This is a genomic window from Leptolyngbya boryana PCC 6306 (assembly GCF_000353285.1).
In the GTDB taxonomy this organism is placed as follows: domain Bacteria; phylum Cyanobacteriota; class Cyanobacteriia; order Leptolyngbyales; family Leptolyngbyaceae; genus Leptolyngbya; species Leptolyngbya boryana.
The window spans coordinates 6,076,339-6,134,009 of sequence record NZ_KB731324.1; the positions used below are offsets into that span (position 1 = coordinate 6,076,339).

The 57,671-nt window shown below is 47.6% G+C and carries 48 protein-coding genes and 1 tRNA gene (2 of these 49 only partly in view); 19 read left to right on the top strand and 30 right to left on the bottom strand.

The annotated features are described in order from the left end of the window. A protein-coding gene (locus LEPBO_RS0130230; protein WP_017291347.1) for a class I SAM-dependent methyltransferase crosses the window boundary here: on the bottom strand, positions 1-372 show its 5' portion. 288 nt of this gene lie to the left of the window's left edge; 372 of the gene's 660 nt are visible here — the first part of the coding sequence; the start codon lies at positions 370-372; the stop codon falls past the left edge of the window. On the opposite strand from LEPBO_RS0130230, the gene LEPBO_RS38745 reads away from it, so the two are divergent. Together LEPBO_RS38745 and LEPBO_RS0130240 are read left to right on the top strand one after the other, a co-directional pair. Continuing rightward, on the top strand, positions 371-790 hold the full coding sequence (locus tag LEPBO_RS38745; RefSeq protein WP_017291348.1) for a hypothetical protein: 420 nt from the start codon (positions 371-373) through the stop codon (positions 788-790). The two genes, LEPBO_RS0130230 and LEPBO_RS38745, sit on opposite strands and share 2 nt — an antisense overlap. A 138-nt stretch (positions 791-928) precedes the next feature. Next, positions 929-1,912: an ABC transporter ATP-binding protein gene (locus LEPBO_RS0130240; protein WP_017291349.1), complete on the top strand. Its 984-nt coding sequence runs from the start codon at positions 929-931 to the stop codon at positions 1,910-1,912. A gap of 165 nt (positions 1,913-2,077) precedes the next feature. Here the strand turns inward: LEPBO_RS0130240 and LEPBO_RS0130245 are convergent, their stop codons facing one another. Both LEPBO_RS0130245 and LEPBO_RS0130250 read right to left on the bottom strand, forming a co-directional pair. Then, on the bottom strand, positions 2,078-3,679 hold the full coding sequence (locus tag LEPBO_RS0130245; protein WP_017291350.1) for an ABC transporter substrate-binding protein: 1,602 nt from the start codon (positions 3,677-3,679) through the stop codon (positions 2,078-2,080). Positions 3,680-3,741: 62 nt separating this feature from the next. Next, positions 3,742-4,095 (bottom strand): hypothetical protein, encoded by a 354-nt coding sequence (locus tag LEPBO_RS0130250; protein ID WP_017291351.1) that lies wholly within the window; start codon positions 4,093-4,095, stop codon positions 3,742-3,744. Positions 4,096-4,238: 143 nt separating this feature from the next. On the opposite strand from LEPBO_RS0130250, the gene LEPBO_RS0130255 reads away from it, so the two are divergent. Beyond that, on the top strand, positions 4,239-5,093 hold the full coding sequence (locus tag LEPBO_RS0130255) for a GNAT family N-acetyltransferase (protein WP_017291352.1): 855 nt from the start codon (positions 4,239-4,241) through the stop codon (positions 5,091-5,093). Between the two features lie 63 nt (positions 5,094-5,156). On the opposite strand, the gene LEPBO_RS0130260 is transcribed toward LEPBO_RS0130255, so the two are convergent. The 3 genes from LEPBO_RS0130260 to LEPBO_RS0130270 form a co-directional block, all read right to left on the bottom strand. Next, a complete protein-coding gene (locus LEPBO_RS0130260; protein ID WP_017291353.1) occupies positions 5,157-5,726 on the bottom strand; it encodes a hypothetical protein in 570 nt (189 codons plus the stop codon). Next, on the bottom strand, positions 5,723-6,271 hold the full coding sequence (locus LEPBO_RS0130265; RefSeq protein WP_017291354.1) for a restriction endonuclease: 549 nt from the start codon (positions 6,269-6,271) through the stop codon (positions 5,723-5,725). Before LEPBO_RS0130265 ends, LEPBO_RS0130260 begins: the two co-directional genes overlap by 4 nt. 75 nt (positions 6,272-6,346) lie before the next feature. After that, the gene (locus LEPBO_RS0130270; RefSeq protein WP_017291355.1) at positions 6,347-8,413 is read right to left on the bottom strand and encodes an NAD(P)/FAD-dependent oxidoreductase; all 2,067 of its coding nucleotides are present in this window, start codon (positions 8,411-8,413) and stop codon (positions 6,347-6,349) included. 132 nt (positions 8,414-8,545) lie between these two features. Here LEPBO_RS0130270 and LEPBO_RS0130275 point away from each other — a divergent pair, with 132 nt between their 5' ends. The 3 genes from LEPBO_RS0130275 to hisIE all read left to right on the top strand — a co-directional run bounded on the left by LEPBO_RS0130275 (position 8,546) and on the right by hisIE (position 10,595). Beyond that, positions 8,546-8,785 carry a hypothetical protein gene (locus LEPBO_RS0130275; protein ID WP_017291356.1) on the top strand — a complete coding sequence of 80 codons (240 nt, stop codon included), beginning with the start codon at positions 8,546-8,548 and terminating at the stop codon, positions 8,783-8,785. A gap of 241 nt (positions 8,786-9,026) precedes the next feature. Beyond that, positions 9,027-9,938, top strand: a complete 912-nt coding sequence (locus LEPBO_RS0130280) for an ROK family protein (protein ID WP_017291357.1) — start codon at positions 9,027-9,029, stop codon at positions 9,936-9,938. Between the two features lie 12 nt (positions 9,939-9,950). Then, complete coding sequence (gene hisIE / locus LEPBO_RS0130285; protein ID WP_017291358.1) at positions 9,951-10,595, top strand: bifunctional phosphoribosyl-AMP cyclohydrolase/phosphoribosyl-ATP diphosphatase HisIE; 645 nt, start codon at positions 9,951-9,953, stop codon at positions 10,593-10,595. A 94-nt stretch (positions 10,596-10,689) separates the two neighbouring features. Here hisIE and gloA2 read toward each other — a convergent pair whose 3' ends face one another. Beyond that, on the bottom strand, positions 10,690-11,079 hold the full coding sequence (gloA2, locus tag LEPBO_RS0130295) for an SMU1112c/YaeR family gloxylase I-like metalloprotein (protein WP_017291360.1): 390 nt from the start codon (positions 11,077-11,079) through the stop codon (positions 10,690-10,692). Between the two features lie 162 nt (positions 11,080-11,241). On the opposite strand from gloA2, the gene LEPBO_RS0130300 reads away from it, so the two are divergent. Then, a complete protein-coding gene (locus LEPBO_RS0130300; RefSeq protein WP_017291361.1) occupies positions 11,242-12,507 on the top strand; it encodes a sensor histidine kinase in 1,266 nt (421 codons plus the stop codon). A gap of 133 nt (positions 12,508-12,640) precedes the next feature. Here the strand turns inward: LEPBO_RS0130300 and rpsU are convergent, their stop codons facing one another. Next, complete coding sequence (gene rpsU, locus LEPBO_RS0130305; protein ID WP_017291362.1) at positions 12,641-12,829, bottom strand: 30S ribosomal protein S21; 189 nt, start codon at positions 12,827-12,829, stop codon at positions 12,641-12,643. Between the two features lie 146 nt (positions 12,830-12,975). Further along, positions 12,976-13,275, bottom strand: a complete 300-nt coding sequence (locus LEPBO_RS0130310) for an RNA recognition motif domain-containing protein (RefSeq protein WP_017291363.1) — start codon at positions 13,273-13,275, stop codon at positions 12,976-12,978. 268 nt (positions 13,276-13,543) lie between these two features. Here LEPBO_RS0130310 and LEPBO_RS0130315 point away from each other — a divergent pair, with 268 nt between their 5' ends. After that, the gene (locus LEPBO_RS0130315; protein ID WP_017291364.1) at positions 13,544-13,849 is read left to right on the top strand and encodes an RNA recognition motif domain-containing protein; all 306 of its coding nucleotides are present in this window, start codon (positions 13,544-13,546) and stop codon (positions 13,847-13,849) included. Between the two features lie 123 nt (positions 13,850-13,972). Next, entirely contained in the window at positions 13,973-14,335 is a 363-nt protein-coding gene (locus LEPBO_RS0130320) for a pentapeptide repeat-containing protein (protein WP_017291365.1), read from the top strand. A 168-nt stretch (positions 14,336-14,503) separates the two neighbouring features. Here the strand turns inward: LEPBO_RS0130320 and LEPBO_RS0130325 are convergent, their stop codons facing one another. The 5 genes from LEPBO_RS0130325 to rpsT form a co-directional block, all read right to left on the bottom strand. After that, positions 14,504-18,469, bottom strand: coding sequence for a DNA-directed RNA polymerase subunit beta' (locus LEPBO_RS0130325; RefSeq protein WP_017291366.1), 3,966 nt, complete (start codon positions 18,467-18,469; stop codon positions 14,504-14,506). A gap of 104 nt (positions 18,470-18,573) precedes the next feature. Beyond that, on the bottom strand, positions 18,574-20,439 hold the full coding sequence (locus LEPBO_RS44645; RefSeq protein WP_017291367.1) for a DNA-directed RNA polymerase subunit gamma: 1,866 nt from the start codon (positions 20,437-20,439) through the stop codon (positions 18,574-18,576). 123 nt (positions 20,440-20,562) lie between these two features. After that, positions 20,563-23,883, bottom strand: a complete 3,321-nt coding sequence (gene rpoB / locus LEPBO_RS0130335; RefSeq protein ID WP_017291368.1) for a DNA-directed RNA polymerase subunit beta — start codon at positions 23,881-23,883, stop codon at positions 20,563-20,565. 422 nt (positions 23,884-24,305) lie between these two features. Next, the gene (locus LEPBO_RS0130340; RefSeq protein ID WP_017291369.1) at positions 24,306-25,112 is read right to left on the bottom strand and encodes a TatD family hydrolase; all 807 of its coding nucleotides are present in this window, start codon (positions 25,110-25,112) and stop codon (positions 24,306-24,308) included. An 11-nt stretch (positions 25,113-25,123) separates the two neighbouring features. Then, on the bottom strand, positions 25,124-25,423 hold the full coding sequence (rpsT, locus tag LEPBO_RS0130345) for a 30S ribosomal protein S20 (protein WP_017291370.1): 300 nt from the start codon (positions 25,421-25,423) through the stop codon (positions 25,124-25,126). Positions 25,424-25,640: 217 nt separating this feature from the next. Between rpsT and hisD the strand changes: the two genes are divergently transcribed. Both hisD and LEPBO_RS0130355 read left to right on the top strand, forming a co-directional pair. After that, on the top strand, positions 25,641-26,954 hold the full coding sequence (gene hisD / locus LEPBO_RS0130350; RefSeq protein WP_017291371.1) for a histidinol dehydrogenase: 1,314 nt from the start codon (positions 25,641-25,643) through the stop codon (positions 26,952-26,954). Positions 26,955-27,052: 98 nt separating this feature from the next. Next, complete coding sequence (locus LEPBO_RS0130355) at positions 27,053-27,481, top strand: universal stress protein (RefSeq protein ID WP_017291372.1); 429 nt, start codon at positions 27,053-27,055, stop codon at positions 27,479-27,481. Between the two features lie 153 nt (positions 27,482-27,634). Here the strand turns inward: LEPBO_RS0130355 and fabG are convergent, their stop codons facing one another. Further along, on the bottom strand, positions 27,635-28,375 hold the full coding sequence (gene fabG, locus LEPBO_RS0130365; RefSeq protein WP_017291374.1) for a 3-oxoacyl-[acyl-carrier-protein] reductase: 741 nt from the start codon (positions 28,373-28,375) through the stop codon (positions 27,635-27,637). 224 nt (positions 28,376-28,599) lie between these two features. Here fabG and LEPBO_RS38750 point away from each other — a divergent pair, with 224 nt between their 5' ends. Further along, positions 28,600-30,462, top strand: a complete 1,863-nt coding sequence (locus tag LEPBO_RS38750; RefSeq protein WP_096735582.1) for a chromosome segregation ATPase — start codon at positions 28,600-28,602, stop codon at positions 30,460-30,462. 117 nt (positions 30,463-30,579) lie between these two features. Further along, a complete protein-coding gene (locus LEPBO_RS0130375; RefSeq protein WP_017291376.1) occupies positions 30,580-31,395 on the top strand; it encodes an inositol monophosphatase family protein in 816 nt (271 codons plus the stop codon). Positions 31,396-31,483: 88 nt separating this feature from the next. On the opposite strand, the gene LEPBO_RS0130380 is transcribed toward LEPBO_RS0130375, so the two are convergent. Beyond that, positions 31,484-32,260 carry an SAM hydrolase/SAM-dependent halogenase family protein gene (locus LEPBO_RS0130380; RefSeq protein ID WP_017291377.1) on the bottom strand — a complete coding sequence of 259 codons (777 nt, stop codon included), beginning with the start codon at positions 32,258-32,260 and terminating at the stop codon, positions 31,484-31,486. Positions 32,261-32,383: 123 nt separating this feature from the next. On the opposite strand from LEPBO_RS0130380, the gene pirA reads away from it, so the two are divergent. Further along, entirely contained in the window at positions 32,384-32,536 is a 153-nt protein-coding gene (gene pirA / locus LEPBO_RS43490) for an arginine synthesis PII-interacting regulator PirA (RefSeq protein WP_017291378.1), read from the top strand. Between the two features lie 251 nt (positions 32,537-32,787). Here pirA and LEPBO_RS43080 read toward each other — a convergent pair whose 3' ends face one another. Both LEPBO_RS43080 and moaC read right to left on the bottom strand, forming a co-directional pair. Further along, a complete protein-coding gene (locus LEPBO_RS43080) occupies positions 32,788-32,952 on the bottom strand; it encodes a hypothetical protein (RefSeq protein WP_154660841.1) in 165 nt (54 codons plus the stop codon). Between the two features lie 132 nt (positions 32,953-33,084). Then, positions 33,085-33,591: a cyclic pyranopterin monophosphate synthase MoaC gene (moaC, locus tag LEPBO_RS0130390; RefSeq protein WP_017291379.1), complete on the bottom strand. Its 507-nt coding sequence runs from the start codon at positions 33,589-33,591 to the stop codon at positions 33,085-33,087. Between the two features lie 38 nt (positions 33,592-33,629). On the opposite strand from moaC, the gene LEPBO_RS0130395 reads away from it, so the two are divergent. Beyond that, a tRNA-Arg gene (locus LEPBO_RS0130395) sits at positions 33,630-33,703 on the top strand. A gap of 161 nt (positions 33,704-33,864) precedes the next feature. Here the strand turns inward: LEPBO_RS0130395 and LEPBO_RS0130400 are convergent. Next, entirely contained in the window at positions 33,865-34,509 is a 645-nt protein-coding gene (locus LEPBO_RS0130400; protein ID WP_017291380.1) for a hypothetical protein, read from the bottom strand. A gap of 604 nt (positions 34,510-35,113) precedes the next feature. Here LEPBO_RS0130400 and LEPBO_RS0130405 point away from each other — a divergent pair. Next, positions 35,114-36,187, top strand: coding sequence for a tetratricopeptide repeat protein (locus LEPBO_RS0130405; protein WP_026149033.1), 1,074 nt, complete (start codon positions 35,114-35,116; stop codon positions 36,185-36,187). 140 nt (positions 36,188-36,327) lie between these two features. Here LEPBO_RS0130405 and LEPBO_RS0130410 read toward each other — a convergent pair whose 3' ends face one another. The 5 genes from LEPBO_RS0130410 to LEPBO_RS0130430 form a co-directional block, all read right to left on the bottom strand. After that, complete coding sequence (locus LEPBO_RS0130410) at positions 36,328-37,173, bottom strand: hypothetical protein (protein WP_017291382.1); 846 nt, start codon at positions 37,171-37,173, stop codon at positions 36,328-36,330. Positions 37,174-37,333: 160 nt separating this feature from the next. Further along, positions 37,334-37,861, bottom strand: a complete 528-nt coding sequence (locus LEPBO_RS0130415; protein ID WP_017291383.1) for an outer membrane beta-barrel protein — start codon at positions 37,859-37,861, stop codon at positions 37,334-37,336. 756 nt (positions 37,862-38,617) lie between these two features. Then, entirely contained in the window at positions 38,618-39,568 is a 951-nt protein-coding gene (locus LEPBO_RS0130420; protein ID WP_017291384.1) for a GGDEF domain-containing response regulator, read from the bottom strand. Next, complete coding sequence (locus LEPBO_RS38755; protein ID WP_017291385.1) at positions 39,556-42,780, bottom strand: PAS domain-containing hybrid sensor histidine kinase/response regulator; 3,225 nt, start codon at positions 42,778-42,780, stop codon at positions 39,556-39,558. The genes LEPBO_RS0130420 and LEPBO_RS38755 overlap by 13 nt, the downstream gene beginning before the upstream one ends. Before the next feature lie 105 nt (positions 42,781-42,885). Next, the gene (locus tag LEPBO_RS0130430; RefSeq protein WP_017291386.1) at positions 42,886-43,851 is read right to left on the bottom strand and encodes a YegS/Rv2252/BmrU family lipid kinase; all 966 of its coding nucleotides are present in this window, start codon (positions 43,849-43,851) and stop codon (positions 42,886-42,888) included. A 113-nt stretch (positions 43,852-43,964) separates the two neighbouring features. Between LEPBO_RS0130430 and LEPBO_RS0130435 the strand changes: the two genes are divergently transcribed. Further along, on the top strand, positions 43,965-44,222 hold the full coding sequence (locus tag LEPBO_RS0130435) for a chlororespiratory reduction protein 7 (RefSeq protein ID WP_017291387.1): 258 nt from the start codon (positions 43,965-43,967) through the stop codon (positions 44,220-44,222). A gap of 4 nt (positions 44,223-44,226) precedes the next feature. Here the strand turns inward: LEPBO_RS0130435 and LEPBO_RS0130440 are convergent, their stop codons facing one another. Continuing rightward, positions 44,227-44,964: a response regulator transcription factor gene (locus LEPBO_RS0130440; RefSeq protein WP_017291388.1), complete on the bottom strand. Its 738-nt coding sequence runs from the start codon at positions 44,962-44,964 to the stop codon at positions 44,227-44,229. A gap of 293 nt (positions 44,965-45,257) precedes the next feature. Between LEPBO_RS0130440 and LEPBO_RS0130445 the strand changes: the two genes are divergently transcribed. After that, complete coding sequence (locus LEPBO_RS0130445) at positions 45,258-46,433, top strand: glycosyltransferase family 2 protein (RefSeq protein ID WP_017291389.1); 1,176 nt, start codon at positions 45,258-45,260, stop codon at positions 46,431-46,433. A 139-nt stretch (positions 46,434-46,572) separates the two neighbouring features. On the opposite strand, the gene bcsA is transcribed toward LEPBO_RS0130445, so the two are convergent. Genes bcsA through LEPBO_RS40485 form a run of 5 tightly spaced genes read right to left on the bottom strand, consistent with a single transcriptional unit; the run spans position 46,573 to position 56,863 of the window. After that, positions 46,573-49,128 (bottom strand): UDP-forming cellulose synthase catalytic subunit, encoded by a 2,556-nt coding sequence (gene bcsA / locus LEPBO_RS0130450; RefSeq protein WP_017291390.1) that lies wholly within the window; start codon positions 49,126-49,128, stop codon positions 46,573-46,575. Between the two features lie 6 nt (positions 49,129-49,134). After that, positions 49,135-51,663, bottom strand: a complete 2,529-nt coding sequence (locus LEPBO_RS0130455; protein WP_017291391.1) for a cellulose biosynthesis cyclic di-GMP-binding regulatory protein BcsB — start codon at positions 51,661-51,663, stop codon at positions 49,135-49,137. Continuing rightward, entirely contained in the window at positions 51,660-52,886 is a 1,227-nt protein-coding gene (locus LEPBO_RS0130460) for a glycosyl hydrolase family 8 (protein WP_017291392.1), read from the bottom strand. Before LEPBO_RS0130460 ends, LEPBO_RS0130455 begins: the two co-directional genes overlap by 4 nt. A 20-nt stretch (positions 52,887-52,906) precedes the next feature. Continuing rightward, positions 52,907-55,252: a tetratricopeptide repeat protein gene (locus LEPBO_RS0130465; protein ID WP_197693227.1), complete on the bottom strand. Its 2,346-nt coding sequence runs from the start codon at positions 55,250-55,252 to the stop codon at positions 52,907-52,909. A 12-nt stretch (positions 55,253-55,264) separates the two neighbouring features. Next, positions 55,265-56,863, bottom strand: a complete 1,599-nt coding sequence (locus tag LEPBO_RS40485; RefSeq protein WP_017291394.1) for a carbohydrate porin — start codon at positions 56,861-56,863, stop codon at positions 55,265-55,267. Between the two features lie 403 nt (positions 56,864-57,266). Between LEPBO_RS40485 and LEPBO_RS0130475 the strand changes: the two genes are divergently transcribed. Next, positions 57,267-57,671, top strand: the 5' portion of a protein-coding gene (locus LEPBO_RS0130475; protein WP_017291395.1) for a hypothetical protein. 291 nt of this gene lie beyond the right edge of the window; only the first 405 of its 696 coding nucleotides appear in the window; it begins with the start codon at positions 57,267-57,269; the stop codon falls past the right edge of the window.

Sequence of the window (57,671 nt, forward strand, 5' to 3'; positions counted from 1 at the left end):
CGTCTCGATCGCGGGAGCAATTCGCAGATCGATTTTGTCTGACATACCCGCAAGATTCCAATATTTCTGAGCGATCGCGGTATATTCCTCGCTCACATCACAGGCAATTAATTTTCCATCTTCTGGCATTGCCATTGCTACAGACAGCGAGCTGTATCCAGTAAAGACTCCAACTTCGATCGCTTTTTTTGCCTGCATCAATCGCACCAACAGCGCCATGAATTGACCCTGATCCGGCGAGATCTGCATTCGGGCTTGCGGCATTTCGCTGGTTTCGTGACGAAGTTGGGCGAGAATGTCCGATTCGTGCAGCGAGTTTGAGAGAATATAGGCGTATAGAGACTCGTCTACACCAAATGCCTGCTTAAACATGTTGAGAAAATCACTACAAATTATCTTATCTATTGTCCTAGCAATCGGCTTAGTTGCGTGCGGTGGGCGATATTCGGTTCCAGACAATGTGTTGAAAAATGCGATCGCCATTTCGGTGAATCAAACCGAACAACAGATTAGCCAAGAATTGAAATTGTCAGCCGATCCGAAGGTGAGTATCGATCGGGTCAAAATTACCGAACAATCGCCCCTAAAGATTCAAGGATCGGACGGCTTCCACGTCAAAGGCGTGTATGATTTCACGCTCAAACTCCCGAAACGTCAAGAAAGCCAAAGTGACAATCCGTTCGACCTCTATCTCCAACGGAAACCCGAAGGCAAAACGCAAACCTGGCAACTGGCACAACGTACCGAGGATGATTGGAACTTACAGCCGATTGGGGCACGTAAGGGATGATTTCTTGCCGAGTTTATCGGGCTGAACGATCGACCTTCTTGCGAATTGAGCAATCCTGTTTGTCACAATCCCTAAAGTAGATTCGATTCACGGCAAGCCGTCTTAGAATAAACAGAATTAGTGTTTTTCTCTGTTGTTATGTCTAGCATCACCGTCGATCGCTTAACAAAAGTCTATCCTGTTGCTGTGAAAGAAGCAGGGTTCAAAGGAACGGTGACCCACTTTTTCAAACGCACTTATCGCCAGGTGAAAGCGGTTCAGGATGTTTCATTTCATATCGAACCGGGCGAAGTGGTCGGATTTTTAGGGGCAACCGGAGCAGGAAAAACGACGACGTTGAAAATGCTCACCGGATTGATTCATCCGTCTTCTGGCAAAGTGACCGTTGCAGGACATGTGCCATTTGAGCGTCGATCGAGCTTTTTGCAAAAAATTACGCTAGTCATGGGACAAAAGCAGCAGTTGATTTGGGATTTGCCTGCTGCTGATTCTTTGCGCATCAATGCTGCGGTGTATGGAATTAGCGATCGTACGCTAAAAGCTCGGATCGGCGAACTTTCAGAGATGCTGTCTCTAGAAGGCAAACTGACTCAGCCTGTCCGCAAACTTTCGCTCGGTGAACGCATGAAATGCGAATTGCTAGCCGCTTTACTTCACGAACCCCAAGTTTTGTTTTTAGACGAGCCGACTTTAGGGCTAGATGTGAATGCACAAGTCTCTGTTCGAGAGTTTTTGAAAGAATACAATGCTCAATACAAAGCAACCGTTTTACTAACTAGTCATTACATGGCAGATATTACTGCCTTGTGTGAGCGGGTGTTGATGATTCATCAGGGACAGCTAATTTATGACGGCAGTTTGGATGGCTTAGTCGATCGCTTCTCTCCCTGTCGCGAGGTCAAAGTAGAATTTAATCGCACGTACACTGAGTCGGAACTTTCAGCTTATGGGTATGTGCAAGAGGTTGAGAAACAATCCGTGCGCTTTTTAGTGCAGCAAGAGGACTTGACGCAAGCGATCGCGAGAATCCTAGCCGAGTTGCAAGTGGTTGATTTAGCAGTGAGTGATCCTCCGATCGAAGAAGTCATTGGGCGAGTATTCCAAGCAGGCGCAGTGATTTGAGGCTCAGATTACAGTTTGTCTCAAGTTGAATCTTAGAAACTTGTATTGACTTAGAGATGCTTAGGACATAGAACTCGATCGGGAAGAGGCAAAGACAGAAGCGCTTGCCAAAAGATAGCTCTCCATAGCAGGCGTTTTCTTGCAGAAAGCCACCGCTTGATTGTTCTAAGCTTTCTTCATTCGTCCAAACGGAACCTTCTGCGTTACTTCCAAGCTCGCATTCTGAATGTTGTTCTGCACAAACAGAACGTCCTTATTTTGCCACAATGGAATAAACGGCACATCCTTGACCAATTCAGCCTGCAACTGCTCAAACAATCCTTTGCGCTTGACTGGATCTAGCTCTTGGCGACTTTGATCAATTAATTGATTGACGCGATCGCTAAAGTAAAACGATCCTTGAGACACGGTTGAACCACTCTCACATCGCTGATCTGCTGTTGCCTTAGTACATTCCATAAACGGCTGAATGTAGTTATCAGCATCGAGAAAATCAGGATTCCAGTCAAATAGAAACATCGGATAAGCAGCTTTATCAATGTTTCGATAAGCCGTAGTAGATTCCACACTGTCTAGCTGAATCTGCATCAAATTGCCCAAGCTCTTACGTACAGACTCTTTGAGAGTAATCGCTGCCATGCCATCAGTTGAGACATTCGATCGATACCAGAGTTGTACTTTCAGCGGATTCGATTCGCTGTAGCCTGCTTTGGCAAGTAATGATTTAGCTTTCTCGACATTGCGATCGCCCAATTCTTGAAACACAGGCTTCTGCTCTTTCATGGTTTTCGGAAGCAGACTATACAGCGGTTCAATCTGTCCCTGAAAAACTCGACTTTCTAGCAACGGACGATCCATCATTGCCGCGATCGCTTGACGAACTTCTAAGCGATCTAAGGGCGGAGATTTCAAATTAATCGTTAAATAATCAATGCCACTACCAGACTGTTCCAGCATTTTCCAAGCCGCATTTTTCGCTCCATCTTTGAGCATCCGAATTTGATCGAGGGCTAGACCTTGATAAGCAACATCGATCGCGCCTGTGCGAAAGGCATTAAACAAATTCGCAGAGCTTGAGAAAAATTGAATATTAATCCCTGGATTCGCAGGTTTAGTTCCCCAATAGCGATCGAATGCTTCGAGCTTCAGCGAATCTGTTCCATACTTTACTAGCTTGTAAGCTCCCGTTCCTACAAACACTTCGGAATTGAACTTATTTTGACCAATCTCGTAAGCTTTAGGAGAAACAGCACAAGCACCTGAAAATGCGAGTAGCGAAGGAAATGCTGCAAAGGGTTTTTTCAGCTTAATCACAAGCTCACCTTCACTTTTAGCCGCGATCGAATCAATCACATCTGCTAGTAAAAACGAAGGACTGCCGCCATTTTCGATAAACCGTTTCAGCGAAAATTCCATGGCTTTGGCATTAAACGGTTCGCCATCATGAAACACAACGCCTTGACGAATCGGAATCGTATAGGTCAATCGATCTGCACTGACTTTCGGCAAAGCTGTTGCTAATTGAGGCTGTAATTCACTCGTGCCAGGCTTATATCCGTAAAGTCGATCGCCTAAGTTGTACAACAAGCTGCCTGCAAAATTCGTATAAGCATCAGCCGGATCGATCGTGTTAATGCTAGCAGTTGAGCCAATCGTAATTTGTCCATCTGCATTTGCAGGAGGTTCGTATGTCGATCGAGTACAACCAACCACCAGTGAGAAACAAAGACAGATTAAGAAGAGCGATCGCCCAATTTTTCTCAGCATTGTCGAGTGCCAAAAATGAGTTTTTTGAGTGTAGCAGGAAAGGTGGTCTGACAGTTGAGTGCCTAAGACGATCGAGATTTGAGCAGTTCATGAATACTCTTGAGTTCAACGAGAATGGCTTCGAGAACTTCTTGCGTGTGATTCGGTTGAGGCTCTTGAATCTCGATCGTCACTTGTTTGATTTTCAAAACTTCTTTGGCAAATCGAGCGACTTCATTTGAGTGAAACATCAATGGATCGTTCGGAGATTGCCGCAGTTCAGGATTAAGACGCTTGGGATTGAACGGAGGATTGAGTTGTTCAAGGTCAGTATTGGCATAGCGATAGACCGAAGCTCGCGATCGATTCAGAGTTTTCTGAACAGCTTCGACATCCATTAAACCTGTGGTTCCACCAAATTCGGTATCCGCGTACATGCATTCATTCTCGCAATTAGACGCGAAAATCTTAACATAAGAATCTTTGTGTAAAGTAGGATTTATCGATTGTTCTGATCCGCTTGGAGAACTCTACCTTTACTGTTAATTGGTATAGATGGATCAATTTTGAGGGGTTGGCGATGACTTTGAAGATTCGATCGATGACCCTGGCAGAGGTTCAAATTGCCTTAAACTGGGCAGCCCAAGAAGGCTGGAATCCAGGACTTTATGATGCAGAACCTTTCTACAAAGCTGACCCCGATGGATTTTTACTTGCAGAACTCGATGAACAACCGATTGGCTGTATCTCTGTCGTTCGCTACAGCCAGAAGTTTGGTTTCATTGGGCTGTACATCGTTCAACCCGAATGGAGAGGGAAAGGCTACGGTTTGAAATTATGGCAGACGGCATGGCAGCAATTTGTATCAAGACTCGATGCTGATGCCAGTATTGGGTTAGATGGAGTGCTCGCTCGAGAAGCCACTTATCGCCAGGCTGGATTCGTTCCGGCTTACCGTCATGTTCGACATCTTCATCAACCCGATGGTTCAGCTCAGCATCCTGACTGGGTAATTCCTCTCAATCAACTTCCATTAGCAGAGATTCTTCGATATGACGCTGAACTATTTCCGGCATCCCGTTCGCAATTTCTAGAATCATGGCTTCAGATGCCAGAAAGTGCAGCGTATGGAGTTGTGGAACAGAATCGATTAGTTGGCTATGGTGTAATTCGCCGCTGTGTGCAGGGATTTAAAGTCTGTCCGCTATTTTCAGATTCGCTAGAAATTGCAGAAGCTATTTTGCAAGCCTTGATCGTTAAAGCGGGAACAGAGCCTGTGTTTATCGATATTCCAGATGTTCATCCTGCTTTGACAAGCTTAAAGCAACGATATGCATTAGAACCGATGTTCACTTGTGTGCGAATGTATTGGGGACAAGTTCCAACCTTGCCTGTCGATCGTATTTTTGGTGCGACGACTCTGGAATTGGGATAAGCACTCAGATTGAACGCCCATCTACGATTTGCCTAATTGATGACACGCTCTAATGCATTGGTGTCAACCTGGAACTGCGCTTTCTTCAATCGATTTCTGATGAATGCTAATTTCTAGCAAAAATGTTGTGATTTCATGAATCAAGGGATACTGTTGTAAAAGTTGACGTGTCTCTGGAGAGAGGAGTCTCAAGATTTCTGCTAACAAGGCTGTCTTGTCTTCTGCTAGAGTGTCTAATAGCTCTTGAGGATGCCGCTGAGCAAATTTCCACTCTAGATCAGTCAAGGCTTTGCCAATGAGAGTTTCGATAAGCGATCGATCTTGGAAAAAGATAACTTCTAGTTCTGGAACAGCGATCGCTAATTTGAATGGCACAGAGCCAGCATAAGTCCGAAGCAAGTACCCTAAATCTGCTTTTCTTTGCTGAATTGCTGACTCATCATTTGTTCTCGAATTCAGAACCAAGACTACAGGTAGACGCTTCTCGGCAAGCAGAGACATTGCCCGAGATTCTGCATCATAATCGCTTTTGCTTTCAACAAACTGAACTCCTTCTTGTGCCGATTTTGGCAGCACTTTTCTAAGAATCTCTGCATCAGAAGGACGTTCTGTAATCAAATAAACTCGATTCATCCCCCTTCCTCCGCTTGAATTCGATAGTTTGGAATTCCTTGCTGCACACAAAATCGATACTTTTTCAGCAACGATTGTTGCATTTGTCTTGACTGTAGCGCATATTCAATCTCGTCTCCAGTCCACAGCAAAATTGTTTGAGGAGCAATGTACTGAGCAAGAGAAATTGCAGCATACGTAAATCCATTCCGGCTAAACAAAATCCCGATCGTTGATGCAGGTCGGCGCAATAGCTGGTTTCGCATTTTAGCCAGCGGCTCGATATTGACACGCTCTGCTACGTCTTTGCATTCGATTAAGCAAGCAAGCCCATTGGAATAAATTGCACCATCAATTTGCTCTAATTCTTCTTCCTCAATGACCACACTGTAAGGATAGATAACTTCTGCACCTTCTAAATGAAATGCCCTGAGTACTAGGTATTCCATTGCTTTCCCACGTTCCCAATCAGGAGTATCACCCAACTGAATTTGGTTCCATAGCATTAAGAGTTCGTCCCAGTCGTAGCAGGTGATTCTGCGTTCGTATTCTAATGCTGTTGGCATCTTTTTCTCTTTGTAACCCTGATTGACCAGAACTCGAAGTTGTCAGAAAACTTCGAGTTCTGATCCCGCGCGGACTTATCCGATTTCTGGTTCCTGACTACCTAATCGCGATCGCACTTCCACCTTCGCTCTTGGCTTTGTAAGCTGAAACTTCGGCATCAAATGTGGTTTTCCTAGTCCATACGTCAGCGCATAGCTCTGAGACAATCCCCACAGCCACACTGAGGGCAATCGAGGCTCTAACCAAGGTTGCATCTGATAAAGCAGCTTTGGAAACCAACCGCTAAAGATCCAACTCATCAACGCACTGACGGCAAAGTTCAAGTAATTCCCTAGCCAGCGGGTCAGATCCTTTGCGCCTGCCATTTGCCAGATCCAGAGTAAAAGACGCGGATTTTTCTTAGCAGCAACGAGTGCCATGCGATTAAATCTTGTCCAAGTCACCCGATCTTTGATAAATGCATCTGCGATCGCTGGCGGCTGATCAGCAAGGACATCAAAGAAGGTATTCAGCATCGAATTGACTTGCTGCGGCGGCAAAATCTTACCGGTTGGCACCATCATGCCTTTTGAGAACATCCAAGTCACAGAGACATTACTTTGATAAGCCCGAATTGCATTCAGCGATCGCTGATCGAGTAAATCATGCTTCAGTGCTGTATCTAGTAAATGAGTCAGACGAGATAGATTCCGTACTAATGACCCAAAGCCTGTAAACACTAACGGAGATTGCAACGAAGCAGCATCGCCAATCGCAATTAAGCGATCGAATGCAATGGTGCGATCGCGACTGCTCATACTGAAATGTCCTGGAATGTAGCCAAACGTTGCCTTCTTCCAGACCAGCTTATCCATGTCACAACGCCGATACTCGGGCAGGATCGTAAAGAAATCCTCGTACATCTCAAGTAAAGAACCTGGATTTTCAGGATGCACTTGATGATAGTGGAACAGATAGAAAGTAAGTTCTTTGCCCTCAGCCGGAAAAAGCTCCCAGATTAACTGCCGTCCGCGAGAAATGTCTCCGTGACTGTTCAGCACATCGCCATATTGCACATCCCAGACTTCCGGCTCAAATCCTTCAGAAATCACCGCTCCAACTGTTGGGCAAACACTATCAAAGGCTCGACCTGAATTGAGTTGCCACGCGATCGGTGAAGCCGTTCCCATTGCATCTACGAGCAACCGCCCTGTGACTTGACGATCGCTTCCAGTGGGCAAATGTTTCGCGTAAATCGTCGCTTTATCTGGGTTAATATCGGCTCGTTCAAACTCAGTCTCATCCCAAATTTCGCCGCCCGCTTCGCGGAACTTATCCCCGCAGAGTTTGAGAAATCTTTCTGCATCGATCGCAATATTCAAAACCGTCGGCGTATGCAGAATCTTCGCCTTAGCTTGCGGTGGATTGTTTGCATCAAAGAACTTGTGGAAGCCATCGACATACTCAGCCGCAATCACTCGATCGAATTCGGCGACTGTAAACAATCCCAAATCGATCAAACTCTGAAACTCACTGCGTGAAATATTCCATTCCCGATTCATCCGTCCAAACGGCATCCGCTCCAGCAGTAGCACCCGGTAGCCCAATTTTGCCATCACAGCCGCATGAACAATGCCTAACGCCCCTCCAATGTAGATGAGGTCATAAGATGGCTTCGCTGGCGTGATATTGCCATCATCCGTGCGGAAAACAACTTGCTTCGGAGTTTGAGGAGTCTGGACACTTTCACGCCAGCGTTGTTCCCACCAGTACACGCGATTTAAGTCATACTCGCCATTCGGTATTTTCTTGAAAAACTCAACCGTTTTCGGATAATCTGCCGCTAATGCTTCAAAAATCGACTGCTGCGATAAATCAATGTTTGGAGGAGCAGGATAGACTGGCGGAAATTCTTCTCTCAAATCCGCCACTAATTTTCGGAGAATTTTTGCTTCACCTGCTCCAGCGCGATCTGCCCAGCGAAATACTTTCAGATAGGTCGATCGCTGAACTGACCAGACAAATATCGAAAGTTCACCTAGCCGAATCCCCGCAGGCATGAGGACTTTCTCGCCTTGTTCAGGAGCATAGTCAGCATGCAGCCATGAAATGACCGCAGCCGTATCGGGGGTGGGGACTTCTAGGTAAAGGATTTCTTCCATGAGTAAGATCTAAACTCCGATCAATTCAGCAAGACGGTTGACAAACCAATAAAAAACAAGCTACTCCTGATACCAAATTAAATTCTTTACATCATTTTCATTATTATCGAGGACTCGGATCAGATCAGCACTATGAATTATCCTATTTCACCGCGCGCTTCTGAATCTATCTCAGTACGGTCTCCTGGGGCTGAAGAACTTATTCTCAACGCGATCGCTGTTGTGATCGAAACCGCTCGCTCTCAGGGACAGTCTTTAGAAGAAATCAAAGCTGAAGTCCTAGCCGACGACGCAATTCTAGATGCCCAACAGCGGCAATGGCTCAGCGATATTGTGACGCAAGCTTGGCAGGATTTTCCGCACTCATGCTGAAATGTCTAAGTTGAGAAGCTATCAATTACACTTCTAAGCGATCAATTTATATGAGAAGTCCATCCCGGAATCACCTTCATTTGGGGGTTGCCGAAGTCTGTGTAGGAGTGATTAAAGCGGACATGGTATGTGCGAAATCCGAAACTTTCTTTGATAAAGTCGGATGCGGCTTACCGAGGTTGAGCCAGTTTTGCAGTTTATCCGGTAGGCTCTTGATTGATCCTATTTTTCAGGCAACGTGATGAAGGCTGCAATTCAAGTTCTGGGCATCGATTTAGGTGGGACAGCAATTAAATTGGGACGGTTTACTCCATATGGAACGTGCCTTCAAGCACTCACGGTTCCAACGCCTCAACCCGCTTTGCCTAGAGCGGTGCTGATGACGATCGTTGATGCGATCGCTGACCTTGATCCGAAGCGCGAAGCTTGTGCGATCGGAATTGGTATGCCAGGACCAACCGATGCTAGAGGACGCATCGCCCGAATCGCAATCAATTTGCCGGATTGGATTGAGATTCCCTTAGCCGATTGGATCGAAGAAAAAACAGGACGACCGACGATTTTGTCGAATGATGCCAATTGTGCAGGTTTAGGAGAAGCGTGGCTCGGTGCTGGCAAAGCCTTTCAAAATTTCATTCTTCTGACGCTGGGAACCGGGGTCGGAGGGGCAATTATTTTGAACGGGGAACTGTTTATCGGACATACGGGCGCAGCAGGTGAATTAGGGCTGATTAGCTTAGATGCGAATGGCGCGCCCTGTAAGAGTGGAAATCGCGGCTCTCTGGAGCAGCATACGTCGATTCAAGCAATTCGACGACGGACGGGAAAAGAACCGGATGAATTGTGCAGATTAGCGCGATCGCACGATCCAGCAGCCTTAGAATTTTGGCGATCCTATGGACGCGATTTGGGACTGGGTTTGACGAGTTTGATTTATGTCCTGACTCCAGAAGCGATCTTAATTGGTGGGGGAATCAGTGCGAGTGCAGAATTTTTCTTACCAAGCGCGATCGCAGAAATCGAACAACGAGTCATGCCAACTTCGCGAGAAGGATTACAGATCATTCCTGCTCAGTTAGGGAATTGCGCTGGAATGATTGGGGCTGCAAAATTAGCTCTCAATTCACGTTACATTGAGAACTGCCCTGAATAAACACCGATTGTTATGGCTTCCATCGAACTTGTTTCTGCTGATTCCATCCCCACTGACAAGATTAAATATGACGATCGCGGTTTAGTACCTGCGATCGTGCAGGATTATTTGGATGGCGCGGTTTTGATGATGGCGTGGATGAACCAAGAGTCTCTGCAAAAGACGCTAGCAACTGGTGAAACTTGGTTTTGGAGTCGATCGCGGCAAGAGTTTTGGCATAAAGGGGCAACGTCTGGACATACGCAGAAGGTGAAGGCGATTCGATACGACTGCGATAGTGATGCGCTGTTAATTTCAGTTGAGCAGATTGGTGATATTGCTTGTCATACAGGCGAAAGAAGCTGCTTTCATCAAGTGAATGGCAGCATTACGCCTCCGCTTGCTGATACCTTGTCGCAAGTGTTTGCTGTGGTTTGCGATCGCAGAGATAACCCCATTGAGAAGTCTTACACTCGGACATTATTTGAAGGCGGAGATAACAAGATTCTCAAAAAGATTGGTGAAGAAGCGGCAGAAGTGGTGATGGCTTGTAAGGATGATGACAAAGATGCGATCGCGGGTGAAGTGGCGGATTTGTTCTTTCATTCATTAGTCGCGATCGCGCATCATGGTGTGGATTTGAAAGATGTTTATCGCAAGCTTCAGTCTCGCCGATAGAGATGCACGGCTTGATCGAAGAAATTCACCCAAAAATCATGGATGAGCAGTTTGAATTTTTTGATCAGGCAATTCTGAATCAAATTCAGGTTCACTAGCGTTCATAGAGTTCTAATGGCAAACCATCTGGATCTTTGAAGAAAGTGAATCGTTTACCCGTCCATTCATCGACTCGAACAGGTTCAGTTTCGATTCCTTTTGCAGAGAGGTCAGCGATCGCGAGATCCAAATCAGCAACCGAAAAAGCGAGGTGTCTCAAACCACAAGCTTCGGGATAGCAGGGTCGCTCAGGCGGATTCGGAAAAGAGAACAATTCAATTTGAGTCTGAGAATCAACTTGCAAATCGAGCTTGTACGATTGGCGTGCTTCTCGAAAGACCTCACGAATGATTGAAAAGCCTAGTAAATGGACATAGAAATGCTTTGAGCGATCGTAGTCGGAGCAAATAATTGCAATGTGATGAACGGCTTGAATGTTTTGCATCGTCTGGTCAAATGAATACAAGATCAATCAAATTGATCGTAATCGGAACCTGAAACTAAAGGAGTGCAGCCAGAAGTTTCTGCTAAATTAACGAGTAGAAAGCTCTGCAACTTCTATCAAATGGAAGGGGTTAATTCACACCTCCTCACAGTCATTAAACCTATGTTTCAAGCGACACGACGACGATTAGCACTTTGGTACACCACAGTCACCGCTGTGTTGTTGTTAGTGTTTGCAAGTGGGTTTTATTTCTATGTGCGATCGACATTAATCGAGCGCATTGATGACACCTTAAATCATGTGGCAGAAGTCGTTCAGCGATCGCTGGTGATCCAAGCGATCGGGGATCAGGTGAGCGTCAATGTTGAAGCGAGCTTTCGGGATAATTCCATTTCTTTGGAAGACGATCACATCGATTTGGAGTGGTTTGATGCGAAGGGGCAACAACTGTGGTCAACCTTTGCAGAACCCCTTTCTATTCCCATGCATGTCAATCACGATGGCGAGACTGTTCATGTCTCCGACACACAACTCTTGCGGCAGGTGACTGAGAAAGTTCAGATTGGCAATCGGGTATTAGGATACTTGCGCGTGAGCCATCCTTGGTTTGAAGTCACAAAGCCAACTCGTCAATTAGTATTGGACTTGAGTGTTGGCACGGCGATCATGGTGGGAATTGTTGCTGCGATCGGGTGGTTTCTGTCGGGAATTGCCATGCAACCGATTCGCGAATCCTATCAACGGTTGAAGCAGTTTACCGCTGATGCATCGCATGAGTTGAGAAACCCGATCGCTGTCATTCAAACGAATGTACAAGTGGCACTGTCCGATCCTGACCCTCAGATTCAGCAGCAATATTTGCAAGTGATTGAACGGCTCACTCAGCGACTAGGCAAACTAGTCGATGATTTACTATTTTTAGCGAGACAGGATAGTGGGATTGTTCAACCTCAGAGAACTGCGCTCGCGCTCGATGATTTACTCGATGAGGTTTTAGAAGAACAAGGCATTACGACCGCAGACAAGGAATTGTCATTTAAGGTCGATCGCACGTCAGAATATTGGTTACAGGGTGACCGGGATCAGCTTTCTCGACTGTTTACAAATTTGATTAGTAATGCGATCAAATACACTCCCGAGCAGGGAGAAATCACAGTTGAGCTAGTCGCAACGAAAGCTGGATTACAAACCAAAGTCATTGATACGGGCATTGGAATTCCAGAAGGCGCGATCGCGAAATTGTTCGATCGGTTCTATCGAGTTGATCCAGCTCGAACAAAAGCAACGGGAGGATCAGGATTGGGACTCGCGATCGCGCTCGCCATTGTTGAAAACCATCATGGACACATTCAAGTTGACAGTCAGGTAAACCAGGGAACAACTGTTACTGTAACGCTCCCCCAATCCGATAGCCAATCCCCAACGTAGGTTTAAAACGTTTGCGCCTAAGGCTTTCAGTTCGCTCAGTAGGGTGATTGAAAAATGTTGGGTTTACCCATTCTGAACTTGAGTTGTAAGCGGCACAGGAACGAAACAGCTCGGCTTTTCATCTTTTACCAGGCTAATGCCGGAATTTTCTCTTCCGCTGTTTATGCTTCGCCAATGCTTTACGCTTGCGTTTTTCGATTGGTGTCTCAAAATAGCGATGCTTTCTCATATCTGGAAAAATTTCTGCCTTAGAAACTTCTCGCTTAAATCGACGTAATGTAGATTCGATTCCTTCATTCTCACCTGGAATAACTTGGGGCATTCATTCTCCTCCCGAACATGAAATGTAATGAAAGCTGATGAAGAAGGCTACCCATGACTGAGTAGCCTCTGACCAACTTTGACTGTAAGCATTCAAGCTGCCATTAACGCACAGCGAAATTTGCGCATCTGCTCCAGTCTTTAAGTTTAGTAACGTCTAGAACCGCCTCGATTGTCCCACCCCCCCTGAGACGACCCGCGGTCTTCACGGGGTTTCGCTTTATTCACCTTGAGATCGCGCCCCATCCACTCGGCTCCATCGAGTGCTTCAATCGCAGCGTCTTCTTCTGCATCGGTTCCCATCTCGACAAAAGCAAATCCCCGCATCCGACCCGTTTCGCGATCGGTCGGCAGTTGCACCCGCTTCACGGTTCCATACTCTGAGAAAGCCTGGGTTAAACCATCCTGTGTCGCCTGATAGGACAAATTACCAACGTAAACTGACATAAAGATTCTCCAGAATCATCAATGAAGAGAGGTATGTTCGGAGAAACGCTAGGCTGGAACGATTTACACGCCCGAAGATAAACCTTATCAGGAAGTTTAGCATAGAGAGAGCAATATGCGGGGAAATTGATTTGTGCGATCGCACCTAAGGGTCAAGATTATGCTAAACTTCTTATAGAAGAGACTATCTTCGGCAATGTGATCTCCTCTATCAAATGTTGCTCCGAATCTAACTCTCTCTACACTGTAATTCTGGGGCAACAATTGTATGTCAATTTATGTTGGTAACCTCTCTTATGAGGTTGTACAAGAAAATCTTGCTGAGATTTTCGCTGAATTTGGAACAGTCAAGCGTGTTCAGCTTCCGACCGATCGCGAAACAGGACGCTTACGCGGATTCGGATTTGTTGAAATGGCGAGCGATGCGGAAGAGGATGCCGCGATCGAAGCCTTAAATGGTGCGGAATGGATGGGACGCGATTTAACAGTGAATAAAGCAAGACCCCGTGAAGACAGAGGCTCTTCTCGTGGCGGCAGTTTCGATCGTAAAGGTGGCTCCTCTCGGCGCTATTAGAGTGTTGAATTTCTGAATTCTTAATTCAGTCGCATCTTATAAAGTCTTGCAGGCAGGCTAACAGTCTGCCTCATTTCTTATGATGCGCTGTTGCAAGGCATGTTCTTCTCTATCCTCATCCCAATGAATATCAAAGAAATTATCAGTCGATATGCGGCAGGACAACGAGACTTTAGCAATCTGAATCTGATTGCTGTTAACTTTAGAAATCTGAATCTAGCGGGCATCAATTTGAGTGGTGCTAACTTAACGAAGGCAAATCTGACTCAAGTTAACCTCAGTCATGCCAACCTCACAGATGCGATTCTGACTGGAGCAACGTTAACAGGCACGAATTTTACTCAAGCCAACCTTACTAATGCCAATCTAAGCGATACCAATCCGAATCAGGCGAATTTCAGGCAGACCTATCTGAAAGGAACAATCCTACCCGACCTAGTGAATCGTACTTCTCCTAAAACTCCTCTCACCTCTCCACCTGTATAGGTACTATCTGTAGTAAGTGCTATTTTCTTAGAATTTTATTTCTTCAAGTAAGAAAGCCTCCGGTGTCTAGCCGGAGGCTTTTATATGAACTATGGATCGAGTCATTCGACGGTTTGCATGAATCGCCGGATGCGGGTCAATTCCTCAACATCCGGCTCTCCCTAACCATTACAGATCGTCATCCATATCATCTGCGATCAGATCATCATCATCATCAATAATCGGCGAATAGATCGAATCTGAATCTGCTTCATCTGAGTTGCCGAAGCTCTCAAAGCTAAAGCTAGGACGATCGTCCATTGCTTCTAAGCCATAAGAGCGCGCCGTACGATCGTCAAGAACGACATCCGAGAAATCAGTATCCTCATCCAAGAACATTGGATCATAAACTGGATCAATGTCGGCTGGGCTACCCATTTCTTCGTAAGCATTGAAGCCCGTTCCCGCAGGAATGAGACGACCAATGATCACGTTCTCTTTCAGACCGCGCAACCAGTCAGATTTTCCTTCGATCGCAGCTTCAGTCAGTACCCGCGTCGTTTCTTGGAAACTTGCCGCAGAGATGAAACTATCTGTGTTGAGTGAAGCTTTCGTGATCCCGAGCAACACAGGCTCATACTGAGCAGGTGCGCCCCCAGTGATTGACATCGCATCATTGACTTGCTCAATTTGGTAGATTTCCACCAACTCACCGGGCAGCATCGTCGTATCACCGCCGTCTTCAACTCGTGCTTTTGAGGTCATCTGACGCACGACGACTTCGATGTGTTTGTCAGAAATATCAATCCCTTGAGATTGATACACCGATTGCACTTCGTTTACCAAGAAGGTCTGAACTTCCCGCAAGCTAAACAAAGCCGCATCATGCAAACTGACTTCTTCATTTCTGGCTCGGAACATCACTTCGAGTAATTCGTGCGGGTTTGCAGGGCCATCTGTAAGCCGCTCTCCAGCCGCGACTTCTTGACTATCCCCGATGATCACGTTTTGTCCGGGACCAATTGGGTATTCGGTGATCAGACCTTCTCGATCGACGATCTTCACTTCAACCGAATCGTCTTCTCCGTAAACGACTTGAGCCGTTCCCGCGCGACGTGCCAGAATACAAGCTTCTTTGGGCTTACGAGCTTCTAGAAGTTCTTCAATTCTCGGCAAACCTTGAATGATGTCTCCCGTCTTGGTGCGCTCAAAAATCAGCAGCACGAGATTATCGCCCCGTTGTACCAAGTCGCCATCATCGACGTGTAGTACTGCACCCGGAGAGACGCGATACGGACGAGCAATCCGCACAACAACTTGATCGCCTTGGACACTCAAGATCTGTCCAGATTCTTCAAGAACAGTTCCACCGATATCACTGCCAGCAATCAACAGATCGCCTGCTTTGACACTCGGGTTACTAGCGGTCAGGGTGACTGTATCGACTTCACGAACGACGAGAATCCGACGAATCGATTCAGCCCCTTGGCGAATCCCTTGAACTTCCCCTGCTTCTTTACAGAGAATTTCAGTCCGAGCAACAACCGCTCCTGCGGTAATCTGGTCGCCATCTTTGACCATGATGCGAGTCTGAGTGCTGCCTTGAGTCACGTCAGCGGCAATGTCACGCCGAATCACCAGCGATTCGAGAATCACCAACTGAAGCCGCATGACTTCAGGATCAGTCTCATCAGGAATCAATTCGATATCAGCAGCGAGTTGCGCGTCTTGATCGACTTCGAGAACGAGTTGAGTTCTGAGCAATTCCAAACCTTCAACGGATTTGACCCGCTCACCATCTTTGTAAGGCAGGCGTTGAACAGCTCTGAGACGAATTGCTCGACCCGATTCTTCCTTAGCAGATTCTTGGCTTGGAACTGCTGGATCATCTGGTACGTTAAATTCAGTCACCGGACGCAGTAGAATTGCCGGACCTTCCGGTGTTTCAACGTACTCGGCATACAGTAGTTCACTCGCGGTTAATCCAGGCATGACTTGCTGCCCTGGATTGACGAGCGTTGCTTCACGAGTGATCACCTCATCCAAGCTATCGATCATGTGCAGATCGCCCGGCTTGATCACCACTTCGCGCAGAATGTCATTTTTTTGCGTGACTTCGATAACTCCGTTGCTTTGACAGAAAATGTCTTTCACAACTTCGGTTCCGGCTTCGACATACTGACCGTCTTCGACCATCAGAAGCGAGATGTCTTTATTCACCTCATGCGCTTCTTCGGGAATCCAGAGAATGGTTCCACCTTTGATGACTTCGTAGCCTTGTTTTGCCTTGCCTTTCTTGCCAATCTCAACGCCGGAGTACTTGATGATTCCTCCAGTTTGAGTATGGTAGCGATCGTCTCTCAGTTCAGCGACGACTTGACCGTTTGTAACCTGAGTTCCTGGAGTCGCTTTCAGTAAGAAAGTCTGATTTCCAGCGGTTTCCAGCAAGTACTGATCCCGTCCTTGAGAGGTCTCAGCCCGAACTCGCGCTTGATCCAACATGACGGATGCCGTGATGATTTGGATCTCGCGCCCGCCTTTGCTATTTTCGACTCCGTTCTCAGGTAGACGAACGACCCCACCATTTTCAGTGACGAGCTTCGTTTCAGCGATCGTGCTATTGGCTTCAATGCGATCGCCGTTTTTCACCACAGGTTCAGCACCCGGCGGCAAGTTATACACTTCGCCCGAGAGTACCCACATCAAACCGCCTCTTTGTGCAGTTCGAGTGGTGTTACCTTGACGGTCTTTTTTCTCTTCGGGAACGACATCTGCGAACCGAACTTCTCCAGCTAAGTCAGAGGCAACGTCCTTCGAGGCTTTCTCAGTCGTCTTGCGTCCGCGTCCGGTTAAAGGAACTTCTGCGAGAGTCTGTCCAGCTTTCACCTTCATCCCATCTTTCACTAAGAGCGTCGCCCCTTGTGAAACGGTGAAGGCTTGTTGCTGTCCGCCTGAGCCTTCCAGTGTGATTTTCAGTTCAGATCCTGCGCTCTCAACAATCAGCGCATCTTCTCCATGACGAGTCCGGTAGGGACGAGTTCTCAAGCGTTTGGGAACCTTGATCGTTCCATCAAAGTTTGCCCGTTCTTGACGCGCCATTTCTCCGGTAAACACCCCACCGGTGTGGAATGTCCGCATCGTAAGCTGTGTACCGGGTTCCCCGATCGATTGAGCCGCGATAATCCCGACTGCTTCTCCAATATCGACCATGTGAGCATGGGCTAAGCTCCAGCCATAGCAATGCTGACAAACCGATCGCGCAGATTCACAGGTCAACGGCGATCGCACGACGACTTCTTGAACTTTTGCTTTCCCAATCAGTTGAGCAATGTCATCTGAAATGGCTTCATTGCGAGCAACAATGATTTCCCCGGTTTCAGGATGCAGGACATCTTGAGCGGCAACGCGACCGAGCAGACGATTTTTCAACGGAATAAGAACGCGATCGCCATCCATCATGGGACGCGCTGGAATGCCTCGGGTCGTGCCGCAGTCGAGTTCACGAATGATGACATCCTGAGAAACATCCACCAATCGACGGGTGAGGTATCCAGAGTCGGCTGTCCGAAGCGCGGTATCGACAAGACCTTTGCGCGCACCGTAGGAGGAAATAATGTACTCCGTTACCGTTAAGCCTTCTCGGAAGTTGGTCTTAATCGGCAAGTCAATAATTTCCCCTTGTGGGTTTGCCATCAAGCCCCGCATCCCGACCAACTGACGAACCTGTGAGATATTTCCCCGTGCTCCGGAGAATGCCATCATGTAGACCGAGTTGAGCGGGTTATTCGATCGAAAATGTCGAACCACCTCGTCTTTAAGTTCTTCACTGGTTCCGTTCCAAGTATCAATTACTTTTTGGAACCGTTCGACTTCCGTGATTTCTCCGCGAGTATATTTCTCTTCGGTGTCGCGAATCGTTTCAGTCGCGGCATCAAGTAGCGCTCGCTTTGTCGGAGGAATTTGTAGGTCATCGACACTGATGGAAACGCCTGCGCGCGTTGCATATCGGAAGCCAAGATCTTTGATCAAGTCTGCCATTTGTGCGGTGCGGGCAGTTCCATAGTGGGTGAATGACCACGCGATCAAGTTAGTCAATTCTTTTTTGTTGACAACCTGATTACGAAAAACTTGCTTTTCTGAGTTCTGCTCTGCCATGCTGTGCCCCATGTTTGCCGTGAGTTTTTGTGGGGGAGTGGGGAGTGGGGAGTGGGGAAGTGTTCTCAAAGCTTCCCCCAATCTTCCTAGCTCCTAGCTCCCGACTAGCTAACCAATGCGTCGAACACTGTCTTGTTGTAGATAATTCGCCCTGCTGTTGTTTTGATGTACTGCGAAATCAAATTCCCGTCTGCATCTTCACGACGACGGCAAGACTCATAGATTTTGGTCACAATGCCCTCGGCTTCTTGTTGCTCGATCAAGTCACCATTGCCACCCTCGACTTCGCCATCAAATCGCACCCAAACGTAGGAGTGCAGATCAATTTGGTTCTGTTCGTAAGCTGTGATCGCATCGTCGAGATTCGCAAAGTAGCGTCCTTCGCCCTTTGTCGCTTCTGGATTTTCTGCGGTCAAGTAGTAGCAGCCTAAGACCATATCTTGGCTAGGCGTAATGATCGGGCGACCGGTTGCAGGCGAAAGAATGTTATTCGATGCCAGCATTAAGAGGCGCGCTTCTGCCTGAGCTTCGAGCGAGAGCGGCACGTGAACCGCCATTTGGTCACCGTCAAAGTCAGCGTTAAAGGCTGGACAGACAAGCGGGTGCAGTTGAATGGCACGACCATCGACGAGGATGGGTTCAAAGGCTTGAATCCCCAGACGGTGCAGCGTCGGGGCGCGGTTCAGGAAGACAGGGTGTCCTTCGATCACCTCTTCTAGAACGTCCCAAACGGTCGGATCGTTACGCTGAATCAGTTTCTTCGCGGCTTTGATGTTGTTGACTAAGCCTTGACGAATTAGGCGATGAATCACAAACGGTTGGAAAAGCTCGATCGCCATTTCTCGCGGCAGTCCACACTGATGAATTTTCAGCTTTGGCCCAACTACGATTACAGAACGACCGGAGTAGTCAACCCGTTTACCGAGCAAGTTCTGACGGAATCGACCTTGTTTCCCTTCGATAATGTCGGAGAGCGATTTCAACGGACGGTTGTTTGCCCCGACGACCGTTCGACCCCGACGACCGTTATCGATCAATGCGTCTACTGCTTCTTGCAACATCCGCTTTTCATTCCGCACGATAATTTCAGGAGCGAGAATTTCTTGCAGACGAGCCAGACGATTGTTGCGGTTGATCACGCGACGATACAAATCGTTCAAGTCGGAAGTCGCAAACCGTCCACCATCGAGTTGCACCATCGGGCGCAAGTCCGGTGGAATCACCGGAATGACATCTAACACCATCCACTCAGGCAATGAGCCTGTCGCGATGAAGTTATCTAAGACGCGCAGACGTTTGATCAATTTGGCGCGTTTCTGACCTTTGGAAACTGCGATTTCTTCGCGCAGTCTTTCAGCTTCTTCGTCCAAGTTGATGTCTTGCAGCAGTTGCTTCAGTGCTTCCGCCCCGATGCCAACTTCGATTCCGCTCAGCTGAGAATCTTCGCTGTAGAGTTCATCTTCGATCTCAATCCACTGATCTTCGGTCAGCAATTGCTTGTAGGTCAGATTGTCAGCATTACCAGGATTGAGAACAACGTAAGCGTTGAAGTAAACAATTTGCTCAACATCGCGCAGTGGCATATCGAGCAAGATCGCCATGTAGCTTGGAATCCCTTTGAGGTACCAGACGTGAGCGACAGGAGCCGCCAGTTTGATATACCCCATCCGGTGACGACGAACGCGCGACTCGGTTACTTCGACTCCGCAACGCTCACAGACAATTCCCCGGTGGCGAACCCGCTTGTATTTGCCACAATGGCATTCCCAATCTTTTGCAGGCCCAAAAATCCGCTCACAAAACAAGCCGTCCATTTCAGGCTTGAGTGTACGGTAGTTGATGGTTTCTGGCTTCGTGACTTCTCCAACGACTTGCCCATTCGGTAAAGTCCGTTCTCCCCATTGGCGAATGCGTTCCGGAGATGCCAGACCGATTTTCACATAGTCAAACCGCTGTTCTATCTTTGGCATCGTGTTGTCCTTGAGTTGGTGTAGCGACAAAAATGTGTGAGGGGTACGAAGCAGAACGCTGTGAAGGCGACATCTTGCCTGGATAAGGATAGATGCTAATTTACAGCGTTCTAACTTCTAGGCTTAATCGTCGTCCTCTTCCAGCGATTCACGCGAAATCGACTCATAAGTTGGACGCGACGGCGCGCGACGGCTATTGACATCCGCCATTAAATCAACTTCCATATCTCGGCTGCTTCCATCGTCTTTGGTCTCAACCTTGTGGACTGCCACATCAAGACAGAGAGATTGCAACTCGCGCATCAAGACCTTAAAGGATTCCGGTGTTCCAGGTCGCGGAATGGCTTTACCTTTAACGATCGCATTGAGCGCTTCATTTCGCCCTTGCATGTCGTCGGATTTCACCGTCAGCAATTCTTGCAGGGTGTAAGCAGCTCCAAATGCTTCGAGCGCCCACACTTCCATTTCTCCGAATCGCTGTCCACCCTGCTGCGCTTTTCCACCCAACGGTTGCTGAGTAACGAGCGAGTACGGACCAGTCGATCGCGCGTGGATCTTGTCGTCAACCAAGTGAACCAGTTTCAGCATGTAAGCTTTACCGATTGTGATCGGTCGATCGAAGGCTTCACCCGTTCGTCCGTCATAGACCTGAATCTTACCTGGATCGTCTGGATTGTAGAGCCAGTAACCATCTGCGGTGGCTTTGATCCGCGTGTCCTGAGCTTCCTGCAATTTGCCATGCACCGATTCACGCGATTTTTCTTCGCCGTGCATTTCATCAAATGGCACGATTTTGAATCGAGCTTCCAGACATTGAGCTGCCCAGCCTAAGAGACATTCATAGACCTGACCCACGTTCATCCGGCTCGGTACACCGAGTGGATTCAGAACGATGTCAACGGGTGTGCCATCGGGAAGATAGGGCATATCTTCGATCGGTAAAATCCGCGAAATAATCCCTTTATTTCCATGTCTCCCCGCCATTTTGTCGCCGACTTGGATCTTCCGTTTCTGAGCGACATAAACACGAACAACCATGTTTGCACCCGGCGGCAATTCGTCTCCTTGCTCACGAGTAAACACCCGCACGTCAACGATCCGACCTTTCTCACCGTTTGGTACACGCAAAGAGTTGTCTCTTACATCGCGCGCCTTTTCACCGAAGATCGCTCTCAGGAGTTTTTCTTCAGGAGGCTGATCAGATTCCCCTTTCGGAGTCACTTTACCGACGAGGATATCGCCCGCTTCGACATAGGCTCCAATTCGGATAATGCCGTTTTCATCCAGTTGACGCAGAGAATCTTCCCCAACGTTGGGAATTTCACGCGTGATTTCTTCCGGCCCTAACTTGGTTTGACGCGCTTCAATTTCATATTTCTCAATGTGAATTGAGGTATAAACGTCGTCGTAAACGAGGCGTTCACTAATTAGAATCGCATCCTCGTAGTTGTAGCCTTCCCAAGGCATGTAGGCGACTAGGATGTTTTGACCTAGCGCTAATTCGCCTCGCTCAGTCGCAGAACCGTCTGCCAAAATTTCCCCAGCTCTCACCTTATCGCCGACAAAGACGATCGGGCGTTGGTTTAAGCAGGTATCTTGGTTCGATCGCTGATACTTCTGCATCTGGTATTCAATTTCTTTACCAGTTGCAGCATCTTTCACGCGCAGCGTTGTCGCATCGACATAAGTCACTTCACCATCAGTTCGGCTGACGACGACCATCCCAGAGTCACGCGCTGCCTGTGCTTCTAACCCAGTTCCCACTAAAGGACGTTCTGGACGCAGCAGAGGAACTGCCTGACGTTGCATGTTCGATCCCATTAAGGCTCGGTTCGCGTCATCGTGTTCCAGGAATGGAATCAGCGAAGTTGCAACCGAGATGATCTGTACCGGAGAAACGGCAACATAGTCCACTTCTTCAGGTGCAGCAGTCGTAAAGTCTTGGCGATATCGAACTGCGATCGATTCTCCAATGATGTTGTTGTCTTCGTCGGTGTTGATGTCACCTGCTGCCACCCGCAGATCGTCTTCTTCGTCCGCGGTCATATAGACGGCTGGCAAGTCTTTGCGAACCCGACCGTTCTCGACCTTGTAATAAGGAGTTTCGATAAATCCGTACGGATTGACGCGTGCGTGGGTTGCGAGTGAGCCAATCAGACCTGCGTTCGGGCCTTCAGGAGTCTCGATCGGGCAGATCCGTCCATAGTGCGATGGGTGAATATCACGCACCGCGAAACCTGCACGCTCACGAGTCAGGCCACCTGGACCGAGTGCGCTGATCCGGCGTTTGTGGGTCAGCTCGGCGAGAGGATTGGTTTGATCCATGAACTGGGATAGCTGCGACGAACCAAAGAACTCTTTGATTGCAGCGACCAACGGTTTCGGGTTGACCAAAGATGCAGGAGTTAATGAATCCGAATCAGAAACAGTCATCCGTTCCCGAATGATTCTTTCTAAACGGTTCAGCCCAACTCGCACCTGGTTTTGCAGCAATTCACCAACCGAACGAACGCGACGATTTCCCAAGTGGTCAATATCGTCGATCATGCCGATATCGAATTCCAGGTTGATCAGATAGTCGATCGCCGACAAGATATCTTGCGGAGTCAGAACTCTGGTCGCTTCCGGTACGTTCAGGCGCAATTTTTTGTTCAACTTATAGCGACCCACTTTGCCCAAGTCGTAGCGTTTGGGGTCAAAGAATCTCGACTCTAAAAGTTGTGCTCCACCTGAAACGGTCGGAGGCTCACCCGGACGCAATTTCCGGTAAAGCTCCATCAACGCTTCTTCTTCGCCGTACTGACCTTCTTTCTCGATCGTTTTCTGGAAATACTCCGGATGTCTCAGCGAATCAAAAATCTCGTTATCGGTCAGACCCAACGCTTTGAGGAGCACTTGCGCCGACAGTTTCCGAGTTTTATCGATCCGTACCCAAACCAAGTCGTTCTTATCGGTTTCAAACTTCAACCATGCGCCTCGGTTGGGAATCAAACTCGCATTGTAAGTCCGACGACCATTCTTATCGGTTTCCGACTTGTAATATACGCCAGGACTACGAACGATCTGATTGACGATCACACGTTCCGCACCGTTGATGATGAACGTTCCGCGATCGGTCATCAGCGGCAAGTCACCAATAAACACTTCCTGTTCTTTGATTTCCCCAGTCTCTTTGTTGATGAGGCGAGTGGGGACATACATCTGAACGGCGTAAGTGCTGTCTCGACGCTTAGCTTCATCGACATCATACTTCGGACGTTTCAGTTTGAAGTTTTTGCCGATAAAATGAAGTTCTAGCTTCCCGGTGTAATCAGTAATCGGTGAAAAGCTGTCGAGTTCTTCGATAAGCCCTTCTTCGAGAAACCAACGGAAGCTTGCCCGCTGGATTTCAACTAAATCCGGTAGTACGAAGGCGGGAGTGGTATAGGTCTGCTGCTCAGTCATGCGTCTCCTCTGCAGGGTCGCGCTGCGATCGCGAATCCCAGATTTTACGGTAATTGCAAAAATATGTCAATGCAAAAAGTTTGGGCTTCTAAAGAACCCCAAAACAACGGAATATTAGATTGTTGGACGTTGAGAAACGGGTGAGTTAGCCAGTTAAGCCTCCAAGGTTGCCAATGAAGGTGGAACGAAAAAGGTGAGCCGCGTAGCCTTGATTCGTTGGCGGTGCGAAAAGCTCATAGAATTCAACCCCGAAAAGCTGAATTCAACAAGTCAATGAAAATTAGCCTAGTAATTTTCGCACTCTTCTCATTATGGCGCAAGTTTTTCATTTTGTGCCTTGACGATTCGAGGAACTTGTGAGATGCAGGCTTAGCGGATGCGGCTGAAACTGCATACCTCCCACGTCGATTAGAGATCGCTGCTCAATTCGGAGCAAGCGATTCAGAAATCGTCAGCCCGAACAGTCGGCAAGCATTTTCTGTCGTCTGTTTTGCAAGCTGCTCGATCGAAACGTCACGGAGCGCTGCGACGTGTTGAGCCACGTACTGAACATAGGATGGTTCATTCCGCCGCTCCCCCCGTTTTGGAACCGGAGCCAAAAACGGACAGTCGGTTTCGACTAAGATGCGATCGCTCGGAACAAGTTTGGCGGATTCATGGATTTGCTTCGCGTTCTTAAACGTAACCGTACCGCTGAAGCTGACATAAAAGCCTAAATCCAGAAACCGCTGAGTTTCTGCTGGAGTCCCGCCCCAGCAGTGCATCACGCCTTTGACTTGTCCTTGCTCGCGCCAAAAGTCTTGCACCACTTCTGCCATCGTTTCAGCCGCGTCTCGACAGTGAATAATCACGGGCAGATCTAACTGCTTCGCGATCGCTAACTGTGTCCGAAATGCTGCAATCTGCTCAGATCGATTTTCTGCTTTGAAAAAATCTAGCCCGGTTTCCCCGATCGCCACAACCCGCGAATCCGATTGCGCCAGGGTGAGAATTTCCTGTTCTGAATTCGCCGACCATAACTCCTCGACATCGAGCGGATGAAGACCGACCGCAAACGAGAGTTCGGGGAAACGATTTGCTAGATTCTGAATTTGCGGAAATTCCGACGGTTCCACGCAGGAATGGACTAATCGAACCACGCCTGCTTCACGCCAACGCTCAGCGATCGCATCCAAGTCAGGCTCGAATGCGTCGAAATTAATATGAACGTGAGTATCGATCAGTTGCATTCAGAGATGAATTACGAAGCGACTGCGGTCTTTTGCTTCAGCACGCGGCTCAACCGAGCTTTGCGACGTGCGCCAGTGTTGCGATGGAGAACTCCACGTTTTACAGCCTTATCGATCTTGCTGTAAGCTGCCGACATTGCCTCATCGACTGCTTTCTTAGCTTCCGAATCTGACGGATTTGCGGCAAGCTGATCGACAGCCGCAAAATACTTCTTCATCAGGGTTTTTACCGCTGATTTATAGGATTTATTACGCAGGCGATTACGCTCTGCAACTTGGACGCGCTTCTTAGCAGATTTGATGTTTGCCACGGTGAGTCTTAGAAAGCTTGTTCTAGATGGACAGAAAAATAGTCAGATAAAATACTATAACATCAGGATCGCTCGATCTGTGTATTCCTTCAGAAATCCAGGTTAAGCTAGATAAAGAAACGACAAACGCTCCCCAATTCGGGTCAAGACCGTTAGAATCGTTCAAGCCCTGCATATCTCGGACGGGTTCTTTTAGAGACTGACACTTCCTAACTCCATGCTGCGAATCATTACTCAGTGGTCTGAGGCAACATCTGAACTGCGACGCATTTGCGATCGCACTCATGACGATCAAGTTGTACATAAAGAAGCGACAGTCCGGGAGGTACTGCAAGCTGTCAAACGTCAAGGTGATCGTGCGCTTTTGGCATATACCTTAGAGTTTGACCAACAAGAATTGGCTCCTGAAGAATTAAAAGTTAGCCCCCTAGAACTTGAAGCTGCTTATAGCCAAGTCTCTGGTGAGCTGATTGATGCAATTCGCCTTGCCCGCAAACAAATCGAAGCCTTTCACCGTCAGCGTGTGCCGAAAAGCTGGGTGCATTTTGGCGACGATGATGTTGTTCTGGGGAAACGCTACACTCCGGTCGATCGCGCCGGGTTGTATGTTCCAGGCGGAAAAGCGTCGTATCCAAGTACGGTTTTGATGAATGCGGTTCCCGCGATCGTGGCGCAAGTGCCCAAGATCGTCATGGTGACTCCACCTGGAAAAGATAAAGCCATCAATCCAGCCGTTCTGGTTGCGGCTCAAGAAGCAGGAGTGACAGATATCTATCGGGTAGGTGGAGCGCAAGCCGTTGGTGCTTTGGCGTATGGGACGGAGACGATTCCGAAAGTCGATGTGATCACAGGTCCCGGCAATATCTATGTGACCTTGGCAAAAAAATTAGTTTACGGAACCGTTGGCATCGATTCTCTAGCAGGTCCGTCTGAAGTGTTGATCATTGCTGATCACACCGCAAACCCGACTCATGTGGCAGCGGATATGCTGGCGCAGGCGGAACATGATGCAATGGCAGCGTCGATTCTAATTACAACCGATGCGATTTTGGCGCGGAAGGTTGTGGATGAAGTTGAGCAGCAGTTAGTCGATCATCCGCGTCGAACCTTGACCGAAAAAGCGATCGCGCATTACGGCTTGATTATTGTTGTAGAAACCTTAGAAGCGGCAGCCGAGCTTTCTAACGAGTTCGCGCCAGAACACTTAGAACTCGAAGTTGCTGATCCTTGGGAGTTGATGCAAAATATCCGTCATGCTGGAGCGATTTTCTTAGGAGATTCGACTCCTGAGGCAGTCGGAGATTATTTGGCAGGACCTAATCACACATTGCCAACGTCTGGATCGGCTCGATATGCTTCGCCTCTGGGTGTGGAAACGTTTTTGAAACACTCAAGTGTGATTCAGTATTCGCCGATCGCGCTGCAAAAGGTTGCGAGTGCAGTCGATATCTTAGCGACGGCTGAGGGCTTACACTCTCATGCAAACTCGATCCGAGTTCGCAAAGATTCGCTGCTCAATCCTGAACCGTAGAAATACTCGATTGAAGATTAAGGGATTCCGGTAGTTTTTAGAACTCTAAAGATAGAGCGCTACAGTCAAAGTGTGGCGCTCTATGGGAGGCAGACCTGATGCTAAATACGGTATTAGTCGCGATCGATGTCGCAGAGTCTTCTGCGAGACAGGTGCTCAATACAGTTGAGGAGTTGAAACTCGAACCGCGCTCAAAAGTTGTGTTGTCGCATGTCGTGCCAACGAATCAATCTGAAGTGGATATCGTCGTCGATCGACCGAGCGCTGATTTAGAAAGCTTTCCCTACGCTGAAATTGAAAAGCAGTTACAAACCTATCAACACTCGCTGGCTTGTAAGAGCGAAGTTGAAATTGTCACGGGTGATCCTGCCGAAGAAATTTTGAGGCTCGCAAAGATCCATCACGCGGATCTGATTGTGCTGGGAAGTCGAGGTTTGACTGGGATGAAGCGAATTTTGCTTGGCTCTGTTAGCAGTCAGATTGTAGAAGATGCACCGTGTTCTGTCTTAGTGGTGAAACCAAAATAGGCGGATCGCGAACTTGCCCATTTTTGGTTCAATCACTCTACGATTCGATTTTGCGATTTCAACCGATTGCGCTAACCCAGACATTTGCAATTCAGTACAACAATAAACCTCGCTCAATGTTGCGATTGTGAGCGAGGTTTTTTATCGATTCAACTAAGCCATCACCATTCCACCATCGACATTCATGACTTGTCCGGTGATATAGGCAGCCGCGGGAGACGCTGCCAAAAAGCGAATCAGTCCTGCCACTTCTTCGGGTTTGCCATAGCGATTGAGCGGGATGAATTTGAGAATTTCATCCGCTTTCAGATCATGGGTCATATCGGTCTCAATGAATCCCGGTGCAACCGCATTGACGGTAATTCCGCGACTTGCTAACTCTTTCGCAACGGTTTTTGTAAATCCAATAACACCCGCTTTTGCTGCACTGTAATTCGCTTGACCCGGGTTGCCCATTAGTCCAGCCACAGAAGTAATATTTACAATTCTGCCGCTCCGCTGCTTCAGCATAATTTTGCTCACGGCTCTCGTGCAGAGAAATACGCCCGTCAAATTCAAATCGATGACGGCTTGCCACTCTTCAGGCTTCATTCTTAGCAGCAACGTGTCGCGTGTAATGCCTGCATTATTCACTAAGACATCAATTCTGCCGTATTTTTCCAGGGTGGAATTGATTAAGGCATCGACTTGATCTGCTTTCGACACGTCGGCTTGCAGCGCGATCGCACTTCCGCCGTTTCCAACAATTTCTGCTACCACTGCATCTGCTGCACCACTAGAACTCGCGTAATTCACAACGACTGTTGCGCCTTCTTCTGCCAATGCCAATGCGGTCGCCCGTCCGATTCCTCGTGATGCGCCCGTGACGATCGCGACTTTTCCTTGCAGTTCCATGAGGTCTAATCCGATGTAAATATGCGAATCTGATCATATCGAGAAGCGGGAATCGCAGATCAGTGAATCTGCCAGGACTGATCCCGGATAGCTTGAAAATTTGGTGAAAAGATGATTAACTCGCAGAAGCTAGATGGTCTTTTCCCCTCATTGAGGAGTAGGATGGCTTCTATTGCGATCTCTCAATTTGTATCGATCGCTCTCTTGCAGTTTTACACTCACCTATGACCAGAGAACGCGGCATTCCTAATCGTCGGAACCGTAAGTCATCGCCGTCTCACCGAAGCGTGGCAGCTTCTTCGCGATCGACCCAAGCGGTTCAAGAACTCCCTTCCCCGAAAGAGTCTCCGACTAAGTTGGCTGCTGTGCTCGATCGCCTCAATCAAGCGCGAACCTGGCTATTTAGTGATTGGCGGGCAATGATCGCATTGTCACTCGCAATCACAGGGGGCACAACTGCGCTCTCGCTCGCATTTTTGTTCAAGCTTCCTGCCGTTCCCAATTGTCCTTCAATTTTCTGGCCGCTCGCTTCAGCTTCTCTAAGACTCCATTGTGCTCAGCTCGCAGCAAATAAGCGGACTCCAAATGATTTATTAGAAGCGATCGAGCTTGTCAAAAATCTTCCCTCTGATCATCCGCTTTATGCAGAAGCGACTCGGTTGATTGAAGCTTGGGCCCAAGAGATTTTGGACTTGAGTGAAGAGTCATTCCAAGCTGGAAAACTCGATGCTGCCATTAAAACAGCAAGAAGGGTTCCAAGAGTTGGGACTGCCCATACTCAAGTCGAAGAGCGAATTAAAAAATGGCAGAGTATTTGGTCATCTGCTGAAACGCTTTACCGCAAAGCTGAAGAAGCGCTACGGCAGCAAAATTGGCGGTTAGCAATGACAGAAGCAGGACGGTTATTGTCGATCGACAATACCTTCTGGCAAACTACAAAATACCAAGAGATTAGCGGCATCATCGCTGCAACTCGCGACGACATCAGCAAGATTACGAAAGCAAAAAGTTTGATCGAGTCCGGCGGGATACAGAATTTTCAAGAAGCAATCAAACTGCTGGCTAGCATCAACAATAAGAGCTATGTCTACCAAGGTGCGCAGGAAACCCTGGTCGATGCTGGGAAGAAGATGTTGGCGTTAGCTGATGCAGCACTCGATCGTAGAGACACAACGGCTGCATTAGACATTATTCGGCAAATTCCAGAAGCTGCAAATTTGAAGCAAGAGATCGAAGACTACGAAACATTAGCAAGTGCGATCAATCGAATCGGCAATGGTTTGCCCGAAGACTATGATGCCGCGACCGCCCAAGCGCAGAAAATTGGTGCAGATCGTCCGACTTTTGGAAAAGCGCAGCGGTTAATTGCGCGTTGGCAAGCAGAAAAAGGAGATATGGCGCAATTGAATCGAGCACAGCAGCTTGCGCAATCCAACCGACCTGAAGATTTGCAAGCGGCGATTGATGCTGCATCTCAGGTTTCTAGTTCTAATCCGAAGTCTCGGGAAGCTCGCCAGTTGATCCAGCGAATTACCAGCGAGATGCAAGATCAAGAGGATCGTCCCCTCATTCAGCAAGCAGAGCAAATTGCGAGTCGAGGCGATGCAGGATCGTTGCAACAAGCGATCGATTTGCTGGGTCGCATTTCTTCCCGGCGATCGCTCGGTGCAGAAGCAGCCGATAAACGCGGTCAGTATGCTCAGCAACTTCAAGCCATTCGCGATCGCGAACAGGAGTTGGCTCAACCTGTGTCTAGTCCTGTCCCTGATTCAGCAACTCCGCTACAGGGTGGGGATGCTGTACTCACGTTGCAGAAAGCAAGAGCGGCGGCGAATGGTGGTACGGTTGATTCGGTCACAGAAGGAATTCAGATTGCAGATACTGTACCCATAGCTAGCCCACTCCGCCCAGAAGCTCAGACGTTGATGAATGATCTGAGTCAGCAATTGCTGCAAACGGCAATGTCACAAGCGAGTGTAGATCCGGCGGGCGCGATCGCGATCGCTCAAAGAATTCCACTCGGCACGAATGCTTACGACCAGGCACAGTCGTTGATTCCTTTATGGCAACGCAGCTTAAGAAGATAGCCTGTTCTAAGATGTGAGAGTCTGACTTTGCAGGATGAAAAGATGAAGGAGCATTTTGCAGGATGATGGAAGAATACTCCCTGCTCTCTATCTCCCGCACTGCTTTGGGATTTCGATATGTCTGAATTTTGGAATACGGTTCTCTCTTTTGCTCAGCAAATCACCACAGAAGTTGGTGCACAATTGCTCAAGGATTTTGGACAAGCTCAGGCAGCCGAAAAAGCCGATGGCAGTTTGGTGACACAATCGGATCAATGGGCGGATGAACGGATTCGGAGCGCGATCGCTCAAGCTTTTCCTGATCACGGGGTTTTGAGCGAAGAAGTCGAGCATATTTTTCCCGATCGAGAATGGTGCTGGATTATTGATCCAGTCGATGGCACAACGAATTTTGCACGAGGATTGCCGCTATGGGGAATCTCGATCGGATTGCTTTATCAGGGCACTCCGGTTTTTGGATTGGTACATTTGCCCCCATTGGGGCAGTCTTTTTATGGATATTGGCAGGGTGAATCAGGGCTAGAGATGCCGTCGGGGGCTTTTCTCAATGGCAAACCGATTCGATCGAGCCAAGAAGCTTTAACGAAGAATCATTTTTTTAATCTCTGTGCAAGAAGTACTTCGGTTTTGCAGCAGCCGTTTCCTGCGAAAATTCGGATGTTGGGAGTAGCGACTTACAATTTGCTGACCGTTGCGGCGGGGTCAACAATGGGCGGAGTTGAGGCGACTCCAAAAATTTGGGATATTGCGGCGGTTTGGGCGATCGTGCAAGCATCAGGAGCCGTTTGGTATCCGCTAGAGTTAACCCCGATTTTTCCGTTAGAGGTTGGGAAAGATTATGGAGCACGATCATATCCCACGTTAGTCGTGAGTCGCAAAGAGTTGATCGAGGTTTTTGAGCCGTTGGTTCGGGCGATCGGTAAATTTAAATAGCGGTGATTTGAACAATCTACAAGCCTTCAACGCTTCATGGTTCTTTCAATGATTGGATGGTGAACTCAGAAGTCTTGAAGTTTTCGGACTAATTTGACTGAATAACAGTCACGATCGACGTTCCAATCCCCAATTTCAAATAGCTCTGAGCATTGCCATGATTCATCGCAATTTCAACCCAACCGTGACTTCCAATCAGTCCGATGATCTCGCCAACTTTCGCATCAGCATAGGTTGTATGACCTGCATAAATCGATTGATGAATCTGAACTGACCAAGAGCAATTGAAAAACCTTTCCCCCGGAATATTGGTGATCAAATTGCCGAAATGATCGATCGCCTGAATTACTCCTTGAATGCCATTCTCGGTTGCGATCGCATCAGGAATTGGCAATTTGATGATCGAATTCAAATCAATTTCATCCCCTAACTCTTTCAAGGGAACGCCACTTGCAAGGTGTGCTCCAACCGGGGAAAAGATATCGCGCCCGTGGAATGTTGCGCTGGGAGTTTGAGATCGCCAATATTTTCGATTCGTTAACTCGACCGCTGCCACTGCATGTTCTAAGATGCCGCTCACCAAACCATTATCTGGCGCAACCACAAATCCAGCTTTCAGCTGCACTGCGATCGCTCTGCGCGAACTGCCTACGCTTGGATCAACCACGACAACATGAACTGTTCCGTCCGGAAAATACGGATAGGCAGTCATAAGTTGAAAACGGGCAGAAGTAATATCTTGCGGAGGAATTTGATGCGTAAGGTCGATAGTTTGCAGCCTTGGATTAATTTGAGCGATCGTACCTTTCATCACTCCGACATAAGCATCACTTAATCCAAAGTCTGTCATCAGGGTAACAATCATCTGTTTTGTCAAAAAACTACATCTTAAGTATGAATTTTTAGTAGCATAAGCTACCGTTTTAATTTGCCAATGCTAATATCAAATCATGGTGATAAGAAAAACTAACCTCTAGGAACCCTACATATGAATAGAAATCGTCTTCACGCAGCCGAAGTTACCCGCGTTCACCGCGAAAACTTACAACGAAATCTACAACGCCGCATGGAAGCAGCAAGAGCACGTGGCGATCAAGCTCTGCTGCGGATGTTGGAAGCAGAAGCAAGTTATCTGAGATAAAGTGTCTCCCTCATCTCTCATTGTAGGATCTCAAATATGCGCGGCTTAGCCGCGCTTTTTTAATGGTGAATTTTGGATTGAGGAAGGACGGCTTCAGCAATCGTCCTGTCCCTATCAATTCTGCAATTCAAAATCCACCTTAATATAAGAGAACTCAATTCAACTGATCGTGAGATCTGGGCTTGGGTTTCGCTGAACTCGCAGAAATTTTAGAATTGCACGTTGAGCAGAGCCGCAACCTGGCTGATGATTCATCTCGGACGACGCGTGCCGAAGTCGAGCGTAAACCATACAGAGTCAAGCAGTGAGATGTATTCATCTGCCGATAAATGTCCGGAGTGGCAACACGCCTCTAAAGCTTGTGCGATCGCATTAAAGAGCGATTCAGTCAGTTCTAATTCGTTCGGTTCATTCATTGCGGGAATACCACCTTGGATTTGCCAATGGAAAAATGAGGGGGCGATGTCAAGGGAGCATTTCCTGAGTATAAGCAATTTCACGGGGAACGCCTTCAAATAGTTCCCGCTTTACAAAAAATTTAAGAGGAATTACGGGTTTGGTGATTGCTGATAATCTCCCGATTTTCCTCCCGTTTTGCTCAGCAAGCAAATTTGTTCGATCGTAATGGATTTCTCGAGCGCTTTCGCCATGTCATAGAGCGTCAAAGCCGCAATAGAGGCTGCTGTCAAAGCCTCCATTTCAACGCCCGTCTCTGCTTTGATTTTCACAGTGGCTTGAATCTCAAATCCGGGAAGTTCGGGCACGGCAATAATATTGACTTCGACTTTTTGAATCGGGAGTGGGTGACACAGTGGAATTAAATTGGATGTTTGCTTCGCTGCCATGATTCCGGCGATTCGGGCTGTGCTTAGAACATCCCCTTTCGGACTATTACCCGACTCGATCGCCAGTAAAGTTTCGGGCTTCATCCGCACCCGCGCGATCGCTGTTGCTTGTCTTATCGTTGCAGATTTAGCTGATACATCAACCATCTGCGCTTGTCCTTGAGCATCAAGATGAGAAAGTGTTGAGGAATTTTCAGAATTTTTTGTCATTTGGAGCAGATTGTTGTATATTGAATAAGTGCTGACAAGGGCTTGTAGCTCAGTGGACTAGAGCACGTGGCTACGGACCACGGTGTCGGGGGTTCGAATCCCTCCTAGCCCGTTTAATATTTTAGGGGTGTTGATGAGACACCCCTTTAATGTTTTAAAGGCAATTTTCCTGTTCCACACTATTCTATTTTCTGACTCGTACTTTTTATCCAAAATCCAAAATAAAAACCCCTAACTGCTGTGAGGGGTTTTCAACGATCGCTGTTGCGACAATTACTGCGCGACACGACCTGGTTCAACATAAGCAGCCCGCGGTCTGCGAGTGCCGGTTGCTGCGCCTGCAAGAGATGCCGCTAAGCCCAAAAGTGAACCAATCACAAATGACCAACCTGCGGTTGCAGTCGTACCTGCGATATTTCGGGCATCTTGAGCGCTGATATTGGGCGCTGCATTTGGATCGACATTCGGCACTCCAGTTTGAGGCAAAGCCGCCCCTGCAACATTTGCCGCTGTTGTAGCTGCTAAGCCAAACGCGCCTGATACACCACTCGCTAAAAGAAAAGCACTCAACGCTAGGGTCGTCGCCCAAAGAATTGCCCCATTCAGCAAAGCTGTACTTCGGGTCATCGGACCGCAAGCCCGTGCCATAATCCAGCTTCCAATAAACAGAGAAATCAGTAAGCTAATCGTTGCCCAGATGCCAACTGCTGTACCGACTCCACCTGCGTCAGAGCGGGGTGCGCCCGAATTTGCGATCGAGGTTGCCCCAATTGCTGCACCCAGTGCACTCAAAATCAACTGCGAAACTAGCGCGACAAATAAGCCAGCGAGAATCGGACCCCAACGAACCCGATCATGATAATCAGCTGCTACAGGAATGACAGCCGCTTCAGTTACAGGACGATTAGTATATGCCATTGTAAATTTGCTCCTCGAACAAAATAGTCATTTGCAAAGAAATTACGCTTGCCTAAGACTATATGGGCTGCTCAATGGAAATCACTCTATCGAGAGTGAGATGACCTTGATCCATCATTAGAAAGAAATTCTGCGGGATCAGCAAATTTTTACGGTAGTCCACACTGCAGTGATCAGAAAAAAAACGCCAGATTGAACAAGATTAATCGTCTCAGTATTCATCTCGATACCCTATTACAGCAGGTGTAGCTAGAGTTTTTCCCACTGCTGAAGTTCTACCTGTCTAGGGTGGATGTTCTTGTGCAAATCTGCATTTGTAGCTTGTAGTCCTTTTCCTATCAGTCTTTGAATACCATCAAGAGGGTGTTTCACGCATTTATCGCGTACCCGATGTCAGCTGTGACAATCGCAAGGTATGATCCGATCACTAGATTTTTAAGCACATCTGGTGTAGGTAAGATCATAGAATTTATCCAGGTGAAGACTGCCCTTTGATAGAAGTGCTCGCAAATAATTGCAATGTTTCATCGAACATCTGAACACGCTAGTTTCTGATCGACTTGACGTTCCTCGTAATTGTTTTATAGATTCTCGTATGCTCACAATGACTCGAATTCGTCGATCAATATTGCCACTGACTGTCTTGCTTTGGGCAGGATTGATGCCTTCGTTGGCGTTTGCCCAGTCTCAAGATACTGAACTCGATAAGCTCCTCGAACAAGGGCGAGAGTTAGTCGATCAAAAGAAGTGGACTGAGGCGATCGATGCCTTTCAGCGAGCTTCGTCGATCGATAATCGTAATGCTCGAATCTTTTCTGGCATGGGTTACATTTACGCTCAGCAAGGAAAGTTTCAGGAAGCCGCAGATGCTTATCAACAGGCAATTACGCTAGAACCTGCAAATGCAGATTTTGTTTATGCATTGGGATTTAGCCTGGCGAATTTGGGCAATGATAGTGCGGCGGCAACTGCTTATCGTCGGGCGACAGAATTAGACGCTCGCAATGTCAACGCGTTTTTGGGTTTGGGAACGGTACTCGCACGTCAGGGGAATTTGTCGCAAGCTTTGGCAGCCTATCAGCAGGCTATAAGGCTCAATAGTCGAAATGTAGATGCACAAGAATCAATGGGGCTAATCCAGATTCAACAAGGGCAGATTGATCAAGGAATCGCTACACTTCAAAGGGCAGCTCAGCTTGATCCAAGACGAACCAGTACTCAAATTGGTATAGGGATTGCTTTGTTAAGTAAGGGAGATTCGACGGCTGCTTTGACTGCATTCAATCGGGCGGTCAGATTAGATCCGAATAATTCAAAGCTGCATCTTCAAATCGGCAAGATTCTTCGGGAAGTCGGGAATAATGCAGCAGCTTTAGCCGCGTTTCAGCGATCGGTCAATTTGGATCCAAATTCTGTTGAAGCACAATTTGCTCTAGCAGAAACAGCTTTAGAACAGAAAGAAACGATGCGGTCGATTATGGTATTTCGAGAAGTCATCAAGCTAGATCCAAATAATGCCAGTGCCTATTTCCAGTTAGGCACTGCGTTGAAGGCGCGTGATTTTCCAAGAGACGCGATCGAGGCATTTGAACGCGCTAAAACACTGTTTGAAGAGCAGGGCAAAGCAGAAGATGCGAAACGTGCAGAAGATGCAATCGAGCAAACAAGACGATCTTAAATGAATGCATGATCGGGCTGCTCGATCGTGCTGGATCAATCACAGCAAGCAACCGGAAGAATGCGTCTCGGCTCCGCTCAACCTATAACTCTAAGAGCGTCGCGGATTGAGTAAAGCCGAAACTAAATCTCACAACGGTTCTAACGAATTTTACTGTCCTCGATTTCGATTTGAGTCGGGGGCAATTTTGGTTCTGAAGATTTGGGGGCTTTGCGAGATTCACTCGCATCCTTCACCATATCCGTTGCCTGTTTCAGAAGATCTTTCAGCAACTGCTTGACTTGCCGTTCCTTCTGAGCCAAAGCTATTCCTGCCTCTCCCATTTTTTGGTCTAGCTGAGCCATCTTCTGATCAGCTTGAGTCTTTGCAGCTTCAGCTTGCGGGCGTGCTTTGTCGTACCACTCTCTCGCTTCATCGAGATGAGCTTGTGCTCGATCGTGATAATCTTCTGTCCGCGCTGCCAAGTTTGCTCTGAGAATTGCCAATTGCGCTTGAACCTGAGCATATCGTCTCTTCAACAAAGTCGCTTCCTCGCTATTGCGAATCGATTCAATGGTTTGTTCAATCTGCTCTCGAACTTCGGCTGACATATCTTTCGCTGCGTCTTTCAGTCCATGCATTCCCGCTTCTACTTCTTGCTCAAGTTCCTCTTCTTGCTCGGATAATTGCGATTGTAATTGCTTCACTTGAGCTTCGGTTTCTGCAATTTGCTGCTGCCGAGTGCGACTAATCCCTTCAATCACGCCTTCAACAGATGCAGTAATGTCTTCTTTGACTTGAGTTCCGCTTTCTTGCAGGCTGCTTGCAGCACTGGAGAAGGCGTCTTTCACCAGCGATCGAATATCTCCTGTACCGGATTTCAGTTCTGACATGACCTGAGCGATCGCGTTGCGCATGATTTCCCGAATCCGATCAGCACGCAGTTGTCCAACTTCTTTGGCTTGTTGCAAATCTGTTGAAATTTTTTCTTTGGCAGAATTAGTCATACCATCCTCTAATTAAAAACTTTTTCAAATCTCTGTCTTTATATTGACGAAGCAGTTTTAAAACACCCTCTTTCTTAGGGCTAATAAAAAAGCCCCTAGCATTGCTAGGAGCTAATTTTTAGATCAGAGAGACAAACAGATTGAGATTGCAGAATTGCAATTAGAATCTAATCCCAACGCCACCCTGTAAGCTCAATGAACCAGCGCCACTTCCTTGATAAGCATTGATGCCATATTTTGCATCACTGTAGACAACTACGCCTCTCGTAACTTCCGATTCAACACCTACAGAAAGAACGGCTGCATCTTTGTTCCCCATTTGAGAAGCTTGACCATCTTTCTGAACGAAACCGTAGCCTGCGCCAGCATAAACGTTTGTGTTCTTAGCAACAGGAAGGTCGTAAGTTAAGGAAGGAATGATCACACTGTTGTTGCCATTAAACAAGACAGAGCCGCGAACAGAAACAGGAGCATTCGGAACTGCAAATCGTCCTTGAATATTACCTCCGAATGTGGCTGCATCATTATCACGTCCACCATTGGTAATACCTGCTGCAACCCCTGCACCAACGTAGCTACCATCGAAGCGAACAGGCTGAGCAGAAGCAGCACCAGCAACAAACAAAGGCGAGAGAACGAGTGCGGAAAGGGCAGAGAGAGTTGCAACCGACTTAAGAGAGAGTTTCATGACTATATCCTAGAGTAACTGAAGATTTGATTGAGAGCTTTTTTCTCAGATTTCTTACTTTAATAGTCGTAAGAAAGAGTGTTTTTGTTCCTAGAAACTCAGCAACTTTTTGTCTTTATTTACAAGCGGTTGATTTGCTGATTTGTCTTTAGAGGAACGGTGAGTTATCGTGTACAAACCGTATCGATTTCTCATATCTAATTTGTATCGTTAGGGCGCTTAACTTATCTAGAATAATGGTCTGTTCTTCAACTGTCACATAATAGAATATGACAATTTTTAAGGAACAAAAAAATAGGAATGCTGTCAGGTTTTTAACTGAATAAAGCATTCCTATTAGAAGTTATAGGCGTAAATATTTAGCGTTGAAGTTCGGTTATCCTCATACATAAGTTGTACGTTTGAAGAAGATTCCTAACCTTAAAGGCTGAAGATAACTACGCTCATCACTCGGGTGATTTCGGAAAGTTGTAGTAGTCTTTTTTCATGAATGCTCTGTCTGCTGCTAAGAAGAACACTCAGATTGATTGCATTGGTATACTTTTCGAGCGAGACTTTCACAGATGTATTGCTTTCAATCAGTTCAGCTCTAACTGCACCAAGTTCCCTAATTTGAACGATGGAGCGAAGTCGAGCCGAACAAGACGCAGATTTTTAGAAAATGCGCACATGCTTCCACAGCTGTATTGAGATAAATTTCACCCTAATACAGCTTCAGACCGTCCTAACTCTGAATTTGTTCCGATTGATTCCGCTCTAGCTCAGACACGTGCAATAGCGATCGCGTCCTTCCGCCTTTGCTTGATACAACGCTTTATCTGCTGCGTTGATCAACAACTCTGGAGACGTAATCACACTCGGAATCGTGTTGGATACTCCTAGGCTCACTGTCACCGTGTCGCAGACCTTGGAAGCCGTGTGAGAAATTTGCAAATTCTTCACCCCGGTCTGAATATCCTGTGCAACTAAAATTGCGCCTTCTTGATCCGTATTAGGCAAAATGACGGCAAATTCTTCACCCCCGTATCTGGCAGGTAAATCGATCGCTCTTTTTGCCGCATTCTGAATGACCTGTGCGACTTGGCGTAAGCAATCATCGCCCGCTTGATGCCCATACGTATCGTTATAGAGCTTAAAGCAATCGATATCGCACAAAATCAACGACAACGGCAACTGTTCGCGCAACATTCGCTGCCATTCTTGCTGTAAATACTCGTCAAATCTGCGGCGATTTGCGACCTGAGTCAGGCTATCGATCGCGGCTAATCGTTGCAGTTCATGATTCGCCGTCTCAAGCTGTTGATAAAGGCGAACTTGCTGAATCAATCGTTTCACGCGCTGCCGCAATACTGCCCAGTGAATCGGCTTCGTGATGTAATCAACCGCTCCAACTGAAAAGGCTTTATCCACTGAATCTTGGTCTTCCAGTCCTGTGATCATCAGAACCGGAGTACGACGTATTCCACTCATTTCTTGAATGCGACGGCAGCAGGTAAAGCCATCGATCGCAGGCATAATGGCATCGAGCAAGACCACATCCGGGCGAACCCGCTCGAACACACTCAGACAGGTATTGCCATCGTGTGCCTCAATTACTTGATAGCCATCTTGCTCCATCGCTTGACGCACACCGAGCCGCATTGTTTTATCATCATCTGCGACTAAGATTAGCGGGGGATTATGGAAAGAGGGCATCATTTCTGGCATTGCTGAAGTTCCAAATGTAGCGAAGCCTGGACACGATCGTACTCGGCTTCTAATTGGCGGACTCGAAAAGCGACCTGTTCTAGCGTTCCCAGACTCAGGCAGGATTCCAACGTATCGCACTGCTCAACCATTGCCGTTGCTCCAACACGCAGACTGCTCGATCGCAAGCGGCGAACCATCTGATGTAGGGTTCGCACATCCGTTGATTGAGTGGCCTGCTGGAGCCGAGCAACCCAAAGTCGGGTATCGCTAAGATACTGATTGATCAAATCAGAAGAGAGAGTCGATCCGGAATCGTGGGTCAAGTCACGAGACAGCAGAACAGCAGGATCAGGGTTTGGATCTGAGGGAGCAATTGAGAGAGAGGATGGCACAGAAGCAGGGGGAGACTCTGTGGAATCGAGATTGCTCCGCTTGAGTACTGATCGTGCAACAGGGATACACTTGCTGAGAACAAATTTTAACGCATCAACCCGGATCGGTTTGCTTAAATAATCATTCATTCCTGCATCTAGACAGAGTTGGCGATCGCCTTCCATCGCATTTGCAGTCATGGCAATGATATAGGGCTGAACTGGAAATGCACCCGATACAATCTTCCGGGTCGCTTCTAAGCCGTCCATTTCCGGCATTTGCACGTCCATGAGAATGACATCATAGACTTGACGATCCAGAGCAGATAAGACTTCTAGCCCATTGCCTGCAACGTCTGCGCGATATCCTAATCGGGATAGTAAATGTAAGGCCACTTTCTGGTTGACGACGTTATCTTCTGCCAGCAGGATTCTCAGCGGTTGAGATCGCGGTGTGACCTGCGGAGATTCTTGCGTGAATTCGACATTGGCAATTGGCTCGATCAATTGAGTTGCATGGGAGTCAGCTGCACGTGTGCAAAGCGTGAAGTAAAATGTTGAACCCGGTTGAGATGAATGTTGAGTGGCAACAAAGTTTTGAGGAGGACATCCTCCGATCGCACCTTGGCTTTCGACCCAGATACATCCCCCCATCATTTCACTCAAACGCCGACTAATTGCCAATCCTAAGCCCGTTCCACCATATTGACGACTGGTTGAGGAATCGACTTGGCTGAATGATTTAAAGAGTCGTGTCATCCGCTCCGGTGGAATGCCAATCCCTGTATCCCTGACGGCAAATTGCAATCCCAACGATTGCTCACTAGGAAGTTGAGCACAGTGAACGATTCTAGTCGTCTTGCAGACAGATGCCATGTTACAAGGGGGTGCAAGTGTGACTGAAACGGTAATTTCACCTTGCTGCGTAAATTTAACGGCGTTACTAAGCAGATTGACGAGAATTTGGCGCAGGCGGGTGACATCTCCCACGACCATCTTGGGGACATCGGGTGCAATTTGATAAGTGCAAGTCAAGTTTTTCTCGATCGCTTTAGGACTCAGCAAGTCGATCGATTCGGTGACGCAAGCTTTCAAATCAAAGGGCTGTTGCTCAAAATCGAGTTTGCCAGATTCGATCTTGGAGAAATCAAGAATGTCATTGATAATCGTCAGCAGAGAATCGCCACTGTTGCGAATCGTTTCCACAAAATCTCGCTGCTGCTCGGTCAGTTCCATCTCTAGCAGTAAGCCCGTCAAGCCAATGACGGCATTCATCGGAGTCCGAATCTCATGGCTCACCGTTGCTAGAAATTCACTTTTTGCACGGTTTGCGGTCTCGGCAATCTGTTTCGCTTGTTCTAGGGCTAAATTTTGTTTCGTGAGTTGCTCCCGTTGCAGTCGTTCTTGTTTGAGGAGTCGAGATTGTTCGATCGCGATGCCAACTTGGTCGGCAACGGCTTCGAGCAGTTCAATTTCGTCGTCTTTCCAAGCGCGCAATCCTTCACATTGATGTAAGCAAATCAGCCCATTGGGGACATCTTGATAAGAGGTGCGAACGGCAAGCATTGATTTGATGCGGGCGCGCTCACAGAGCGGTAGAGTAGAGCGAAGCAATGGATCGCGTTGCACATCTGGGGAAGAAATTGCCCGATCGCAGTTTAGAACTTTCTGGGTATGAGGATTGCCTTGAATTGGGACTTCAACCTCCTGCATGGAATCGCAGCCTCGCTCCAGATATTGCGCCACCACTGGAATTTTTGGAAAGACTGTATCGAGCTGAGACATGGCAAAGCCGGACGCGATCGCATCTTCTTCACGCTCGATATAGGCATGTAGCAAACAGCGATCGACCCCAAACGTTCTGCCAATCTGAGTCACAGTGGTTTGAAAAATCTCTTGTGTATCGAGGCTTTGGCGGATCTCTTGCGTAATTTGCTTTAATAAGTGAGCGCGTTGGATCTGAAGTTGCAGCGCTTCTTCTGTGCGAATACGTTCGGTTACATCAGTTTGAATTCCAATATAGTGAGTCACCTGTCCGTGCTCATTCATAATCGGTGAAATCGATAACTCATTCCAAAACACGGTTCCATCTTTCCGGTAGTTGCGAAGCGTAACCGTACAGTCTTCGTTTTCTTTAAAGGCTTGACGTAACCGCTCGAGCGCATCCTTTTCTGTTGCAGCGCCTTGCAGCAAGCGGCTATTTTTGCCAAGAACATCGACCGCAGCATAGCCTGTCATTCGCTCAAATCCTGGATTGACGTAGATCATCGGATTATCCAACTGAGTTGGGTCGGTAATAATGATCCCGTTACTGCTCGCACTAATCGCGCGTTCTAGAACTTTGAGGCGAATCTCAGTCTGTCTCGTTTCAGTAATATCTCGACAGACGGAAACGACCCCTTTTTCAGTTTGTGTCAGGGAAACTTCTTCAAAGAAAGTACTGCCGTCTTTGCGCTTTGCGATCACCTGTCCGCGCCATTGTCCTGTCTGTTGCAGAATCGGGCGAATTTCCCGCTCAATACGCTGACTTTCTTCGGGGTAGTACAGCGTTTTCCAACTTTTCCCAATCAGTTCTGTCCGACTGTAGCCAAACATTTCTAGATGAGCATCATTGAGATACAGCAATTTTCCGGCATCGCTGAGAATCGCAATTCCATCTAAAGCAGCTTCAACTGCGATCGATTGCCGCCAAAGTGCGGCTTGCAACTCTTGTTCCGAACTTTCGACACGAGACGATCGCCAATAATACCAAAACCCAACGCCATTTGCGATCGCGGCGAAGAAAGCCGCCCCTCCAAAGACCCATTCGAGACTCACCGCCATTTTGCCTGCCAATTCCACAATTCGTAATTCGTACATTTAGCTGACAAAACAGCCAAAATCACGAACATTTTGGTCACGCCTCAACTGAGAACACTGTTCTCAGTTTTTCTTTTTATAGTCTATGGAAAAATTCCTCGATCGTTAATTCTCGGAATCTTTAGGTTCAATGACCAGGTCGGGTAATCCTTCCAATTTTTCTGTTGGAATTTCGGCTTCTGGATCTTGCATAAATACGGTCAGCCCCGCTGGAACGCATTCCACCTCGATCGGCGTTGTCCCGACCATTTCCCCATCGACCACAACTTTCTGAGGGGGATGGGTTGTCACTTTGAAACGCTTGGATCGGACGTAGCCGACGTCATCTCGCTCGGCTGGATTGCCGCTGAGCGCAGACTGTAGCAGATGGTAAGTGGCTGCGATCGCACTAGTTCGATTGGCTGGAGCGACGATCGTCAAATCCAATAACCCATCATCGACAATTAACCCGGCAGGCCCTTGAGCCAAGACTGAAGTGGCAGGTGCGGCATTCGCGATCGTCAACGCCGATGCCGTGAAAGAAATCACGCGATCGTCAGTCTCCACTTCCGCTTCAAACTGTTCTAGCGTTTGTAACTTCCGCAAACCCGCTAAGATATACGCCAAAATTCCGAATCGATTTTTCGCTTCTCGGCTCGCCAGTTGAACGGTTTCTGCCTCAAATCCGATACCGGCAAGCAAGACCATCGGCAAATGATTACAGAATGCGACATCGACAGTCTTAGTTTGCTGTTTCAGAATGACTTCACAGGCAGCCTCGATTCCAGTTGGAATCCCTAACGCATTCGCAAACGCATTCGCAGTTCCACGGGCAATCACACCGAGCGGAATCCCTGTCCGAATCACGGCTGTTGCTGCTGTCGAAACCGTTCCATCCCCGCCGGATACAAAAAGCGCATCTACACCTTGCTGCACCGCCTGCTTTGCTAAGTCGTCTGCTCCGATCTCAGGTGTCGTTAAATGCGTCTTAAAGTCAAACTTCTTGCTTAAGAGTTCTTGAATCAGTGCAAGTTCCTGTTCAGCGTTTCCCTGGCCAGCGACGGGATTAAAAATCAAGTGTGCCGTTTGCATATCAATTCCGGATAGAAATACTTTCTGGATATCATGGCTATAAAGCCATCTGGTTCTGACCTGCGGGAGATTTAAATGGCAAGATGAGAGAGATCTTCAATCTCCGAAACCTTATGTCTGCGGCATCGATGTACGAAGAAGAACACTTTGTTGTTCTTGAAACGAACCAGCCTGAAGCAATTCTGAGCGCAGCCGAACTGAGTGAAAAACTGCGATCGATTCTCGCAACTCGTCAAGACACTTTGTCCCCAGACCTTCAACAAGCAGGCACAATCGACAACCAGATTCGATATCTATTAGATACGACCTGCGAGTTGGATATGGCGCCGGGCGAGTATTTACAGTGGTATGCGGTGCGGTTGGAGAAATGAGCCGTTATCCAGCCATTTGCACATCTTCGATCGCAACACTTTCACTCGGCAGTTCCAAGCAATACCCTGCACCATAGACGGTTTTGATATAGCGAGGATGACGCGGATCTGGTTCAAGCTTGGTGCGCAAATGGCGAACATGAACGCGAATCGTCTCAATGTCGTCATCGGGATCGTAACCCCAAACTTCTTTGAGAATTTCGCTCGGTGAAACAGTTTGCCCATGTCGCTGTAGCAAGCAATGGAGCAACTCAAATTCTAGATGCGTCAGTTTCACGGTTTTGCCAAACCAGATCGCCTCAAACCGCTCAGGTACGAGGGTCAGGGGTCCATAACTGAGAATTTCTGAGTGTTTCGCCGCTTGAGGAATGCGATCCGTCCGTCTCAGCAACGCCCGCACCCGCGCCAACATTTCTTCAACTTCAAACGGTTTTGTTAAATAGTCATCTGCGCCAGCGTTAAAGCCTTCCACTTTATTCTGGGTCTGACCCAAGGCAGTCAGCATCAGGACGGGAATGTCAGCCGTTCGTTCATCTCGGCGAATGCGCTGGCAGATGGTGAATCCATCGACTTGAGGCAGCATGAGATCCAGCATGATTAAGTCAGGCTGAATTTGGAGAGCAAGGGCTTGTCCACGAATGCCGTCCGACGCTTGGTTCACATCGTAGCCTGCCATTTCTAGATTGACAGCGACGAGTTCTGCGATCGCAGGATCATCGTCGATTACAAGGATACGCGGCATGATTAAATCTCTTCTAACTAAAGGAGGTTGAATGATTGTGGAAGTCGAGGCTCAAAAATAGTTAAGAACCTTGTTCAGATTATACGCAAGGATCTTAATTCCTTCGATATATAAAGTTAGTCTCATAGAAAAAATAGAGCAAAAAGGACTTTTTTTCAAATCTAAATTCTTTGTGATTTATTTGTAAATAAATGTATCTAACCGTCTCAGGATACTCTGTCTAGTAGAAGCGTGCTGCCGTTGATGCGATAAGGTAAGGAACATTATTTGTCTCTTCTCGGCAGCCATTCATTGTGATAATTCTTGTCTTGGGTTTAGTTGTTTCTATCATTGCGATCATTATTTTTTCTGGCAAGCTTAGCCGCGCCTTAAATAGCGCCCCAAAGATTTCAATTGATCCTGATTCAATTGATTCTTCTTTCTCGGTATCCGTCATCATTCCTGCATATAACGAAGCTGCAAATATCGAGGCTTGTGTCACATCTGTTTTAGAAAGTACAGATTTAGAGATTGAAGTTTGGGTTGTGGATGATCAATCGACGGATGAAACGGCTGCGATCGTTGAACTTCTACAAGGCTCCCGTCTAGATCCCAGATTGAAACTTTTATCGGGAAAATCCCGCCCAGGAGGGAAGATTTGGGTCGGCAAAAATTGGGCCTGTACTCAAGCCGTGCAGCAGGTTCAAAGCGAGTTTCTTTTGTTTATCGATGCGGATGTGCGATTGAAGTCAAAGAGTATTGAAACGGCGATCGCGTATGCTCAACAGGAAAAAATCGATTTGCTTTCGCTTGCCGTTGTGATCCTGTGTCGTCATTGGTCGGAATGGTTAGTGCAGCCGATTGTTGTGCTTTTACTAGGGGTCGGATTTGATTTTGCTCCTGTCAATGATCCGACTTCGGACACCGCGTTTGCGGCAGGACCATTCATGCTATTTCGTCGTAGCGCTTATGACGCGATCGGCGGACATGCAGCCGTGCACGATCAAGTGGTGGAAGATGTCGAATTGAGCCGTCGCATTAAACAACAACATTTCAAACTGTGGTACGGTTTGGGAGCTAATCTGGCTGAAGCGCAGATGTATCAATCTTTTTCGGCTTTGTGGGAAGGTTGGACGAAAAATTGGTTTATGGGGTCAAATCGCAACTATCAAGCCGCCTTGTACTGTGTATTTGTCACATTCATGATTTTTGCGCTGCCTTGGATTGGGATAGTGAGTGGACTGATTGATCTGGCGTTCTCCTCGCTCACGATTTGGAATGCAATCGCGTTGAGCATCAGCGCGATCGGCATTTTTCTGCAATATCGAGTTCGACGCGAGAGCGCGCCCTTTACTACTATCCCACTGCAAAACTGGTGGATGATGGGAGCCGGAGGATTAGTGGTTTGTGCGATCGTCTTGACCTCGATCATTAAAACCGAGACAGGTTGGGGTTGGACTTGGCGAGGCAGACAGTTAGAAAGACTCTAAGAGCGAAAGGTTACTTGTAAACCGCACACCTGAAAGGCAATCTCAGTTTCGATCCTATGTCTACTCGCTTTCCTAGGCAGCTAGAAAAATAAAAAGAGGGCATGCTAATATGCCCTCTTTGCACAATTCCAGATTATTGCTAGTTCAGCGTATCGACAAGCTGCTTAATTTTGCTTTCTTGTCGTTGCATCACTTGCTCGGGAAACTGCAATTCAACGATTGTGCGATCGCCCATGATCAGGTCTACCTGTTCTACCTTTGCAAGCAGTCGATTTGGCAAAGATTCATCCGCAGTCTGACTCAAGAGCACTCCAACCAAAGGCTGATAGTACTCTAAGAGCCTGACATCTTCGATCGCGTCAGATTGAATTTCTAATCTCAAACTGCGATTGCTAATTTGAGTCGCAATGCCTGAGTAGAATTGCCCTCTCCAATAAAGTTGAGCATGGGCATGAATCTGTTTCCGCACTCTCGTGACATTGCTTGGCTCAGCATTGCGCTGCTGGAACGATCGAAAGAAGCTGCCTGCAATGAACTTGAAAGACTGCAACGGATCGTCCACGTTTTCCCGTTGCTGCGAGTACCATTCCCGCACATCTGAGTAAATCACAATACTGAGGGCATCCAGCTGAGCGCGGGTGAGATCAATAAACTCGATCGATAACATCGACTGCGTTTCACTGACCGGGACGATCCGAATAATCTGACCTTTTACAAACGCGCGCGCACCGTAGTCTCCCACCAGTTCGATTTCTGCATCTTCGAGAAAATCTGCCCAACTCTCAACAATCAACTGGCAACCCGTTTCGCTGACATTCTGAGTATAACCAGGAACGGCTGCCCCATTGCTGTAAAGGGTTGCAGGCAACTTGCGATCGAGTCGATGCGCCCGTCTCAACTGGGGTTGTTCTAATGCAACCAATAATGCCGAAACAATCAGCAGCAGGTTGAAAATACTCCAAGCCATGTTGACTAACACAGCTTCCGCATCTTGAGGGCGCAAAATCAACCAGAACGGAACTGCCGCGATCGCAGCGATAACTAGCAACGTGACGACCGCTAGCGCTCTTGCTGAACCCCAATCGAAACTGCGTTTTGTCACCGATAACCCCTTATCTGTGACGTTGAAGCTTCCCAACTTCGGATTGACCAATGCGAGGAATGTCACAATTCCAGCGTGAAATGACATGGCAAACTCATAGATCTCATTCCAGAACGAGAAGCGGACATTTTTGTAAGTAATGTAGTTTGCGTAAGTTGACACAAAGAAGTGTGGCAGTGCGTAAGCCAGCGTCTCTAACCCTAAACCTCGGATTGGATTAATCCCGAACACGAGAAACAGTGCAGGCGCAAGCGCATACATCAATCGAGGAAATCCATAGAAGAAGTGAGACGTTGCACTGAAATAACAGATTCTTTGCCCGATCGACAATTTCAACTTCGGATTGAACAAAGGGTTTTCAATCCGAAGAATTTGTGCCATTCCTCGCGCCCATCGAATTTGTTGACCGACATAAGCTGAAAATTTCTCTGGTGCAAGTCCAGCTACCATGATCTTGTCATAGTAAATCGACTCATAGCCCAAAGAATGCAATCTCAACGAGGTATGACAATCTTCCGTCACCGTTTCTACTGCAATTCCACCCACTTCTAGTAAGTGCGATTTTCGGACAACTGCCGCAGAACCGCAGAAAAATGCTGCGTTCCAAAAATCATTTCCTTTTTGTAGCACCTTGTAGAACAATTCATTCCCGACTGGAATTTTTCCGCCTGTCTGCAAGTTCCGTTCAAAGGGATCAGGGTTGTAGAACCAGTGAGGGGTTTGAACGAGAGAAACTTTAGGACTGTAGAAGAATCCAACGGTGTCTTTCAAAAAGTGACGGACTGGAATGTGATCACAATCGAGAATGAGAACTAGGTCGCCCCCTGTCCGACGCAGCGCTGTATTGATGTTTCCAGCTTTCGCATGGTCGTTGTTATCTCGCGTAAGCAGCGTGCATCCTAGCTCAGCACACATTTGCCGTAACTGCTCACGTCTTGCCCGGAACTTCTCTGCACGACCATCATCGAGAATGTAAACTCGTTTCTTGTCAGCCGGATAGTCGATCGCTAATGCCCCGAGTGCGGTTTTGCGAACAATCTCCACATCCTCACTGTAAGTTGGAATGTAGATATCGACCTTAAACCATTGATTCTCGGGAATCGTTGCCAGATCAACAGCCTTGCGCTCTTTGAGCTTTAGGGTTTGGAAGAACGCTAAAGCGAGCGTCATGATGGCATATAGTTCTGCTAAAAAGAGCAGCACACTACACACTGCATCAAGCCACCCACTTGTCAGATTGAGGGTGTAGTTGGTGCGGTAGTAAAGATAGCGAAACGTTGTAATCAGACTGAGCCACACCATGAAAAGGTGTAGATACTCGCTCGTCTGTCCTTTTGCGTGCTTGTGCTCGATGTCTGTGACGCCCCAGCCCAATCCGATTAAAAGGATCGCCACAATTCCTTGCTGCCAAATTTCAAGCGGAGTGATGATGAGAGGAATTGCGAGTACGAGCAGCAGCACCATCAGGAAGACAAGCTGAGGAGCGCTATTTCTCTGAAAAAGTCGATCGAAGAAATTTGGAATGAGTTCGACAAACCAAGCTAGAACTCTTTGTCCTTTACTTTGGTAGCGTCTTGGAGATGAATTTGCCATGATCAATTAACCTCCAACTTGCTTCAAGAAAAGCTGACTGATGCCATAGAGCACGACTGAGCTGCCGACAATGCCGACCGGAAGCAGATACCACTGTTCTTGCAGGAATTGCCTTGCCTTGCTCACAATGCTTGTGTCTTCAATTCGACGGCGCTCCGATTGGCTCACAAACTGCATTTGATAAGCGTTGGAATCGAAAGGTGAAGGATTCGTTTGATTCGTGCTGATGAGAGCCGTGTCTTCTTTAAGTTGGTAGAACCAAAGGTCGTTGCTGAAGACATCTTGAACTTGCTTCAAGCCGAAATCTGTTTGAGCGGTCAGTGCTAGTAGAACGCGATCGCGATTCCAAGGCGACATCATGCTCTTGATCACACCGCCTTGATCGGGTAAGACGTTAATCTTCTCTTTGCCTGATTCTCTTGTGAAAGAATCCATCAGACGAAAACCGCTATTGGCTTGCAGCATTTCCTGAATGGGGAAGCGATCGCGTGTCCCAATTCCGACTAAATGCCGATCTTTTTTCACTGCTTCAGTCAGGCTTCCAGGCTTGTAGACATCGAGCTTGACGGATTGAGCTTGGCTGAGCCGCCCTAAACGCTCACTAAATTTCAGCAGCGTCATCACATCTGCTTCAGTCGGAGCGTCAGGAACCACGATCGCCGTTTGGGAAAGATCTTGCGGCGCGGCAAATGGATAACCCGTGGTCAACAGTTTGAGGTCTGGTAACTCGACAGAGTTTTCACGGTTGATCTTGAACTCTGTTGAACTGTGAACGGTTCCCGACAGCTGCTGATCGCTGACCTGGCCGCATTTCAAAGATTCTTTGGGATAGAGATCGAAAGCAACATCAATTACAGAATCCGACTTGATCAAATTGGGCGGCAAATCAACGTTGAACGTTTCATTACTTGCGCCATTATCAGAAGTCAGTTTCTTGCTTCCGACTGTAACGCCATCAATTCGTACAGAGAGCGAAGACTTGCGGGTGTTGACTTGAGCGCTGTAGCTATATTTCAAATTCATTGAGCTACCCCGTAACATGCGATCGTCGGGCAATGCTCGGAACTGAAACTGAACAGGTGGCGCAGAAGTTCCACGGACTGTCACATCCTTGAATGGCTTGTTATCTAAGCCTTTCAACGCACTCAATTGGAATGAATCTTCAAGTGGCAAGTAGCGTTCCCAACTGCGAGGTTTCGGGCTTTCGACTTCCGCAACATTCTGAACTAAGACAACTTGCCCTGCCCCAATCTGGCTATTGCTCGGTTGCACCAGGAATTGAACTGCTTTCGCAACTGCTTCTGGACTGTTTCCAGAAGCAATGAGAACCGGAATACCACCGTTGTTGAGCGTTGCTAGCATCAATACACCGACATTGTCAGGAAGTGCCGTTTTATTCCCATCTACGATCTGATCGTTCGTGATGTTCAAAGGCAACTTCATCGATTTGAGAGTCGGCTGATCTTTAGGTGTGCCGATGACGATTAAGCGATCGTTCCACTGAAACTTCTTGGTGTCTCTTACGAGACTGGTTTCTAGCGATCGAAAATCAGCTAACCGTCCGAAATGCGCGTGAAAACGACTCGTAGCAGTGAGCCAAGCTTCATTCACTTGTCCGGGCAGAAGATAGTTCAACCGAGTTGTATCTAAGCCGAGATTGTCAAAGAACGGCAAAGGATAGCGGCTGAAATCTAATGCGAGTGGCTGAGGCTGATAATCTAGCACCACTTTCGAGTCAGGCAGAACTTCTGACCAGAGGGCTTTATCGTCAGGATTTGCACAAGTTGGGGAATTAGATTGCTGAGCGACTAAAGTGACTTCGTTGTAATCCTGAATCAGATTCGCTGGGATATTCACCACTGCTTCACCGATTTGAGCATTCTTCAAGTTCAATGGAACGCTGCCGATGCTGGTATCGTTAACGCGGACAATCAAATTCGATTTGTCTGCCACGATCGCGGGAGAATGCTGGAATCGAACGACAACCTTTGCCGTTTTGACCGTCCAATTTTTGGGTCGTGTGAAGCCAATCCGTGCTTCAGCGTAGGTTCCCTGTAAACGGAAACGGTTCCCGATCGCTGGACTCCGGTTGAATTCTAAAACGTATCGGCTCAATGCTTCAGCGCTGGCAGCTTTCGTTGGCTCAGACTTTGGCTCGGCTTTGGGTGCAGATTGCGACGGTGCGGGTATAGCCGATTCTACAGGCGCAGGTTGTGACGGTGCAGGCTCGTAGTAAGGCTCTGCTGCTGGTGGTGTTTCAACGATAGGAGCAGGTTCAGGCTGATAGACAGGGGCTTGTGGGCGATAGACAGGGGCCTCAACTGGCGTGGATGGGAGCTTAAAGTCCCGAATGAGCTGATCTTCCTGTCTTTGAACACCTTGAGCTGAGATAGGTTGCGGGGTGTGCAGCAGCACGATCGCAAGCCCAGTGACTAAACCTGCACAGCAGAGAATCAGTGCCCGTTTTAGCAGTGTTTTAGAAAATCGACGTGGATGTCCTGAATGAGAGGACTGATCTGAAAACCGTTTGTTCATGGGAGGGATATAGTTGCAGCTTGAGTAGGATCTGTAAGATAAGCCGCCATGACATTTGGAGGGAGCAGTCCAAACCAGGCGAGATTCTGAGAGTAATAAGCGGAATCGTTATCCCAGAATCCGTTGCGATATGCAGGCAGGAGCTTTTCGGTGAGAATTTCCTCAGCGATCGCGGGATCAATCACTCGGAAGGCAGCATATAACATGCCGTATTGCGAGGTGGCTTCGTAATCCACAACAGCCTGTCCTTGTAAATCGAGTTTGGCAGGAATTTTGCGCTGAGCTTGCCACATCTGTTTGAGATGTCCCAGATTTGATTGAAGGTATGACTTCGCTCTTGGCTCATTAAACCAGGTCGCATCCAAGGCAACCCGCCACCAAACTCGACTCGCATCAAAACCATATTGGGTAATCAGTGGACTGCCTGAATCTAATGCACTGTACTGTCCATTTTTCGGATCGAGGGCAATCCAATCGCTCGGTAAGCCGACAGGGGAGACTTTCGAGGATTGCTCTAACATCTGATAGCTACTATCGACTAGACTCAGCCAATTTCGCTCTGAATCAACTTGGGCAAAGAGACGAAAGGCATAAGGGGCAAGGTATGAGGGGTTCGCTTTGAGCTTTTCGTTGCGCTGAAATAGATTCACAGCGCCAGGGAGGAGATATCGTTTCTGATCGGCTGGAAGCGTGACGGTTGCTTTTGCCCAAAGATCTTTTAATTTACGGCGCGCGAGGGTGAGGTAGTCCGATCGCTGCCATCGTCGCGATGCCAAAATTAATGCGGTAATTCCATCAATATCAGCATCGCTCGCAACATTTGGATCGAGGATTCTCCACTTGCCTCCAGCGTCCTGTCCCCATTTCCAAGCCCAGAGAGAATCGATCGGAGTCTGAGATTGATCTTGTCGTCGCAGGTTGGTTTCTGCCCAGCGTAGCGTTCGTTCAAATGTTTCGGGATCGTCTGCAATCACGGCTCGAAGCATGGCGTAGGCTTGACCTTCTGAAGTCGAGCGACCCGTCGCTTCCCAGTCGATCACGCGACCATCGGCTTGAATAAATCGCTTTCGATAAGCTGTCCAACTCTCAGCAAGTAAGGCACGATGGTCAGAAACTTCCACGCTAGAAGCCAATGTCGATCGCGGAGGTGGAACGGTGCAAGACACTAAGCCACCGATGCTAATGCATCCGATAATCGTGAGCGGGACAAGCAATCGCAGCATACAGTTAAGTCACCGTTAAGTTAATAACGTTCCCAAGGCGGCTGGAAACCGCGTTGTTGCAACATTCCTTCCTGGAGTTTCTGAATTCGTTGCTCCAGTTCTAAATCTGATGCTCCTTGCTCGGTCTGTTGAATTTTCAGCCGTTCAAATTGATCTAGTGCTGCCAAAGGTTGACCTTGAGCCGCAGAGAGTTCAGCCAGAGATCGCTGAGCAATCAAATTGTCTGGATTCATTTCCAGGATTTGAGTGTAGATATTTTCGGCTGATGTAAATTGTCTCTGTTGGAACTTCACTCCCCCTAAACCAGAAAGCGCGTCTAAATTCTCAGGTTCAACTTTCAAAATTGCTTGATAAGCATCTTCTGCACGATTACTATTTCCGAGTGTTTGCTCTAATTGAGCTTTGAGGAATAACAGAGAAAGATTGGTGCGATCGTCTGATGCAGTTCGCCGTACTTTAGCAATCAGCCGATTTGCCTGTGCTCTCGCTTGCAGCGGATCGCGACTGGCTAACAGTTGAATCAACCGCACCTGAACTGGAACATTTGTGGGATCAGCTTCAATGAGAGCGTTGTATAAAGCTTCACGGCTGACATCACTCGGTAAAATTCCTACCAAGGTATAGAGTTCAGCAGGGGTTTCAGAAGGGCGAGACTGCAAGAATCGAGCCAGCACAACTTCTGCTTCACGCTCTGAAATTTTCTTTGCCTGATAAGCAACAGAAGTGCGACCGAGTTGAAGTTGTAAATCGTCAGGATTGTCTGCAATTAAGCGATCGTACAATCTCAAGGCATCGTCAAAGCGGTTTTGAGACAGTCTCAAGCCTGCGAGAGAACGAATTGCCCCTGCTTTCAACTCATCATTTGCTGAGGCACTCGCAATTAAAGTTTCATAGCGTTTTGCGGCAGCTTCTAAGTTACCTTGTCGGCGATCAAGTTCTGCAAATAGCAGTTCTGGAGCTTGGTCGCGTGCGCCAACTGGAGTAGATTGATAGCGAGATAAAGCCGCTCTTGCCGCTTCAAATTCGTTACGCTCAATCAAAAGCTGCGCGTAACGGAAGTTCAAGAACGGTTCACTGACTTCTTTCTGGATTAATGTCTCATAGATGTCGAAGAACTCAGGATCGGGTTCTAATCGAACCAGTGCTTGAGCGATCGCAAATTGTTGAGCAGGCTCGTTCGGCAAACTTTGTAAAATCGGTCTTAAACGTTGCCGAATTTCGCTTTGATTCAGCGTGCCAAGCTGGCTCTCTAATGCCAATTGCTGAATGACTAAAGTCTGATTGTTCGGTTGTTGCTGAACGAGTTGACGATAGATCTGTAGAGCCGTTTGGCGCTCTTGAGAAATTCCACCCAAGACATCTGCAATCTCTCGAAGCAGCGTTGGAGAAGGGTTCGATGTTGATGCTAAGACCTGTCTGTACAATGCTCCTGCCTGTGCTAGAAGTTCTGGGCGGTTTTCCTGTCTGCCCAGTTCATTCAATGCACGTGCTAACGGCAACCGAGAATCAGTGCGATCGCGTAATGGATCAAGGATTGCGAGTGCCTGCGCCGACTGCCGATTTGCCAAATAAGCTTGAGAGAGTTCAGAGCGTACTTGAATTCCAAACGCATTCATTTGCTTTGGAAGTTGCCCTTCTAAAATTTGAATAGCTTGAGTATTGTTTCCTGCTGCACGCAAAGCACGGGCATAGGCGATCGCTGCATTGCCCGTAATTGGAGTACGAGTGCGCGAACGATATCGCTCAAATAACTCCAGTCCTTTCTGGCTATCTCCAGCATAGGTATAGATTTGAGCGGCTCCTAACAGAACTTCTGGCGTTGGATTTGTTGCTAAGACCATCTCATAATCTGCAAGTGCCTCGGTAAAACGACCTTGATAGCCATACAGCAAGGCACGTTGGGCACGTGCTTCAGTTTCCCCTGCGTTGAGTTGAAGCAGCGTCGTCAAGGCATCGATCCCTTGCTTCTGCCACTCCGGCTTAAAGCTTGCTAAAAGTCCAACTGTTTTCAGCGCTAATTGATTGTTCGGATCTTGCTGCAACACTCGTTGATAGGCTTGCCACGCCTCAGAATCACGACCTGCTCGACGCAGCGAGATCGCTAATCCTAGCTTCGCTTCAACTGAGTCTGGATAGCGTTGAATCGATCGCTGGAATGCTTGGATTGCATCGTCTACCCAACCTTTGCCGAGTAGCGTATAAGCTTGACGGACATCCGCAGGGATGTTTTGCGTTTGAGCGATTGCCATTTGTGCCTCTGCAAGAGTCAGCAGAGGTGTTCCGGCAAGTAGCCATCCAAGGCAAAGAGAGAGCGTGAACTGTTTCTTAACGCGAGACATCTTAGCAGGGTGTTTCCGTGTACTCATGATGCAGGTGAATTATTGAACCAGTCTTCCTCTGGGTGTGACATCAAATTCGCTTCTAAGACGAACGCCCGCGATGGTTTCCGAGAAATTATTGCGCTGTTGGACTGAGAAGCCCACACGCAAGTTCGACAGAAGTTTGAAGTCGTAGAACAACTCCAAAGCATCGGGTACGTTTTCGCCACTGTTCCGTCTGAGCTTGTCATTTGACAACGCGCGACCGTAAGCGAGTCCTAAACGATCGTCAGGGCTAAATAAATCGAGGAAGGTGATGCCCCCACTGAAGGTGTCGCCACTTTCGTCTAGATCAAGATTGTTATAGCGTCCATATCGCCCGAAGATGCCCATCTTCAAGTTAGGAATGAAAACTTCTGCATTGACACCATAAGCTTGTTCTCGATCGCCTTTTAATAATCCAGTACGACCTCCGCCCCGGCTCAGCTGGAAAATTTCTTGGAAGCCGCTGTTTGAGCCAGAATCTCGATCAGTGGCGTAGGTTCCACGCACGATCAAGTTTCCGTAGCGCATCCCCAACTCACCCGCAAAACCGTCTAAGGCAAAGTCGCTTAATCCCTTTGAAGAAGAGAAGACCGCAGCTTTTGCTTCGATGTTGTCCGTCAAGCTGAAATTAACAAGTGCGCCAGGACGAGATGCAATACCCGTTGCGCTGAGAGCAGGGTTCGTTTGGAAAATCGGATTGAAGAAGTGAGTTGCACCGTCTTTTGCAAAACTATTGCGATCGAAGTAGGACGTAAAATCGATTTGTCCAACTACAAAGCGCAGGTTGGGAATGTCACGCGGAGACGTTGCAAAATACAGCTCGTTTACATTAAAGCCGTTGTCGGGCGTATCTGTGAAACCTCTTCCAGTCGTGACATCTAAAGTTGCTCCCACTAAGGCACTTGGGCTAAGAGGGTATATGCCGTAAAGTCTTGCCCGTGCCGAGGTTTCATCACCTTGATAAAGAAAAACACCTTGAAAGGTCAAACTTGGAGGTGTTAAGGCTGTACTTCGCATGAACGGACGATTGGGTCTTCCTAGCATCTCCGCATCGCGTCCGGATTGGGCTAAGAAGTTCGCTTTATTTTGGGCGGCAATCGATGGAGCTTCTGTCGATGTTGTCGGAGATTGCAGTGCGATCGTAGGGTTGAATGCGTCTGGGTTAATGCCGCGAATCGATGCAGTCGAAGCCTTAAAACGGGGCGTGGGGACTAGATTCGTACCGACATCACTGCCAGAGAGGGTAGAAGCGACTAGTGATGGAGAATCTGGCTCAGGACGTTGAACGCTTTGAGCAGCAATTGGAACTGTAGCAGCAGGCGGAGCGAAACTGGGCATCGCAGCAGTTACAGGCTGCACAGAGGTCGCTTGACCGGATAATTGTTGAATTAAATCTGCTTCGCTCTGATTCACGGGTTGCGATTTCTCAATCAGCAAAGCTGGGTTGCTGGGTTGGGAAACAGCAGCAATCTTTTCAGGAGATTTGGAATTTAAGGGGTTTGCTTGGGCTGAATTACCGAAACTTGCCTGAGTCGTCAGGACTGTTAAGACTGACGAGAAGGCAACCCAAGAAATGAGAGAGATAAATTTAGGAAACCGGGATACATCTGACATGCTTCACCCACACCATATTGACTCGATAGACAGGTTTTTACTGTTTGGACTTGGACGAACTGCGAAGCCTGTTCTAAGTAATCTCACGAATTAACTCGTGCTTTTAAATACTTAATTTGATGACCCTACGGCTTCTGGAAAGCTGAATTTCAGTACTACAACTTGCGCCAGCATTTCCCATGCCTAGAGTTCCCGCGAAATCTCGGAATGAAACCTCAAATTTTCTCTGGTTATTACTCTTTTAACTTGCCTGGTAAAAAATGACACAATTATTTGGACGGTGGGCAAAGTGTCCTTGAAAATTAGAAATGTGAGTCAGTTCAGCTGTCAGGGAATGAATAAGGGTGTTGTCTGACATTTGCGATCGCTAGACAAATTGACTACCCTCTACCCATGATGAGTTATGAAAAGTTTGCAGCAATTTCTCCGTAAATTTGCGAGTAGTACCCTGATTTCGCTTCTGATTCTCTGCACAGGCTGTACCCAGATGCCATTTCTGAGTAGTTCTCAACAGACGACGACTTTATCCATGCAAGTTGAGGCAACTGGAGAAACAGGCGTTTACAAAATCTCCGGTCAAACAAATCTGCCAGAACAGACTCAGATTACCGTTCAAGCAATCCGAGCGCTGCAAATTCCGGGACGAGATGTACAAATCGCTGCTGAGCGGTCTTACTCCATCCTGGCAAAGACTCAAGTGAGTGTTGAGAAAGGCAAATGGCAAACCTCGCTGAATCTGTTGCAACCTGGTCAGAATGGGGCTTTAGAAACTTGGCAGCAGAGCAATCAAGAATTGGCTTTGAAATTT

Bases quoted from the DNA above. Each gene is read 5' to 3' on its own strand.
- LEPBO_RS0130280 (WP_017291357.1), top strand. From the start codon at position 9,027: ATGAAGGCTGCAATTCAAGTTCTGGGCATCGATTTAGGTGGGACAGCA.
- rpoB (WP_017291368.1), bottom strand. From the start codon at position 23,883: ATGACTGAGCAGCAGACCTATACCACTCCCGCCTTCGTACTACCGGAT.
- LEPBO_RS0130460 (WP_017291392.1), bottom strand. From the start codon at position 52,886: ATGCTGCGATTGCTTGTCCCGCTCACGATTATCGGATGCATTAGCATC.
- LEPBO_RS0130455 (WP_017291391.1), bottom strand. From the start codon at position 51,663: ATGAACAAACGGTTTTCAGATCAGTCCTCTCATTCAGGACATCCACGT.
- moaC (WP_017291379.1), bottom strand. From the start codon at position 33,591: ATGACAAAAAATTCTGAAAATTCCTCAACACTTTCTCATCTTGATGCT.
- LEPBO_RS43080 (WP_154660841.1), bottom strand. From the start codon at position 32,952: ATGAATGAACCGAACGAATTAGAACTGACTGAATCGCTCTTTAATGCG.
- LEPBO_RS44645 (WP_017291367.1), bottom strand. From the start codon at position 20,439: ATGCCAAAGATAGAACAGCGGTTTGACTATGTGAAAATCGGTCTGGCA.
- LEPBO_RS0130275 (WP_017291356.1), top strand. From the start codon at position 8,546: ATGAATTATCCTATTTCACCGCGCGCTTCTGAATCTATCTCAGTACGG.
- LEPBO_RS0130240 (WP_017291349.1), top strand. From the start codon at position 929: ATGTCTAGCATCACCGTCGATCGCTTAACAAAAGTCTATCCTGTTGCT.
- LEPBO_RS0130250 (WP_017291351.1), bottom strand. From the start codon at position 4,095: ATGTACGCGGATACCGAATTTGGTGGAACCACAGGTTTAATGGATGTC.
- LEPBO_RS0130245 (WP_017291350.1), bottom strand. From the start codon at position 3,679: ATGCTGAGAAAAATTGGGCGATCGCTCTTCTTAATCTGTCTTTGTTTC.
- LEPBO_RS0130355 (WP_017291372.1), top strand. From the start codon at position 27,053: ATGCTAAATACGGTATTAGTCGCGATCGATGTCGCAGAGTCTTCTGCG.
- LEPBO_RS0130415 (WP_017291383.1), bottom strand. From the start codon at position 37,861: ATGAAACTCTCTCTTAAGTCGGTTGCAACTCTCTCTGCCCTTTCCGCA.
- LEPBO_RS0130380 (WP_017291377.1), bottom strand. From the start codon at position 32,260: ATGATTGTTACCCTGATGACAGACTTTGGATTAAGTGATGCTTATGTC.
- LEPBO_RS0130420 (WP_017291384.1), bottom strand. From the start codon at position 39,568: ATGCCAGAAATGATGCCCTCTTTCCATAATCCCCCGCTAATCTTAGTC.
- fabG (WP_017291374.1), bottom strand. From the start codon at position 28,375: ATGGAACTGCAAGGAAAAGTCGCGATCGTCACGGGCGCATCACGAGGA.
- gloA2 (WP_017291360.1), bottom strand. From the start codon at position 11,079: ATGCAAAACATTCAAGCCGTTCATCACATTGCAATTATTTGCTCCGAC.
- LEPBO_RS0130300 (WP_017291361.1), top strand. From the start codon at position 11,242: ATGTTTCAAGCGACACGACGACGATTAGCACTTTGGTACACCACAGTC.
- LEPBO_RS0130270 (WP_017291355.1), bottom strand. From the start codon at position 8,413: ATGGAAGAAATCCTTTACCTAGAAGTCCCCACCCCCGATACGGCTGCG.
- rpsU (WP_017291362.1), bottom strand. From the start codon at position 12,829: ATGCCCCAAGTTATTCCAGGTGAGAATGAAGGAATCGAATCTACATTA.
- hisD (WP_017291371.1), top strand. From the start codon at position 25,641: ATGCTGCGAATCATTACTCAGTGGTCTGAGGCAACATCTGAACTGCGA.
- LEPBO_RS0130265 (WP_017291354.1), bottom strand. From the start codon at position 6,271: ATGCCAACAGCATTAGAATACGAACGCAGAATCACCTGCTACGACTGG.
- LEPBO_RS0130315 (WP_017291364.1), top strand. From the start codon at position 13,544: ATGTCAATTTATGTTGGTAACCTCTCTTATGAGGTTGTACAAGAAAAT.
- LEPBO_RS0130405 (WP_026149033.1), top strand. From the start codon at position 35,114: ATGACTCGAATTCGTCGATCAATATTGCCACTGACTGTCTTGCTTTGG.
- LEPBO_RS0130320 (WP_017291365.1), top strand. From the start codon at position 13,973: ATGAATATCAAAGAAATTATCAGTCGATATGCGGCAGGACAACGAGAC.
- pirA (WP_017291378.1), top strand. From the start codon at position 32,384: ATGAATAGAAATCGTCTTCACGCAGCCGAAGTTACCCGCGTTCACCGC.
- bcsA (WP_017291390.1), bottom strand. From the start codon at position 49,128: ATGGCAAATTCATCTCCAAGACGCTACCAAAGTAAAGGACAAAGAGTT.
- LEPBO_RS0130440 (WP_017291388.1), bottom strand. From the start codon at position 44,964: ATGCCGCGTATCCTTGTAATCGACGATGATCCTGCGATCGCAGAACTC.
- LEPBO_RS0130310 (WP_017291363.1), bottom strand. From the start codon at position 13,275: ATGTCAGTTTACGTTGGTAATTTGTCCTATCAGGCGACACAGGATGGT.
- LEPBO_RS0130255 (WP_017291352.1), top strand. From the start codon at position 4,239: ATGACTTTGAAGATTCGATCGATGACCCTGGCAGAGGTTCAAATTGCC.
- LEPBO_RS0130400 (WP_017291380.1), bottom strand. From the start codon at position 34,509: ATGGCATATACTAATCGTCCTGTAACTGAAGCGGCTGTCATTCCTGTA.
- LEPBO_RS0130410 (WP_017291382.1), bottom strand. From the start codon at position 37,173: ATGACTAATTCTGCCAAAGAAAAAATTTCAACAGATTTGCAACAAGCC.
- LEPBO_RS0130325 (WP_017291366.1), bottom strand. From the start codon at position 18,469: ATGGCAGAGCAGAACTCAGAAAAGCAAGTTTTTCGTAATCAGGTTGTC.
- LEPBO_RS0130430 (WP_017291386.1), bottom strand. From the start codon at position 43,851: ATGCAAACGGCACACTTGATTTTTAATCCCGTCGCTGGCCAGGGAAAC.
- LEPBO_RS38745 (WP_017291348.1), top strand. From the start codon at position 371: ATGTTGAGAAAATCACTACAAATTATCTTATCTATTGTCCTAGCAATC.
- LEPBO_RS0130435 (WP_017291387.1), top strand. From the start codon at position 43,965: ATGTCTGCGGCATCGATGTACGAAGAAGAACACTTTGTTGTTCTTGAA.
- LEPBO_RS0130465 (WP_197693227.1), bottom strand. From the start codon at position 55,252: ATGAGTACACGGAAACACCCTGCTAAGATGTCTCGCGTTAAGAAACAG.
- LEPBO_RS0130375 (WP_017291376.1), top strand. From the start codon at position 30,580: ATGTCTGAATTTTGGAATACGGTTCTCTCTTTTGCTCAGCAAATCACC.
- LEPBO_RS40485 (WP_017291394.1), bottom strand. From the start codon at position 56,863: ATGTCAGATGTATCCCGGTTTCCTAAATTTATCTCTCTCATTTCTTGG.
- LEPBO_RS38755 (WP_017291385.1), bottom strand. From the start codon at position 42,780: ATGTACGAATTACGAATTGTGGAATTGGCAGGCAAAATGGCGGTGAGT.
- LEPBO_RS38750 (WP_096735582.1), top strand. From the start codon at position 28,600: ATGACCAGAGAACGCGGCATTCCTAATCGTCGGAACCGTAAGTCATCG.
- LEPBO_RS0130260 (WP_017291353.1), bottom strand. From the start codon at position 5,726: ATGAATCGAGTTTATTTGATTACAGAACGTCCTTCTGATGCAGAGATT.
- hisIE (WP_017291358.1), top strand. From the start codon at position 9,951: ATGGCTTCCATCGAACTTGTTTCTGCTGATTCCATCCCCACTGACAAG.
- LEPBO_RS0130340 (WP_017291369.1), bottom strand. From the start codon at position 25,112: ATGCAACTGATCGATACTCACGTTCATATTAATTTCGACGCATTCGAG.